Source organism: Roseovarius sp. THAF8 (assembly GCF_009363735.1).
In the GTDB taxonomy this organism is placed as follows: domain Bacteria; phylum Pseudomonadota; class Alphaproteobacteria; order Rhodobacterales; family Rhodobacteraceae; genus Roseovarius.
Window position 1 is genome coordinate 2,769,786 of sequence record NZ_CP045410.1, and the last position, 54,800, is coordinate 2,824,585.

Here is a 54,800-nt window from a genome sequence, read left to right on the forward strand (position 1 = left end):
TGCTTTGTGGGCGTTCGTCGTGCTGACGCAGCTGGTGCTGCCGGACGGAAATGGCTTGCGCGAGGCGACGGGGGGCGAGGCGGCACCCTGGCTGCTGTTGGGAGGCGGCGTGGCGCTGGTGCTGGCGTACCGGCAGGTGCTGCGCCGGTTGCGGGGGCGGGTGACCGAGCCGGAGCCGGAAAAGCCCCAGGGCCTGTTCGCGCCGACGGAGCTGGAGCGCTATGCGCGGCACATCGTGCTGCGCGAGATCGGCGGGCCGGGGCAGAAGGCGCTGAAGCAGGCAAAGGTTCTGGTGATCGGGGCCGGGGGACTGGGCTCGCCCGCGATCCTGTACCTGGCGGCGGCGGGCGTGGGCCGGATCGGGGTGATCGACGACGACGTTGTGGATGCGACGAACCTGCAGCGGCAGGTGATCCATACCGATGCGCGGATCGACATGCCGAAGGTACATTCGGCGGCGCAGGCGGCGGAGGCGGTGAATCCGTACGTGGAAATGCGGCCTTACCAGCGGCGGTTGAGCGAGGAGATCGCGGCGGACTTGTTTGCCGAGTATGATCTGATCCTGGACGGCACGGACAATTTCGACACGCGCTACCTGGCGAACCGGGTGGCGGTGGCGCAGGGCAAGCCCTTGATTTCGGGGGCCTTGTCGCAGTGGGAAGGACAGGTGAGCGTGTTCGACCCGGCGGAGGGCGCGCCGTGTTACCAGTGTATCTTTCCCGAGGCCCCGGCGCCGGGGCTGGCACCGAGCTGTGCTGAGGCCGGCGTGCTGGGGCCGTTGCCGGGTGTGGTGGGGTCGATGATGGCGGTGGAGGCGGTCAAGGTGATCGCCGGCGCGGGCGCGGCGCTGCGGGGTGAAATGCTGATTTACGATGCCCTATATGGGGAAAGCCGGAAGATATCACTGAGCCGCCGGGCGGAGTGCCCTGTGTGCGGCCAACGAGGAGAGCAAGATGACCAATCCGCTGTTGAGTGAGTGGGAGACGCCGTTCGAGATGGCGCCGTTCGACCGGGTGTCGGACGAGGATTTCGCGCCGGCGTTCGAGGCCGCGTTGGAGGAGGCGCGAGGCGAGATCGCGGCGATTGCGGACAATCCCGAGCCGCCGACTTTCGCCAACACGGTGGAGGCGCTGGAAGTGGCGGGCGACAGGCTGGACAAGGTGCTGTCGGTGTTCTTTACCGTGGCAGGGGCCGACAGCAACGACAGGCGGCAGGAATTGCAGCGGGAGTTCAGCCCGAAGCTGGCCGCGTATTCGTCCGAGATCTACGGGAACAAGGCGCTGTTCCAGCGGATCGCGACGCTGTGGGAGGATCGCGAGAACCTTGGGCTGACCGAGGAGCAGGCGCGGGTGCTGTTGCTGACCCATCGCGGGTTCCGGCGGGCCGGGGCCGGGCTGGACGGCGACGCGGACACGCGGATGAGAGAGATACGCGCGCGGCTCGCGGAGCTGGGCACGGCGTTCACGCAGAACCTGCTGAAGGACGAGGCGGGGTGGTTCATGGAGCTGAGCGAGGCGGATCTGGAAGGGCTGCCGGAGTTCGTCGTGCGGTCGGCCCGGGCTGCGGGCGAGGAGAAGGGGGCGGCGGGGCCGGTGATTACCCTGTCGCGATCCTTGATCGTGCCGTTCCTGCAGTTCTCGCCGCGGAGGGATTTGCGCGAGAAGGCCTATGCCGCATGGACGTCGCGCGGGGCCAATGGCGGCGAAACGGACAACCGCGGGATTGCCGCCGAGGTCCTGAAGCTGCGCGAGGAGCGGGCGAAGCTTTTGGGGTACGAGAGTTTCGCCGCGTTCAAGCTGGAGACCGAGATGGCCAAGACGCCCGAGGCGGTGCGCGGCCTGTTGATGGATGTCTGGGGGCCGGCGCGCGCGCAGGCGGAGGCGGATGCCGAAGCGCTGACCGAGATGATGCGCGAGGATGGCGTGAATGGGCCTTTGGAGCCGTGGGACTGGCGGTACTATTCGGAGAAGCGGCGCAAGGTTGAGCATGACCTGGATGAGACGGCGCTAAAGCCGTATCTGCAGCTGGACCGGATGATCGAGGCGGCGTTCGCCTGTGCGCATCGGCTGTTTGGGTTGGAGTTCAAGCGGCTGGACGTGCCACTTTATCATCCCGATTGCCGGGCGTGGGAGGTGACGCGCGAGGGGCGTCACGTGGCTGTGTTCATCGGGGATTACTTTGCGCGCGGATCGAAGCGGTCGGGGGCCTGGTGCTCGGCTATGCGGGGCCAGCGGAAGTTTCCCGATGTGAAGGGGCCTGTGGTGATCAACGTGTGCAATTTCGCCAAGGGCGATCCGGCGCTCTTGAGCTATGACGATGCGCGGACGCTCTTTCACGAGTTCGGGCATGCGCTGCACCAGATGCTGTCGGACGTGACCTATGAGAGCATCTCGGGGACGTCCGTGGCGCGGGATTTCGTGGAGTTGCCGAGCCAGCTTTATGAACACTGGCTGGAGGTGCCGGAGGTTCTGTCGGAATTCGCCACCCATGCCGAGACGGGCGAGCCGATGCCGCAGGAAATGCTGGACAAGGTGCTGGGCGCTGCCACTTACGATATGGGGTTCCAGACGGTAGAATACGTGGCCTCGGCCATGGTCGATCTGGCGTTCCACGAGGGGGAGGCGCCCGACGATCCGATGGCGAAACAGGCCGAGGTGCTGGCGGAGATGGGGATGCCGCACGCGATACGGATGCGCCACGCGACGCCGCATTTCGCGCATGTGTTCAGCGGTGACGGGTATTCGAGCGGGTATTACAGCTACATGTGGTCGGAAGTGATGGATGCCGATGCATTCGCCGCCTTCGAAGAGGCGGGCGGGGCGTTCGACGCGGAAAAGGCGAAGGCGCTGGAGGAGCATATACTGTCGATGGGCGGCTCGCGCGAGGCGGAGGAGTTGTACCTGGCCTTCCGGGGCCGGATGCCCGGAGTCGAGGCGCTCTTGAAAGGGCGGGGGCTGGCCGAATGACACCGGAAGAGATCGAGAAACTGCCCTATCGGCCCTGCGCGGGCGTGATGCTGGTGAATGGAGACGGGAAGGTTTTCGTCGGCCAGCGGATCGACAGCGAGTACGATGCCTGGCAGATGCCGCAGGGGGGCATCGACGAGGGCGAGGAGCCGCGCGATGCGGCGCTGCGCGAGTTGTGGGAAGAGACCGGGGTGAAGGCCGATCTGGTGACGGTCGAGGCGGAGACGCCGGAGTGGATCCCCTATGATTTACCGCATGAGCTGGTGCCGAAACTGTGGAAGGCACGGTATCGGGGGCAGATGCAGAAATGGTATCTGATGCGGTTTCACGGGGTCGATGCGGATGTGGATATCAGCGGCCCGCCGCCGGAGTTCTCGGAGTGGAAATGGATCGCGCCCGAGGACGTGGTGGACGCCATCGTGCCGTTCAAGCGCGGGGTTTACGCCAAGGTGATGGCCGCGTTCGGGGATCAGCTATGAAGGTGTTTTTGACGAGTATGGCGTTGGTGCTGGCGGCCGGACCGGCGCTGGCGCTGTCGTGCCTGCGGCCGGATGTGGCGCGCACCTACAACGAGGCGTCGGAGGCGGAGCAGGCCTATGTGGTGGTTTCGGGCGCGTTGCGCTTTGACGAAACCCGGTTGCCGAAGAACGACGGGACCAACAACGACAGGCGCAACGTGACGATTCCGGCGCGGCTGGAGGGGACATCGCTGTCGCGGGCCGGTTTCACGACGCCGTTTGCGCGGGACATCACGTTGGAAGTGCAGTGTTTTGGCCCGTGGTGTGGCGGGGCGCAGTCGGGGGTGGAGTATCTGGTGTTTCTTGAGAAACACGGGCGGAACCTGGTGATGGTCGCGGACCCCTGCGGCAGCTGGGCGTTTCCGGAGCCGTCGGTGGAGCAGGTAAGGCAGGTGGAGACCTGTATCGGCGGGTTGGAGTGTGTGCCGTTGAAGTGAGGAGGGCGCGCGTGGGTTTTCACCCACCCTACGAGGTGCCGGATCGGGTCCGGGACGGGTGGAGTGGGGCCGCGCGGAATCAAGGCCGTAGGCCGCCGCGCATCGCCGGGCCGCCCCCACGGCACGGCGATTTGGCTGGACTTGGCGCCCCGCTTGAAGGTTTTGCGGATATGGCTGGCATAAAGCGCGCAGAACGACTGTTGATCGCCGTACCGCGGCCCGGCGATGCGCGGCTTCCTAAAGGGGCGCGCGTGGGTTGTCACCCACCCTACGATTCGGACTCGAAATGAGAACAAAAGGTGAATATCATGGGGGCCTGCCATGTTCACCGAATTGTCGATCACCTCCAACTTCACCTTCCTGACCGGGGCGTCGCACGCCGAGGAATACGTGGCGCGGGCGGCGGAGCTGGGTCTGGCGGGGCTGGCGATTGCCGACGAGAACTCGGTCGCGGGCGTCGTGCGTGCCCATGCGGCGGTGCGCGAGATTGCACGGCTCGTGGCCGAGCGGGAACGGATCGAGGCGCGCGACGGTCCCATCGGCCCGCCCGCGCCGGAGCCGCGCGCGCCCGAGTGGGCGCATGTGCCACGCTTCTATCCCGCCGCCCGGCTGGTGCTGCGCGAGGGGCTTGTGCTGACCGCCCTGCCCGAGACGCGGCAAGGTTGGGGGCGGCTGAGCCGGCTGATCAGCGTCGGGCGGTTGCGCGTCGAGAAAGGCGAATGCGACCTGCGGCTGGAGGACCTGCTGGAGGGTATGGAGGAGATCGTGCTGTTGCTGCATCCGCCCGAGGGGGCGTTGCGGGATTGGAAGCGTCACGCGGGGCGGCTGGTGAAGGGTGTTGGTGGGCAGTGCTACCTGCTGATGGCGCCGCGCTATGACGGGCAGGATGCGGCGCGGTTTGACCGGCTGGCGGGGCTGGCAGCGGAGTTGGGGCTGGAGCCCGTCGCCTCGGCCCTGCCCGCGATGCACCATGCGCGGCGGCGGCGGCTGGCGGATGTGCTGACCGCGATAAGGCAGGGGCGGCGGGTGGACGAGTTGGGCCGCGCGGCCCTGGCCAATGGCGAGCAGCGGCTGCGGTCGGGGCCCGAGATGCTGCGGCTGTTCGCGGGGCACGAGGATGCGGTACGGCGCACCGGCGACGTCGCGGCGCGGCTGCGGTTCTCGCTCGATGAGCTGCGGTACGAGTATCCCAGCGAGGTGTCGCAGGGGGAAACGGCGGCGCAAAGGCTGCGGCGGCTGGCGATGGAAGGGCTGCGCTGGCGCTATCCCGACGGCGCGCCGGAGCGGGTGCGGGGGATGATCGAGCACGAGCTGAGCCTGATCGCCAAGCTGAAATACGAGCCCTATTTCCTGACGGTGCGCGATGTGGTCGCCTTTGCCCGGTCGCGCGGGATCCTGTGCCAGGGGCGCGGGTCGGCGGCCAATTCGGTGGTGTGCTATTGCCTGGGCGTCACGTCCGTCAGTCCGGAAACCGGCACGATGGTGTTCGAACGGTTCGTCAGCGAGGCGCGCAACGAGCCGCCTGACATCGACGTGGATTTCGAGCATGAGCGGCGCGAGGAGGTGATCCAGCATATCTACGAGCGCTATGGCCGGCATCGCGCGGGGCTGTGCGCGACGGTCATTCATTACCGGGGCAAGCGGGCCATCCGCGAGGTCGGCGCGGCGATGGGGCTGAGCCAGGACACGGTGGGCGCGCTGTCGTCGCAGTTGTGGGGGTTCTTTTCCTCCTCGGGCGCGGTGGAGCGGGAGCGGATGCGCGAGATCGGGCTGGATCCCGACGACCGGCGGCTGCGCCAGACGATGGAGCTGGTGCGCGAGATCGAGGGGTTTCCGCGGCACCTGAGCCAGCATGTGGGGGGCTTCGTCATCACCGAGGGGCGGCTGGACGAACTGGTGCCCATAGAGAACGCCACGATGGAAGGGCGGACGGTCATCTGCTGGGACAAGGACGATATCGATGCGCTGGGCATCCTGAAGGTCGACGTGCTGGCGCTGGGGATGCTGAGCTGCCTGCGCAAGGCGTTCGACCTGATCGAACAGCATCACGGGCAGGAACATACGCTGGCCTCGCTGCCGCCGGAGGACCCGAAGGTCTATGACATGCTGTGCGAGGCGGACACGATCGGGGTGTTCCAGGTGGAGTCGCGCGCGCAGATGAATTTCCTGCCCCGGATGCGGCCGAGATGCTTTTACGACCTGGTGATCGAGGTGGCGATCATCCGGCCCGGGCCGATCCAGGGCGACATGGTGCATCCCTATATCCGGCGGCGGAACGGCGAGGAGACGGTGGAATTTCCATCCGACGAGCTGGGCCGGGTGCTGGGCAAGACGCTGGGCGTGCCGCTCTTTCAGGAACAGGCGATGCAGATCGCCATCATCGGGGCGGGGTTCACGCCGGAAGAGGCGGACCGGCTGCGCCGGTCGCTGGCGACGTTCAAGAAGCACGGGAACGTGAGCGAGTTCCGCACGCGGTTCCTGCGCGGTATGCGGGCCAATGGCTATGACATGGAGTTCGCCGAACGGTGTTTCAGCCAGATCGAGGGGTTCGGCAGCTATGGTTTCCCGGAAAGCCATGCGGCGAGCTTTGCGCTGCTGGTCTATGCGAGTGCATGGGTCAAGCGGCACCATCCGGGGATATTCGCCTGTGCGCTGCTGAATGCGCAGCCGATGGGGTTTTACGCGCCGGCGCAGATCGTGCGGGACGCGCGGGAGCACGGTGTCGAGGTGCGGCCCGTGTGCATCAACGCCAGCTATTGGGACAACGTGATGGAGCCGGATGACGCGGGCGGGCTGGCCCTGCGGCTGGGGTTCCGGCAGGTCAAGGGGATGGTGGAGGAGGACGCCCACTGGATCACCGCGGCGCGGGGCAACGGGTACCGCGAGGTGAGCGACGTGTGGCGCCGGGCGGGCGTGGCGCCCGAGGTGATGACGCGGCTGGCCGAAGCGGATGCGTTCGCCAGCATCGACGTGGCGCGGCGCGGGGCGCTGTGGGAAACCCACGCGATGGTGGGCAAGGAGGCGCTGCCGCTCTTTGCCGGGGACATGGAGGGCGAGGCGGTGTTCGAGCCTGCCGTTCACCTGCCCGCCATGACGACGGGCGAGGAGGTGGTGGAGGATTACGTCTCGATGCGGTTGTCGCTGAAGGCGCATCCGCTGGCCCTGTTGCGCGATCTGCTGACGCCTTCCGGCCCGGTGGATCGGGGCGATCCGTCGAAGCGGCAGAGCGCCGCATTGGATGCCGTGTCGCCCGGGGCGGATGCCGGAGCCTTCGGCGGAAGTGTTGCCAAGTCTGAAAAATGAGTTTTTACAAGTGTTTGTGAGAAGGATTCGAGGTTTCCCTGTTCCTATCCATGGCCGTGCTGCATCCCGAGGGTCGTAGAAGGGCCATCTACGCGTCGAGGCGCAGTTTCGTGAGCCGGTCAAATCCAGCCGGGACCTGCTCTTGCACTTGCAGTTATGGCGGCCGGGCTTCATAACGCAGCACCACTCAGCGGCGACGGAAAATCTCCATGCGAATGCTCGATACATTCATCAAGCCGATGCATCCGGAAGGCAGAAAGTTCGTTGCGATCTTTGCCGGTGCGACCCTCCTGTTGTTTCTCGTGGCCGACATCCTGGGGTGGATCGGCGTCGGGCTTACGGTCTGGTGTTATTACTTCTTCCGCGACCCCGAGCGTGTGCCGCCGTCGCGAAGCGGGGTCATCGTCAGCCCGGCGGATGGCATCGTCTCGTTGATCGAGAAAGCGGTTCCTCCCGAAGAGCTTGGGATGTCCGGCGAGGCGTTGACCCGCATCAGCGTCTTCATGAGCGTATTCAACTGCCATGTGAACCGGATGCCCGTCGGAGGCCGGATCGAAGCGGTCGCCTATCGGCCGGGCAAGTTCTTCAATGCCTCGTTGGACAAGGCCAGCGCGGACAACGAACGCAACAGCCTGCGCATCGCGATGCCGGACGGGCGGGATGTTGCCGTCGTGCAGATTGCGGGGTTGGTGGCGCGGCGGATCGTGTGTTTCGTCAAGGAAGGCGACACGCTGTCGACCTCGGAAAGGTTCGGGCTGATCCGGTTCGGCTCGAGGCTGGATGTCTATCTGCCCGACGGGGTTGTACCCCTGGTTCATGTGGGGCAGACCATGGTTGCCGGAGAAACAGTATTGGCCGACCTCACCTTGCCCGATGCCACGAGATAACCAGACCCCGCGGGACCGCGCCGGCAGGAACAGAAACGAAGCCGCGCTTGTCCAGTTGCTGCCCAACCTGATCACGCTTGCCGCGATCTGTGCGGGCATGACGTCGATCCGGTTCGCGGTTCAGGCGGATTACATGTTCGCGGTGCAACTGGTGCTGCTGGCCTGTGTGCTGGATGGCGTCGACGGCCGGGTCGCGCGTTTGCTGCGAAGCGACAGCAAGATCGGCGCTGAGCTCGATTCGCTCGCGGATTTCCTGAACTTCGGAATCGCGCCGCCGCTGATCCTGTATTTTTGGGGCTTGCAGGACATCCGCAGCGTGGCGTGGATATTCGTGCTTTTCTTCTCGGTCTGCTGCGTGATCCGGCTGGCCCGTTTCAATGTCGACCACAAGTCGGAGGATGCGCCCGGGTCGGCCACCCACTTTTCGGGGGTTCCGTCGCCGGCGGGCGCGGTGTTGGTCATGATGCCGCTGTACCTGTCGTTTGCGTTCCAGCACGACAAGCTGCCGGGCCTTGCCATCTGCATCTACATGGTTTTCGTGGGCCTGTTGATGATCAGCGCCGTGCCGACGATGTCGCTCAAGGGCGTGACGATCTCGCGGGCGAACGTGAAGTTCTTCCTCGTCGGCGTTGTCCTGGCCGGGGCCGCTTTCTTTACGTTCACCTGGATTGCGCTGTTCGTGCTGTCCGCGTGCTATCTGATTACGGTGGGATGGTCCGCGGTCCGCAAGGCGAGAGACCTCAGAAAGTAAGGAGAACGCATGGATATCGAGGCGGTCAAAACGTCCTACGCGCGGTGGGCCCCAATCTACGACAGGACATTCGGAGCGGTGACGAATGTCGGCCGGAAGCGTGCCGTCGATTATATCAACGCGCGCTCCGGGAGCGTTCTTGAAGTGGGCGTGGGCACGGGTCTTTCGCTCGAGCATTACGGCCCTGAGACGCAGGTCAGCGGCATAGATTTCAGCGAGGACATGCTCGCCAAGGCGCGCGACAAGGTGGAGCGCCTGAATCTGGGTCATGTAAGGGAGTTGCGGCAAATGGATGCCCGTAACCTCGATTTCCCGGACAATCACTTCGACACGGTCGCAGCAATGCATGTGCTGTCGGTCGTCCCCGAGCCCGAGCGCGTGATGCGCGAAATCGGCCGGGTCTGCAAACCGGGCGGAAAAGTGGTGATCACGAACCATTTCGTGCGCAAGACAGGCGCGCTTTCCGTTCTGGAGCGGGTGCTGGCGCCGGTGGCCAACGTGATCGGTTGGCATTCCGATTTCGAGATCGAAACCGTGCTTGGGTCGGAGTGTCTCAGGGTGGACGTGCAAAGACCATTGCCGCCCCTTGGCATGATGACGTTCCTGGTGCTGGAGAAAGCGCCGGAGCATTAGGGTACGGACGCACCGAGGCACACCCGAAGTCGATGGCGTCAGACTTTTGACGGCTTCCTGATCCGGCGCGCGACCGCTTTTCGTTTTCTGTGTCGGTCATCGCGCTATCCGGCATCGAAGGCGGCGGCGGGCGGAACGGCCCGTCGTTTCCACGTCAGCACGATGATCGCGGTGACCGTGATCTGGACGGCCGCGAAGGCCACCAGTGCGGACAGAAGGCCCAGCATGTCGGCCAGGGCGCCGCTGGCGATCACCGGAAGCGAAAAGCCGAAATAGGCGTAGACGAACAGGCCCGCCGTTGCCCTCGCCCGGTCGTCCGGCGCACGCAACGACACTTCTGCCAGGGCAGCGAGGTAGGTGAAGCCATAGCTTGCGGCGCTGGTGATACAGGTGCCGACGAGAACGAATGTCAGAACCTTCAGCCACACACCGGCCAGGAGGACGAGAAAGCCGAGCGGGATGAGGACGAACCCGAGGGCAAGCGCGCGGTCGTTGGTCATGCGCCGGGCCATCGGTTGGCACAGGAACCCCATGAAGATCGCCAGGAAGATGACGAGGCCCGTCCACCCGCCGAGATCGTTCGCGGCAAGCTCCAGCGGAATGACAGCGATGGTCATGCCGGTCGTGGACCAGGCCAATGCCATTGCGGCACCGAACACCCATGTGCCGGAGGGGAATACCGGCAGGCGCAGGAGCGACACGGGGCGGGGCTTGTCGATCCGGGGAAGTCCGAGGGCGATCAGGGCGAGGACCGGAGCCGCCACGAACAGGACGATATAGCTGGCAGGCAGGAGCGTCGGCCCCTGCACCCCGAGGCTGATCCCCGTTGCCAGAGCGCCGCCGCCAAAGCCGAGCGATGTGGCGGAGGTCACGACAAGGGCGGCGTTCCTTGCACGGCTCGCGCCGAGAATTTCCGTCATGTAGGCCGTCCCGGCGGTTGTCGCCAGACCCGTCCCGATCCCGAGCAGGACGCGCGCGACGACAAGACTTGCCCAGCTTGGCACCTGTACGAGAAGCGCCGTTGCCACGGTGCCCAGGATCAACGCCAGCGCAATCGGGACCCGTCTGCCGATGCGGTCCGACAGCCCGCCGATCAGCAACAGCGTCGGCAGGAGACTACCGACATAGGCCGCGAACGCGACCGTCACCGCCGTGGCCCCGACATCGCTTTGGGCCGCGTAGACCTCGTAGAGCGGAGCCTGAAGGTTGACGGCGAACGTCACCGTGAAGAGCCCGAGAGCAAGCAGCGAAACAGGGATGAGCCTGGACATGGGGCGCGGACCTCGAAGATTGACTTCAGACCGGCATGGCACGATGAATGTCGTAGGACAATTTTTCTATTGTACTAGATACAGTGAGGCGATGAAGAGGGCGCGATACATCCACCTTGCCGACATGCTCTCGACGGCGATCGAGGAGGGCAAGCTGGCCCCGGGCACGAAGCTGCCGACCCATCGCGCCTTTGCCGAACAGTTCAGCGTGGCCCTGGCCACGGCGACGCGTGTTTACAGCGAGGTCGAACGCAGAGGCCTGATCGTCGGCGAAGCCGGTCGCGGCACGTTCGTGCGCGATGTCGGGCTGCCGCCCGCGCTGGGGGTCCGGCAGACGGCCAGCGATGGCCTCGTCGATCTTGTTTTCAACATGCCGGGGGATGCGGGCGATGCGGATATGTTGCGGGCGGGCCTGCGGCGGCTTGCGGCGGCGGGCGACCTTGAGGCGATGTTGCGGTATCAGCCGCACGGCGGCCGGGCGCACGAACGCCGGATCATTGCCGAAAGCCTAGCCTCGACCCTTGGCCCCATCGACCCCGACTGCCTTCTGGTCACGTCGGGCGGGCAGCACGGGCTGGCGACTGTCGCGCTCGGTCTTCTTCGGAGCGGCGACAGGGTCGCAACCGACACTCTGACATATCCCGGCTTCAAGTCCGTCGCGGCGTTGCAGGGGCTGGATCTTGTTCCGGTCGAGGGGCGACATGGCGTGATGGACCCGGACGACCTGGAACGGCAGTGTCGCGCGCGCAAGCTGCGGGCGGTCTACCTGATGCCGACGGTTCACAATCCATTGGGGGCCGTCATGGACGAGGCAACGCGCCTGCACCTGATCGAGATCGCGCGCGCGCACGACCTGTTGCTCATCGAGGACGCGGCCTATGCATTCCTGGAACCGGACCCTCCGCCCAGCCTCTTCGCGCTTGCACCGGAACGAACGGTTTATGTCGGTAGCTTTTCCAAGAGCCTTTCGACAGGGTTGCGTCTGGGCTACCTGGTCGCGCCCGAGACCCACCTGGACGGATTGCTTGAAGCGATCAGGGCGACGACCTGGAACGCCCCGGCGTTGATATCCGGGTTGGTCACGGGCTGGGTGGAGGACGGCACGCTTGCCAAATCCGAAGCCACCCGGCGGCGCGACGGCGCAGAGCGCCAGCGGCTCTGCCGGACGGTTCTTGGCGGTTCCTCGGTTCTGTCGCATCGCAACGCGGGCTTCGCCTGGTTGTCGCTTGAAAAGGGCGTTCGCGCCGAACCGATCGTCACACGGCTGAAGGCGCAGGGGATTTCTGCGTCCGGCGCGGACCCGTTTGCAACCACCGTCGCGGCGCCACAGGCGTTGCGGCTTGCCTTCGGCGGGATCGCAATGGACGCGTTGACGGGAATTTTCCGGACGGTTCGGGACGCCGTCGATGCGGCGTCGGTATCGTAGGAGAGCCTTGGTCGCTGACCTGCGTGCAGGCAGTTTTTGAGTGTTTTTCTGCCTTGGGACGTTATCGCTCGGCACCCGTTCGGCGGGACCCTCCGGGGAATGGTGCAGGCGTCTGGTGCCCTGGGCCGGCCGGGCTGGCGTGGCGGGCAGGGCTGGTGTATGCGGCGCCCATGTCCGATTACGACCCGCCGATGACCCCGCTGGAGGTGCTGCACGAGGATCACGAGATCCTGGTGGTGGCCAAGCCGCCCGGCCTGCTGAGCGTGCCGGGCAAGGGGGAGCACCTTGCCGATTGCCTGCTGGCGCGTGTGCAGGAGGCGTTTCCCATGGCGCTGCTGGTGCATCGGCTGGACCGGGACACGTCCGGCGTGATGGTCTTTGCGCTGTCGCCCCATGCGCAGCGGCACCTTGGCCTGCAGTTCGAGAAGCGGCAGGTGAAGAAGATCTACGTGGCGCGGGTCTGGGGCCGGGTGGAAGAGCGGACCGGGACGGTGGACCTGCCGCTGATCGTGGACTGGCCGAACCGGCCGCGGCAGAAAGTGTGTCATGAGACCGGCAAGGCCGCGGTGACGGACTGGCGCGTGCAGAGATATGGCGACGGCGAGACCCGGATGCGGCTGATGCCGAAGACCGGGCGCAGCCACCAGTTGCGCGTGCATATGCAGGCATTGGGGCATCCGATTCTGGGCGATCCGTTCTATGCCGAGGGCGCGGCGCTGGAGCATGAGCGCCTGATGCTGCATTCCGAGGAGTTGCGGCTGCGGCATCCCGATGGCGGGGCGGGGATGGTGTTTCGTCAGAAGGCGCCGTTCTAGAACGCGTGGTGCGTGAAACTCAGGCGCGCAGCACGCGGTCGGTTAGGTTGAGGCGGTGCGCGATGATGGGTTTCAGCGTGGCGGCAAGGTGGGGATCGTCGGCCTGTAGCTGTTCGAGTTCGTCGAGCCGGTTGGTGGCAATGAGCGTGAGCGCGTCGAGCCGTGGGGTGCCGTCGGGATGGCGGGGGAGTGCGGTGACGGTCTGAATGTGTTCGGGTTTGGGCGTGGGGGCCAGTTTCGTGACCTCGGACGTGGTGAGCGGGGTTTCGACAAAGGCGTAGAGGCCCACGCCCTTGGCGGGCAGGGCGAAGGTGCAGAGCGCCACGTCGGCGATCTGCGGATGATCGAGCAGGGCCTTGCGCAGGGCAGGACCGTCACGTTCCATGCGGTCCTCGGTGCCTTCGCCGTCGGACCAGTTCATCAGGCGACGGGTGATGAAATTGTAGAGCCGTTTGCCGGTGGCCATCCAGACGCGCGAGGGCAGGGATTTCTGTGCCAGCATCCGGTGCTCTGACGGGGTGAGCAGATGCGGCGCGTAGGCGCGTTTCTGTTTCAGCAGGTGGCGCAGGTCCTCGCGGGCCTTGAGACGGAAGAGCTTGCCACGCCGGGGATGGACCGAGGCGAGCTGAAAGTCGATCACCGCGGCTTGGCCCTCGGGGGTCATCAGCCAGTTCTGCGGCTTGGCGATGTCGTTGTGGGTGACGCCGGCGCGGCGCATTTCGCGCAGGAGGCGCTTGGCGTCGTGGTACCAGGCCGGATCGGTGGGCTTGGCCAGTTGCAAAGGCGTGCCCTTGGTCCAGCTGCGCAATAGGCCCACGTGGTCGGCGCGGATGAGGGTGGGGCAGCCTTCGATCCCCTGCACGGCGCGCAGGCCGCGGGTTTCGCGCGCAGCCAGCCAGCGCGAGAGAGGGCGGGCGTAGAGCGGCACCGTGTCGAGCTTGCGCAGGACGACGGCGATGTCGGGGTGGCCTTGGAGGTGGCCGGAGATGGTCTCGGAAAAGATATCGCGCTTGTGCACGGTCTCGGGCACGAAGACGGCCTGCGCGATATCGGGGGTGCTGCTCATGGGGGGTGTTTAGTGTGTTTCAGCGTAGGGGGGAAGGTGGGGTGGAACCCCACCCTACGGAAGTGTCGGGCGGTTTTTCGCGGTGCGATGTGCGGAAGGCTGCCAGACCCCGTCGCGCATCCAGCCGTCGGGACGGCGGTATATCGGAGGATCCGGTTGCGGGCGCCACCCGAGAGGCAGCGGATGATGCGGTCAGCCTGCCCGGTCACCGTCCGCCGCGAAGCCGCCATTGGCGGGCGCGGCGCTGCGGCGCGACAGGCGCGAGACCGCCGTGCGGTAGCGGGCGCCGTGGAATTCGCGCACGAGCTTTTCGGTCCAGGAGGGATCGCCCGGCCGGGCGGCAGGGTCGTCGATCTCTGGCCCGATATCGACAAGGCCCGAGGGGTAGATCATCGCCGGGCGCAGGCCGGTGTGCCAGTGGGACTGGACGAAGGCATCGACGGGTCGGTCGAAAGGGTCGGACAGCGCCAGCAGCCGTGCGGCGGCGGCGCGGCTGACCATCTGGCCGGTGGCGCGCAGCCCGGCCTGTTGCGGCACCACGAGGCGGCAGTCGCGGAACGTGTCGACGAGATGCGAGGGGCCTTTCGGGGCATTGGTCTGGAACTGGATGTAGCCAAGCCGTTCAATATGGGGCAGGGCGAGGCTGAGCGCGGCGTGAAACGTGTCGGGGTCTATCTCGGCGTCGTCCGCGAGGATCAGTGCAGCGCCCGCGTCGCGCCTCTGAAGCTCGGCCCAGATTTGGCGGTGCGAGAGGGTGCAGCCGATCTCGCCCGCCTTGAGGGGAAACGGGTACCCCGGCTCGAACAGCGCGGCCCCGACGCAGGACGAAAGGTCGGTGGAGGACATCGAGCCGCCGTCGACGGCGGGCCAGATCTCGGCCCTGAAGCCGCCGATGTCGCGAGCGTCGGCCAGCAGTGCCTGCGCGTTCTCTCGCCGGGCCGAAGCCCGGACGAGGTGCAACACGAAGGCGTGGATCTCCATCCGCGTCAGGCGTCTTCGGTCCAGCCCGAGACCGCCTTGACCTCGAGGAAGTCCTCGAGCCCCCATTTGCCGCCTTCGCGGCCGTTGCCGGACTGTTTCATGCCGCCGAAGGGCGAGCCGAGGCCCCGGCTTTGGCCGTTCATTTCCACCATGCCCGAGCGCAGGGCGCGGGCGCAGCGGTTGGCGCGGGCCGGATCCTGGGTCTGGACATAGTTCGTCAGGCCATAGGGCGTGTCGTTGGCGATGCGGATGCCGTCCTCTTCGGTCTCGAAGGGGATGATCGACAGGACAGGGCCGAAGATTTCCTCGCGCGCGATGGTCATGTCGTTGGCGACGTCGGCGAAGATCGTCGGCTTGACGAAGAACCCGCGGTTGAGACCGTCGGGACGGCCGGTGCCGCCGGTGACGAGGCGCGCGCCTTCGTCGATGCCTTTCTGGATCAGGTCCTGGATCTTGTTGAACTGGGTCTCGTTCACCACGGGGCCCATGTGGCGGCCTTCTTCGGACGCGGGGCCGACGGTGACCTTGTTCGCCGTTTCGGCGGCGGTCTCGACGGCCTGGTCGTAGATGTCGCGCTGGACGAGCATGCGGGTGGGCGCGTTGCAGGACTGGCCGGTGTTGTTCATGCAGTGCAGAACGCCGCGCTTGACGGCCTTTTCGTCGGCGTCGGCGAAGATCAGGTTGGCGCCTTTGCCGCCAAGTTCGAGGCTGACGCGCTTGAGCGTGTCGGCGGCGTTTTTGGAGATTAGCCGCCCGGCGCGCGAGGAGCCGGTGAAGGAGACCATGTCGACGTCCGGATGGCCGGTGAGCGCGGTGCCCGCGCCCGCGCCGTCGCCGTTGACCAGGTTGAACACGCCCTTGGGAAAGCCCGCCTCGTCGATCATCTCTGCAAAGAGCAGGGCCGAGAGGGGCGATTCCTCGGACGGTTTGAGGATCATGGTGCAGCCCGCCAGAAGCCCAGCGATGACCTTGAGCGAGATCTGGTTCATCGGCCAGTTCCACGGCGTGATCATGGTGACGACGCCAACGGCCTCGTGGATAATGCGATCGTTGGGGGCGTGATCGCCCAAGGGTTCGATCCAGTGAAATTCCGATGCGGCCTTGAGGATGGCGTCCATGTGGGACGACCCGGCGCCGACTTGCTGGGCGCGGGCGAGGTCGATGGGAGCGCCCATTTCCATGCTGATGGCGCGGGCCATGTCCTCGGCGCGGGATTTGTAGATTTCGCGCAGTTTCTCGACCAGGGCCATGCGCTCGGCCACGGGGGTGGCCATCCAGCCGGGGAAGGCGGCCTTGGCGGCGGCGACGGCGGCGTCGCAATCGGCCTCGCCGGCCAATGAGATCACCGCGCAAGGGTCTTCGGTCGAGGGGTCGATGACCTGGTGGTCGGTGCCCGCGACCGGGTCGACCCAGGCGCCGTCGATGTAGAATTGTTTCTTCTCGATCATGTCGCAGTCCTTTCGTCTGAGCCGCATATGTGGGCATTTGGCGCGCAGATGACCATAGGGGGCGGACTGCCGCAAGTGGGTGGTGTTAATTTCGCGAACCCTTCCTATGTTGGGCGCGAGGATTCGATTTGCAAAAGAAGGAGATGCCCCATGGCACTGCGAATCAACGACACCATTCCCGACCTGAAAGTGACCACCGACCAGGGCGAGTTCAGCCTGCATGACTGGATTGGCGACAGCTGGGCGATCCTGTTCTCGCATCCCAAGGATTTCACGCCCGTGTGCACCACCGAGTTCGGTGCCGTCGCGCGGCTGGCCGACGAGTGGGAGAAGCGCGGCACCAAGGTGATCGGGGTCAGCGTCGACGGCGTGGAAGACCACAAGAAATGGAAGGGCGACATCGAGACCGCCGGCGGCGCCAAGCCGGGCTTTCCGATTATCGCCGATGACGGGCTGGAGGTGTCCAAGGCCTTCGACATGCTGCCCGCCGAGGCCTACCTGCCCGATGGCCGCACGCCCGCCGACAGCGCCACGGTGCGGTCGGTCTTCATCATCGGGCCGGACAAGCAGCTGAAGCTGACGATGACCTACCCGATGACCGTGGGACGCAACTTTGGCGAGGTGCTGCGCGCGCTCGATGCGTTGCAGACCAGCGCCGGGCAGGGCGTGGCGACGCCCGCCGACTGGACCGTGGGGCAGGACGTGGTGATCCCGACCTCGGTCAGCGACGAGGATGCCAAGGCCAAGTTCGGGGAGTTCAACACGGTGCTGCCCTACCTGCGGATGGCGAAGCTGCCGGGTTGATCCAGCGGAGCGGCTGCGCCGCGCCGGATTATTGGGTCGGAGGGGCGCTGCCCCTCCGGTCGAAACCGGGGTTTCGACCTCCTCCCCGGGATATTTCCGGCCAGAGGAAGAGGGTCCTGTCGGGCGGCCATTCCGGTCAGCGCGTAAAGCTTTGCGCCCCTTCGGGCTGGGCGATGCCGGAGCGCACGTCGCGGCGCAGGCGCAGTCCGCAGCGTTCGATCATCCGACAGGAGGCAAGGTTGGTGGTGCGGGCGAATTGCTGCACCCGCTCGGCGCCGAGATCGTTCACCGCCGCCCGCAGGGCAAGGGCATTGACCCGGACGCCGATGCCGCGTTTGCGCTGATCCTCGCGCACCGCCACGAGCCCGGCCCAGGCGGTGGCGTGATGCGGGCCATGGGCGTTGTAGGAAAAGTAGGTAAAGGCGGTGGCCGTGATGCTGCCGTCTGCCGGGTCGGTGAGCACGGCCAGCGCGGCAGGCCCCGTCTGACCCGGGAGCACCTGCGCAGGGTAGGGCGCGATGCCACAGCGGGCGATGAAATCCTGCACCTTTTCGAAGAACGCAAGATCGTCGGGACCGGATGGCACGGCCGGTACCAGATCGTCGCGCGCCTGGCCGAGCGCGTCGTCGCAGGCGGTTTGGATACTGTCGCGCGGGCCGTCGAACACGTCCCACCAGGTGATGGTGCAGCCGATCCGGGCCAGGCGGCGCTCGATGTCTGGGCAGTCTTCCGTCTGGGTCATGCGGAACGTGATCGCGCCCTGGTCGCGCAGGATTTGCTCGATCCTGTCCCAGCAGAAGCGGTCGGGGTCGTCCGTGCCGGCCATGCGGGCCGCGAAAACCGCGCCGGGTGTGTCGCGCAGCGTGTCCGCTGCCGCCAGTGTCGCCGCCTGCAACTTTTTTGGACCGCGCTGCCGTGAAGGCCCTTCACGGTGCCGTTCATGTGGTCCCCTTCGTCCCTTCGCCAAGATCACTTTAACACGGAACGGGCAGATCGGTACGGCCTTGTGCCGTGCGCGTCGGCGGTTGCCCGGCCTGTCGGTTATGGACAGGGCCGGGATTTTGCGCGACATAGCCGGGCATGTCGAAACGTGATGCATTCGGGATCGGGGGCGAGACGGTAAGGCCCGGAAGCCGCAAGACGGTGGACGTGCCGGTGAGCACCCTGTCGGATCATACGCCGGTGAGCCTGGCGGTGCACGTGATCCACGGGCGGCGGCCCGGGCCGGTGCTGTTCGTCTCGGCGGCGATCCATGGCGACGAGGTGATCGGGGTCGAGATCGTGCGGCGGCTGTTGCGGGCGGCGCCCCTGAAGGGCATGGCGGGTACGTTGCTGGCGGTGCCGATCGTCAACGGGTTCGGCTTTCACAACCATTCCCGCTATCTGCCGGACCGGCGCGACCTGAACCGCTGTTTTCCCGGCGGCGCGGAAGGCAGCATGGCCTCGCGGCTGGCGCATATCTTCATGGAAGAGGTGGTGCGGCGTGCGGATGTGGGGATCGACCTGCATTCGGCGGCAATCCACCGGACCAACCTGCCGCAGATCCGGCTGACGCCGGGCAACGAGCGTTTGAAATCCCTGGGCGAGGCGTTCGGCGCGCCGGTGATGATGGCCTCGAAGCTGCGCGAGGGCAGCTTGCGGCTGGCCGCCGAGGACGAGGGCGTGGATGTCCTGCTGTACGAAGGCGGCGAGGCGCTGCGGTTCGACGAACTGGCCGTGCGGGCCGGGGTGAGCGGGTGCCTCCGGGTGATGCGGCGGCTGGGCATGATCGGGTCCAAGGGCGTGCCGAAGCGGCGCAGCGTGCCGGTGGTGGCGAACACGTCGCACTGGTACCGGGCTCCGGTGGGCGGTGTCTTTCGCGGCTACAAGGCGATCGGCGATGCGGTGGAGCCGGGCACGGTGCTGGGTGCTGTCAGCGACCCGATGGGCCAGACCGACCGGGAGGTGATCTGCGAGGAGGTGGGCATCGTGATCGGGCGGTCGAACATGCCTGCCGTCTACGAGGGCGAGGCGCTGTTTCATATCGCCGAGACGCCAAGGGCGGAACATGCCGCCGAGGGCGTGGCCGCGCATATGGAGGCCGCCCCGCTTTACGACGAGGACGAGATCATCTGAGCCGGGGTCTCAGGTCGTGTGGTCGCGGTTCTGGGGCAGGAGGAAGATCGACGTGGCCAGCAGGCTGAACACAAGCTCGTAGACTTCCCATTTGCGCGATACGTCGATGGCGGCGATCACGAGGCTGGCGGCCACGGCCAGAACCGCGTGGCGGGTGCTGGGGACCGGGGCGGCGATGCGGTCGGCGGTGGATTTGATCCAGCCCACGCGCGGGTAGAGCAGCGGCAGCACGGCGAGGTAGAGCAGCAGGATCAGCGTCAGGATCGGGCCGAAGAGCGTCTTGGCGAGGTGGAAATCGCCCCAGGGCGTGGGCACGATCAGGTTGTGCAGGTTGGTTTCCTGCTGCTTGTTGATCTCCTGGAAGGTTTCGCCGGTTTCCCAGCCGAAGATGCGCTGGCCCCAGGAAATCTCCTCGCCCGCGGCGAAGAAGAACAGCAGGCCGTAGAACAGCGTGCAGCCGAAGGCCAGGGTGAGGCCGCGCGCCTTGAGAGAGCGGGCGTTGCCGAACAGAACGACGCTGGCCAAGAACAGGAAGATCGCGGTGCCGTATTCGACGATCCCGTCCTCGCGTGCGTAGGTCAGGGTGAAAAAGTCGGTGCTGTAGAAGTAGATGCCGACCGTAAGCACCAGGACGGCGACGACGATGCCGAGGATCAGTCTGTCGAGTTGCCGGATCGTGGAAAGGGTCATGACTTCGCCTTGTGCCTTAGCTTTAGCGCGGAAATAGGCGAGGCGCGGCGCCGCATCAAGCGCAAAGCCGGCCGGCGTGGCGGAGACCCGCGCGGATCAGGCGTTGACGCGCTCGGGGCCGCCGGTGCTCATGGAGGTGCCGATATAGGGTTTGCCGGCCTCTTTCCATGCGCCGAAGCCGCCCTCCATGTGGGCGATGCGGTCGAGTCCGGCGTCGATCGCCGCACGGGCCATCTTGTCCGAGCGCACGCCCGAGCCGCAATGCAGGACGATACGCTTGTCGGACTGGCCGGGCAGTTTCTGCGCGTCGAAGAAGGGCATGGGAAAGAGCATGGCGCCCTCGATATGCTGGAAGGCGTATTCGGGGATGGTGCGGACGTCGATCAGGACGATTTCGTTCGCGGCGAAGGCGTCGACGACCTCGTTGACGGTCCAGGTCTCGAACGTCGCGGCGCCGATGGTTTCGGATTGCATGGTATGGCCTTCCTCGGGCTTGGCGTCTGGACGAGAAACGAGGGTGTGGCGTTGCGGGTTCCCGGAGCGTCCCGGGGACGTGAGTGTCGTGGCGATCCGGATCGTGAGAAAAAGCACCGTCGGACGCTTTCAGAGGTGCACTCGAACCTAGCAGAATCGGACATGGGCATGCTAGGTATTGCGGTATGAATGAAATCAGCCCCAATATAAGCCAGGAACGGCCTGTCATCCGGCAACTGGACGAGACGGCGATCAACCGCATTGCCGCCGGTGAGGTGGTGGAGCGCCCGGCCTCGGCGGTCAAGGAACTGGTGGAGAATGCGCTGGATGCGGGCGCCCGCCGGGTCGATGTGGACATTGCCGATGGGGGCAAGACGCTGATCCGCGTGCGGGACGACGGCTGCGGAATGACCGGGGACGAGTTGCCGCTGGCGCTGAGCCGGCACGCGACCTCGAAGATCGACGGGTCGGACCTGCTCAACATCCATTCCTTCGGGTTTCGGGGCGAGGCGCTGCCGAGCCTGGGGTCGGTGGGGCGGCTGACGATCACAAGCCGGGCGCAGGGGTTCGACGGGGTCGAGATCACCGTGGCGGGCGGCGGGATCGGCGCGGTGAAGCCTGCGGCGCTGAACCGGGGCACGGTGGTGGAGCTGCGGGATCTATTCTATGCCACGCCCGCGCGGCTGAAATTCATGCGCACCGACCGGGCCGAGGCGCAGGCGGTGGGCGACGTGATCAAGCGGCTGGCGATGGCCGAGCCGTTCGTCAGCTTTACCCTGCGCGACGTAAGCGAGGGGCGTGAGCCGCGCACGGTGTTCCGCGCCGATGCCGAGACGGGCGACCTGTTCGATGCGCTGCACGGGCGGTTGGCGCAGGTGCTGGGGCGCGAGTTCGCCGAGAATGCGCTGCGCATCGAGGCCGAGCGCGAGGGGGTCGCGATGACGGGCTATGCCGCGTTGCCGACCTATTCGCGGGGGTCGAGCGTGGCGCAGTACCTGTTTGTCAACGGGCGGCCGGTGCGGGACAAGATGCTGTATGGCGCGCTCAGGGCGGCGTATCACGATTTTCTGAGCCGGGACCGGCATCCGGCGGCGGCGCTGTTCCTGGAATGCGACCCGAAGCTGGTGGATGTGAACGTGCATCCGGCGAAATCCGAGGTGCGGTTCCGCGATCCGGGCGTGGCGCGGGGGCTGCTGGTATCGGGACTGCGCCATGCGCTGGCTGAGGCGGGTCACCGGGCGTCGACCACCGTGGCGGGCGCGACGCTGGGTGCGATGCGGCCGGAGCCCTTGCCACAGGCGGGCGCTTCAAAAATCTACCAGATGGATCGGCCCGGGGCAGCGGCGCGGGCGGCGAGTTACCAGATGCAGGCGCCGGAGGCGGGCTTTGCCGAGATGCAAGGCGCCTGGTCGGGTCGGGTCGAGCCGCAGGTGGTGGAGACGCACGAAGACGCGGTGGCGCCGCAGTCGCTGCCCTTGGGGGCGGCGCGGGCGCAGGTGCACGAGAACTACATCGTTGCGCAGACCGAAACGGGCATGGTGCTCGTCGATCAGCACGCGGCGCATGAGCGGCTGGTCTACGAGAAGCTGAAGCGGCAGATGGCCGAGAATGGCGTGGCCAGTCAGGCGCTGCTGATCCCCGAGATTGTCGAGTTGAGCAGTGGCGAGGCGGGGCTGCTGCTGGATATGGCCGAGGATCTGGCGCGGCTGGGGCTGGTGATCGAGGCGTTCGGGCCGGGCAGCATCGCGGTGCGCGAGACGCCGGCGATCCTGGGGCCGTGCGACGCGGGCAAGATGCTGCGCGACGTGCTGGATGAGCTGGCCGACATGGGTGAGAGCCTGAACGTGCAAGCGAAGATCGAGGCGATCCTGAGCCGCGTGGCCTGCCACGGCTCGATCCGGTCGGGGCGGCGGATGAGCGGCGAGGAGATGAACGCATTGCTGCGCGAGATGGAGGCGACGCCGCATTCCGGGCAGTGCAACCACGGACGGCCCACCTACGTGGAACTGAAACTGAGCGATATCGAGCGGCTGTTCGGGCGAACATGATTACGATTGGCGAGACCACTTACGCATTGGACGATCCTCTGGTGATGGCGGCAATGGCGGCGGCGGCCGTGGTGTTGCTGATCCTGCTGTTGGTGATCCTTGCGCTGCGGGCCGCGGCGCGGACGGCGCGGGCGACGGAGCCGCTGGCGCAGCAGTTGGGGCATCTGGGGCAGAACGTGCAGAGCCTGGCCAACGGGCAGGAGGGCCTGCGCAGTTCGATCCAGGTGGTCAGCGACACCGCGACCAGCGGGCAGACACAGCTGGCGCAGATGGTCGAACAGCGGCTGGCGGGCGTGCAGCAGCAGATGCAGGACCGGCTGGCGGACAACGCGATGCGCAGCCAGCGGGCGCTGACCGAGATGCAGGAGCGCATGCGCGAGACCCTGCACGGGTCGTCCAAGCAGACGGCGACCAGCCTGACAGCGCTGCAGGAGCGGCTGAGCGCCATCGACAAGGCGCAGGACAATATCACCAAGCTGTCGGGCGACGTGCTGACGCTTCAGGACATCCTGTCGAACAAGCAGACGCGCGGGGCGTTCGGCGAGATCCAGTTGACCGATATCGTCAGCAAGGCGATGCCGTCGGACAGCTATTCGTTGCAGGCGACGCTGTCGAACGGGCGGCGGGCGGATTGCCTCATTCACTTGCCGAACCCGCCGGGGCCGATCGCCATCGACAGCAAGTTCCCGCTGGAGGCCTACGAGGCGCTGCGCAACGCCAAGAGCGACTACGAGGTGAACGAGGCGGCGAAGTTCCTGCGGACCTCGGTGAAGAAGCATATCAAGGATATTTCCGACAAGTATATCCTGGATGGCGAGACGGCGGATGGCGCGCTGATGTTCCTGCCGTCCGAGGCGGTCTATGCCGAGTTGCACGCCAATTTCCCGGAACTGGTGCGCGAGGGGTTCGCCCAGAAGGTCTGGATCGTGTCGCCCACCACCTGCATGGCGACGCTGAACACGATGCGCGCGATCCTTAAAGACGCGCGGATGCGCGAGCAGGCGGGGGCCATTCGCAAGATGCTGGGGCAGTTGCACCGAGACGTGGAACTGGTGCTGGAACGCGCGGGCAAGCTGGAGACGCATTTCGACCAGGCGCGGCGGGACGTGGAAGGGATTTCCACCGCCGCCGAGCGCGCGGGCAAGCGGGCGGCCAAGCTGGACAACTTCGACTTCGAGGAGCTGGCGCCGGAGGATCCGGTGAACGTGGTGAAGCTGGGCAAGGACGGCTAGCCGGCGGTTATGGCTGGCAGCGAAAGTCTGAAATGAGTCCTTTACGGACGAGTGTGATCTATTTCCCCGAGCGCCATCGACGGGCCGCGGCGCGGCGATCCGACGGTCATTCGGCAGCACTTTATCCAGGCCAAATCCGAAACAGAATCGAGCGATGCACCAAGCTTCACCCAATCGCCGGGCCGTGGGGGCGGCCCGGCGATGGCGCGGGGCCTGCGGCCTGTTTCCGCGCCGGGGCTGTAGATCAGACGTCTTTTATGTCCGCTAAGCGGCCCTACATCGTTTCCAGGCAGTGGCGGCGGAAGGCGCGTTTGAGCATGTCCAGCTCTTCGCGCAGGAGCGTCACCTCGGCGCGGATGTCATAGGCCAGCGCATCGCCCGAAACGATGGAGAAGCTGCCGAGGGCGGTGCCGGTCTGCTTGTCGGAAATCAGGAAAGTCTGCACCCCGTCTGCGATGCGGTCGGCGGGGATGGGCACCCGCAGGACCCAGGCCTGTTCCTCGGGTTTCTCAACGACTTCGACCCCGGCGATGCTGTCTTGCAGGTGCGTCACCGACACGTCCGGGCGGCGGTCGCCGGCGCCGGTGATGACCCCTTCCCAGACGCCTTCGAAGAGGCGCGTCTTGGTCAATGTCAGCTCTTGCATCGGTGTCCTCCTAGAATTCCGCGCGGGGCCGGCGGCTGAAGGTGAGGTCGCGCAGGATGACCTGGCTCATCTGGGGGTTCTCGAAAATCAGGTCGATCCAGGCGCGCTCGATCCGCTTTTCGTTCAGCTTGGAATAGGCCAGGTCGAACTCGACCATGATCTCTTCTTCGTGCAGCGGCAGTTCGCGCACGATCTGTTCGGTGTTCGGGCCGTGCTTGATGTTGAGCCGCGCGAAGATCTCCAGCGACTTTTCCATCTCGACGATGGTGTCCATGCGGATCAGGTGACGCTGCTGCAGGCCGCGGACCGCCGCCTCGGGCAGGTCGAGCACGAGCGACAGGAAAGAGCCGTCGAAGCTGAAGACGTCCATGCGCAGGCCGAAGGGCGCAAGATCGGCCTCGCGGGTGTTGCGCAGCTGGCGCAGGGTCAGTTCGGAGTGTTGACAGTCGTGAAACAGTGTCAGCTCGTGGCCCAGTTGCGTCTTGCTGAGGACAGAGGATCGCCCCGGCACGGCCAGCGGTTCGCGCCAGATCGCGGGGCGCCAGGACCAGTCGGTGCCGTGTGGCTTGGGGAAGGCGTGGCTGCCGATCATCGGCAGGGCCAGCCGGTTGTCGGCATGGCTGATCAGCTCGTTGAGATGGTAGCGCAGCTTGCGTGCTTCGGAGCGTTCGGCGCGAAGCTGTTCCAGCGTCATCGACGTGGCGTCGCGAACGGTTTGTCGCCATCGCCGCAGGTCGCGCCGATGGGCCAGCCAATCCAGTCCTGAACGTTTCAGCCCCATCCGCGTCGATCAATCCCGTCTGGTCGTGCCACAATCTGCCCCTCTGGAGGTTTTCATAGCATTAACCTGAGTTTCGAAACAATCCATTGCTTGCCTCGGCTTACTGCGCACTGGCGCTCCGCAAGGCGCGGGCGAGATCGGTAATGAAGCGGCGGCCGGACGTGCCGGCAAGGGTGCTGCCGCGCGGTGTATAGACCGCGAGGCTTACGAAATGGTCGTTGATGACCATGCCGCCGCGCCAGTAGCGCGGGTCGCCTCCGGGCAGGGCCAGTTCGCCGCCTGCGTCCAGATGCACCAGCGCGAGCCCGTCGGTATCTATCGCGGCCAGCGGTTTCTTCGGGGCGGCGCTGGCGGCGATGGTCGCCGCGGTGGGCTGCGCGCGGCCCGGCTGCTTGTCCGCGACGTTGACCACGATCAGGGCCGGGGGAACGGTGACGCCCGGCTCTCCGCTGAGCGACTCGCAACTGCCCAGGAGCACGAGGCGGTTGGAGGGCTGGCGGCGGACGCTGTCGGCATCGACGCAATAGCCGCGCGGACCGCGCACCACCACGTCGCCATCGTAGAGCGCCAGTGCCTTGACCACGTTGGGTTCGTCGGACGTTCCGCCCGGCCCGAGATCGCCGCAGGCGGCCAGCGACCACAGGAGGGCCGCCAGCCAGATTGGTCGGAGCGCGCGCACGGGCAGGCTCAGAGGTCCGCGTAGACGTGACGCTCGGCCTCGGCGCCGGGATGGGTGACCGCGCCCTTGTAGGTCTCGCCCACGAGCTGGGCGTATTTCCAGAGTGCGCCGGAGGCGTAGATCGTCTCGCGCGGGCCGGGCCAGTCTTTCTTGCGGGCTTCCAGTTCCTCGTCGCTGAGGTCCACCGAAAGCTCGCCCTTGATGGCGTCAATGGTGATCATGTCACCATTCTTGAGCATCGCGATGGGGCCGCCATGGGCCGCTTCGGGACCGACATGCCCGACGCAGAAGCCGCGCGTGGCGCCGGAGAAGCGGCCATCGGTGATGAGCGCGACCTTCTTGCCCATGCCCTGACCCGAGAGGGCGGCGGTGGTGGCCAGCATCTCGCGCATCCCGGGGCCGCCGGCGGGCCCCTCGTTGCGGATGACGATGACCTCGCCTTCCTTGTATTCGCGTTTCTGAACGGCGGCGAACGCGTCTTCCTCGCATTCGAACACGCGGGCGGGGCCGGTGAAGACCTGGTGTTCCGGTGCGATGCCCGCGACCTTCACGATGGCACCTTGGGGGGCAATGTTGCCCTTGAGGCCGACGACGCCGCCCGTCTTGGTGATCGGGGTTTCGATGGGGTAGATCACCTTGCCGTCGGCTTTGCGCTCGATCCGGTCAAGTTCTTCGCCGATGGCGCGCCCCGTGGCGGTCATGCAATCCTCGTGGATGAGGCCCGCCTTGCGCAGTTCCTTCATCACCACGGGGATGCCACCCGCGTCGTAGAGATCCTTGGCCACGTATTGACCGCCCGGTTTCAGGTCGACGAAATAGGGCGTGTCGCGGAAGATTTCGCAGACATCGTCGAGATAAAATTCAAGCCCCGCCTCGTGGGCGATGGCAGGGAGGTGAAGGCCAGCGTTTGTGGAGCCGCCGGTGCAGGCGACGACGCGCGCGGCGTTTTCCATCGACTTGCGGGTGACGACGTCGCGGGCGCGGATGTTTTTCTCCAAGAGGTCCATGACGGCGCGGCCGGAGGCTTCGGCATACTGGTCGCGTGACTCGTACGGCGCGGGCATGCCCGAAGAGTTCATCAGGGCAAGGCCGATCGCCTCGGACACGCAGGCCATGGTGTTGGCGGTGAACTGGCCGCCGCAGGCCCCCGCGGAGGGACACGCCACGCGTTCGAGCGTATCGAGCGCCTTGTCGGACATGGTGCCGTTCTGGTTCCAGCCCACGGCCTCGAACATGTCCTGCACGGTCAGGTCGCGGGTGCGGAATTCCTCGGGGATCTCGTCGATCTGGGGCGCCTTGCCCGGCAGGATCGAGCCACCGTAGATGAAGACCGACGGCACGTTGAGACGCACCATGGCCATCATCATGCCGGGCAGGGACTTGTCGCAGCCCGCAAGGCCCACGATGGCGTCATAGCAGTGGCCGCGCATGGTCAACTCGACCGTGTCGGCGATGGCCTCGCGGGAGGCGAGCGACGAGCGCATCCCTTCGTGGCCCATGGCGATGCCGTCGGTGACGGTGATGGTGGTGAATTCGCGGGGGGAGCCCTTGGCCTCTTTCACGCCGCCCTTGACGGCCTGGGCCTGGCGGTTGAGCGCGATGTTGCAGGGTGCGGCCTCGTTCCAGCAGGTGGCGACGCCGACGAGGGGCTGGTGAATCTCCTCCTCGGTCATGCCCATCGCGTAATAGTACGAGCGGTGCGGCGCGCGCGCGGGACCTTCGGTCACGTGGCGGCTGGGCAGTTTGCTTTTGTCGAATTTGGTCATCTGGGCCTCCCCTGAAATCTTCGGATCCGGTCTAGGCCAGAGCCGCGACGGGGGCAAGCTTTCGCGCGGGCAAAGTTCAGCGCGGCGGCGTGGCCATTGCTGCCACGGGGGCGTGGCGGTGACACGTGACGACGTGGTCGTTGACCATGCCCACGGCCTGCATGAAGGCATAGACGATGGTCGGGCCGCAGAATTTGAAGCCGCGTTTCTTCAAATCTTTCGAAATTGCGCGGGATATTTCGGTTTCGGTGGGCACTTCGGCGAGGCTGGTCCAGCGGTTCTGTAAGGGCGCGCCGCCCATCCAGGACCACAGGTAGGTGTCGAAGCCTTGTTCGGCCTCGATCACCTGCCAGGCGCGGGCATTGGTGATGGTGGCTTCGATCTTGCCGCGGTGGCGGATGATGCCGGGATCGCCCAAAAGGCGCTGCACGTCCTCCTCGCCCCAGGTGGCGATGAGATGCGGGTCAAAGCCTTGGAATGCCGCGCGAAAATTCTCGCGCTTCTTCAGGATGGTGATCCAGCTGAGGCCCGCCTGAAAGCCGTCGAGAATGAGCTTTTCCCACAACGCGCGGCTGTCCCATTCGGGCACGCCCCATTCGGTGTCGTGATAGGCTTCGTAGATCGGATCTGTGCCGACCCAGCCGCATCTTTCCATGGTTCAAGCCCCCCGGTTCCGCCTGTTGCGGACAGTATGACTCAAATGCCCCTTTTAACAATTCCTTAGACTGCGTGGCGCTTATTGGGCAGCGGTGGAGTACGGAGAGATTCATGGGTGACAAGAGATTGAAGTGGGCGAACGTGCCAACGGGGCATCACAACCCCCTGGCCTATGCGGTGTCGGTGCGGGACCAGTCGGTGATCCAGATGGTCGAGGAAGCAGTGCGGCACGGTCACGTGATGTTGGCCTACCAGGCCGTGGTGCCGTCCGGGCGGCAGGACCGGCCGGCCTTTTACGAGGGGCTGGTACGGGTGCTGGATGAAACTGGCCGGATCATCCCGGCGCGCGACTTCATCCAGGTGATCGAAACGATGGAAACGGGGCGGATCATAGATTGCCTGTCGCTGGAAAAGGGCATCCGCACCTTGCGCGAGCATCCCGAGATCCGCCTGTCGATCAACATGTCGGCGCGGTCCATCGGCTATCCGCGCTGGATGCGGACGCTGAAACGCGGGCTGGGGCAGGACCCGACGCTGGGTGAACGCCTGATCCTCGAGATCACCGAAAGTTCGGCCATGCTGGTGCCCGAACTGGTGGTGAATTTCATGGCGAACCTGCAGAAAAAGGGCATCAGTTTCGCGCTGGACGACTTCGGCGCCGGTTTTACCTCGTTCCGGTACCTGCGCGATTTCTATTTCGACATTCTCAAGATCGACGGGCAGTTCATTCGTGGCATCGCGGACAATCCCGACAACCAGGTGCTGACGCGGGCGCTGATCTCGATTGCCGAGCAGTTCGACATGGTCACCGTCGCCGAAAGCGTCGAGCGGCCCAATGACGCCATCTACTTGCAGAATATCGGCGTGCATTGTCTGCAGGGCTATTATTTCGGCGCGCCCACGGTGCAGCCGCCCTGGCTGGAAACGGCCAAGGCGGCGGCGACGGCCTGACCTGTGACAACGGCTACAGTTGCCGCATTGCGGCGACTGCGGTACACCCTGCGTGATGCGGGGAATCCGGGGGCCGCGCATGACGCGCTGCCCTTCGGTCCTCGGCCAGCAAGAAATGGTGGAGGACACTATGACCAATGTTGTTATCGCCTCGGCAGCACGGACCGCTGTCGGCTCTTTTTCCGGCGCGTTTGCCAACACCCCGGCGCATGACCTGGGCGCGGCTGTTCTGGAAGCCATCGTCGAGCGCGCGGGCATCGACAAATCGGAAGTTTCCGAAACCATCCTTGGCCAGGTCTTGACCGCGGCGCAGGGCCAGAACCCCGCCCGCCAGGCGCATGTGAACGCGGGCCTGCCGATCGAAAGCGCGGCTTGGGGCATCAACCAGGTGTGCGGGTCGGGCCTGCGGGCCGTGGCGCTGGGCGCGCAGCACATCCAGTTGGGTGATGCCGATGTCGTGGCCGCTGGCGGACAGGAGAACATGACCCTCAGCCCCCACGCCGCGCATCTGCGCGCCGGGCACAAGATGGGCGACATGAAATACATCGACACGATGATCCGCGACGGTCTGTGGGACGCCTTCAACGGCTATCACATGGGCCAGACCGCCGAGAATGTCGCCGAGAAGTGGCAGATCAGCCGCGAACAGCAGGACGAGTTCGCCGTCGCCAGCCAGAACAAGGCCGAGGCGGCGCAGAAGGCGGGCAAGTTCGACGACGAGGTGATCCCGTTCACCGTCAAGACCCGCAAGGGCGAGACGGTCGTGGACAAGGACGAATACATCCGCCACGGCGCCACGATGGACGCGATGCAGAAGCTGCGTCCGGCCTTCACTCAGGACGGCTCGGTCACCGCGGCCAATGCCTCGGGCCTGAACGACGGTGCGGCGGCCGTGCTGCTGATGAGCGCCGAGGACGCCGAGAAGCGCGGGATCGAGCCGCTGGCGCGGATCGCCTCCTATGCCACCGCCGGCCTCGATCCGTCGATCATGGGCGTCGGCCCCATTCACGCCAGCCGCAAGGCGCTGGAAAAGGCGGGCTGGAGCGTCGATGATCTGGAGCTGGTGGAAGCCAACGAGGCCTTCGCCGCGCAGGCCTGTGCCGTGAACAAGGATATGGGATGGGACCCGTCGATCGTGAACGTGAACGGCGGCGCGATTGCCATCGGCCACCCGATCGGCGCCTCGGGCTGCCGCGTTCTTAACACGCTGCTCTTCGAGATGAAGCGCCGCGATGCCAAGAAAGGCCTGGCCACGCTGTGCATCGGCGGCGGCATGGGTGTCGCCATGTGCATCGAGCGTCCGTAAACGACTGATCCGAAACGACAAGACAGGCCCTCCGGGGCCTGTTTTTCAATCCGAGCCCCAGGACAGCCCCAGATGATGTTGCCCGACAACCCTCCTCAGATCGTGTTTTCCGGCGGCGGGTTGCGGTGTTTCTGGCAGGGCGGTTTCCTGACCCGGCTAGAGGCCGAGCGCAAGTTCACGCCCGAGCGGGTGACCGGGGTGAGCGGCGGTGCGATGGCGTGTGCGGCGTGGATCGCGGGCCTGGAGCACCGGCTGCTGGACGTGATGTGCGACGCGTTCGAGGACCGCGACCACAACCTCGACCTCTTCGCCGCCGACGAGGACGGGATCACCCCGCATCAACGGATCTATTGCGACGTGGTGGAAACAGTGCTGGACAAGGCGGCCTGCGAGGCCGTCGCGGACGGTCCGGCCTTTCAGATCCAGATCGCACATCCGCCGTCGAACGGAAATCCGACGATGACGGGCACGGCTCTGGCCGCGGCCTATGAGGCGGAGCTGCATGTCGTGGGCAGCCCGCATTTCGACTGGGCCGAGAAGATGGGCCTGACGGCGCAGCTGGTCGACGCCAACCAAGCGGCGCGGGACGGGCGGCTGGTGGAGCTGGTGAATGCGGCTGCGGTGATTCCGCCGGTGTTCGAACCGCCGCTTTGGGGCGACCGGCGCGTGGTGGATGGCGGGATGGCCGACCAGGCGCCGTTGCCCGAACCGGACGAGGGCGAGACGCTGGTGCTGCTGACCCGGCAATACAGGAACCTGCCGGATGTGCCCGGACGCCTCTATGTCTGGCCGTCCGAGGAGACGCCCGCCGACAAGATAGATTTTACCGACCCGCAAAAGCTGCGCGAGACGTGGACATTGGGCGAGCGCGACGCGGAGGCGTTCCTGAACAGCGGATGAGTGCCCCGCGGCAAAAAGAATTGCGCAAGAATGTTGCGCTTTGCGCGCAGGGTGAGTAGCAAAGTTTCCGAGACAACCAACACTGGATAGAAAGACTGGAGGAGTTCCCATGGCGAGAGTTGCCCTTGTGACAGGCGGTAGCCGCGGTATCGGCGAGGCCATTTCGAAGAAACTGAAGGAGGAGGGCTACGATGTTGCCGCCACCTATGCGGGCAACGACGAAGCCGCGGCGAAGTTCACCGACGAGACCGGCATCAAGACCTATAAATGGAACGTGGCCGATTACGACGCCTCGAAGACCGGAATCGAGACCGTCGAGGCCGAGCTGGGCCCGATCGACGTGGTGGTGGCCAACGCCGGCATCACCCGCGACGCGCCGTTCCACAAAATGACGCCGGACCAGTGGAAGGACGTAATCGACACCAACCTGACGGGCGTGTTCAACACGGTGCACCCGATCTGGCCGGGGATGCGCGAGCGCAAGTTCGGCCGCGTGATCGTCATCAGCTCGATCAACGGTCAGAAGGGGCAGTTCGCGCAGGTCAACTATGCCGCGACCAAGGCGGGTGACCTCGGGATCGTGAAATCCCTGGCGCAGGAAGGCGCACGCGCCGGGATCACGGCAAACGCGGTCTGCCCGGGCTATATCGCGACGGAAATGGTGATGGCGGTGCCGGAGAACGTGCGCGAATCGATCATCGGCCAGATCCCGGCGGGCCGCCTGGGCGAGCCGGAAGAGATCGCTCGTTGCGTCGCGTTCCTGGCATCGGACGATGCGGGCTTCATCAACGGCTCGACCATTTCGGCCAACGGGGCGCAGTTCTTCGTCTGAATTCGGGACCCGCACGACAAAATGCGAAAGGGCCGGTCAGGGGAACCGGCCCTTTCTGTTTCCAGAGACCTGCAACGATCACCTGGAAGAAGGTTTGCGGGACAGCCAGCCGAAGACTTCGCCGAAGAAACGGCTGCGTTCGTAGTGGGCGGCCCGGTAGGCATCCCGGGTTTTTGCGTCAGGGGCGGTCTCGATCATGGGTGTGCCTTTCAGACAAACTTGACTGGCTTCAACATGCGCCTTTTCAGAAAAGACGACAAACGAGACTTTTCACGTGTTCAGTTAAGTATTACTTTAGTGACATGAGTGACCGGATGCCGCCGCTGACCGCCCTGCGCGCCTTTGAGGCCGCGGCACGGAATATGTCGTTCCAGAAAGCGGCGGCGGAGCTTAACGTGACGCCGGCCGCCTTGTCCTTTCAGATCAAGTCGCTGGAAGAGCATCTGGGCGCGCCGCTGTTCCGACGGCTTAACAGGGCGGTGGAACTGACCCAGGCGGGCGAGACGCTGGCGCCGGGGTGCCGTGACGGGTTTTCGGCGTTGTCCGCGGCCTGGGCGGCGACGCGGCGAGAGCTGGACAGCAGCACGTTGACGGTGACGGCGGGGCCGGCCTTTACCGCGAAGTGGCTGGCGCCGCGCCTCTACGAGTTTGCCCAGGCGCATCCCGAGATCGAGCTGCGGTTCACCGCGTCGCTGCGGCTGATGGATTTCGACCGCGACCAGGTGGACGTGGCGATCCGGTTCGGCCACGGGGCGGACGAAGGCCTGTATTCGCTGCCGTTGGCCGAGGAATGGGTGACGCCGATGATGACGCCCGCGCTGGCCGAGCGGTATCCGACAATCGAGAGCCTGCGCGACGCGGTGCTGATCGTCGACCAGTCGATTGATTTTCTGGATCCGGCGACCGACTGGGCGGCCTGGTTCCGGGCGATGGGCGTGGACCCGGCCGAGCCGCACGGCCCGCGATTTTCGCAAGGCGACCATGCGGTGGACGCGGCTTTGGCGGGGGTTGGCGTGGTGCTGGGGCGCCGGGCGCTTGTCATCAAGGACCTGATGGAAGGCCGGCTGGTCGCGCCCTATGGCAAGGCCGTGAGCGCCGGGGCGCAGTTTCGCTTTGTCTGTCGCAAGGGCGCCGAGGACAAACCCCAGATCAAGGTTTTCCGGGAATGGATGCTGGCCGAGACTGCCAAGGGGTTCGAGACGACGGCCAAGATGGAGATGGTGCCGCTGGTGCCCGCATGATCACGAGATGCGCCCGGAGAGGCGCATCCCGATCAGTCTTTGCGTGACATGTTAATGGGAAAGTCGTTCGATCTCTTCCTTCAGTCGGAGTTTCTGCTTTTTCATGCTTGAGATTTCGAGGTCGGGTGTGCCCGGGGCACGCTGTGCCGCTTCGACCTGATCCGAGAGAGCCTGGTGTTTCTTCTTAAGTTCCTCGACATGTGAACTCAAAGCCATGAATGCGTCTCCTCTTTCTGATATGCACGGGATAGTGCAGCACAAAAGATATAATCTGTCACGCTGCGTGCGCAAAATCGGGCGGCGGGATTTAGCTACAACTTGCCTAAATCAGGCCGGGAAAGGCAGTTCCCCGCCGTCGCGCAGGATGCAAGCCGTTGCCGGGGTGTAGTTTTCGGAATCGTTAACGTGCACCTGCCCATTATGCAGGCACCAGCCGTCATGGAGCCGGAATGCGGCCCGTCCGCCGCGCCGTCCGTGCAAAAGGACCAGCCGCGCGTCCCGTCCGGGACGGGGAATCAGTGGCAGAAGCTGAAGGCTGCCAAGGTGGCGCGCGGCGTGGGACAGAAGCTCTGGCAGGCGCTCGGCGCGCTGGATGAAGGTGGTGGTGCCCTTGGGCCGGGTGCGCTTGGCGGCGGCGGCGACCCAATCTGCAAGGGGTGTATCCTCGCCCATGGCGCCTTCGCGGCCCGGATCGGTGGCGGCGGTGCTGGCGGCACGGTCGAAATAGGGCGGATTGGCCAGCACGTGGTGGAACTGCCGTTCTTTGAGCGTGCCGGGCATGGCGGAGAGATCGCCCTCGATGACCTCGAACGGCAGCTCGTTCGCGGTGCCGTTCCGTCGGGCAAGGGCCGCATAGGCGGGCTGGCGCTCCAGGCCCGTCAGGTGGATGTCTGGCACCCGTCGGGCCAGGCACAGCCCCGCGACACCGACGCCGCAGCCGAGGTCGAGCACGGTGTCGCCCGGATGCGCGGGAATGCTTGCGGCCAGGAGCACAGGGTCGATGCCGGCGCGATAGCCGTTCCGGGGTTGCAGGATCTGCAGCCGTCCGCCGAGAAAATCGTCGCAGGTGGTCGGGTGCGTCACGAAAGCGCCTCGACCTCGATCCCGTTGTCCTGAAGGGCCTGGCGGGCGGGAAGATAATCATCCTCGCTGACCATGAGGCGTCGGGGGAAGATTCCGATGCCGCCCTCGAGGACGCTCATGTTTACGTCCAATTCAAAGCAGTCTATATCCTCGCCCTGAAGCAAGGCTTTGGCGAATGCCATCACGGTCGGGTCGGTGGTGCTGAGAAGATGCTTCATGGGGATGACTTAAGGACACCGGACGCGCATTGTCGAGCCTGAGTGACGGGAGTTTGATGGGACTGGACCACGCCGCAACCAAACCGCACGAAGCGCTGGCCTCGCATTTCGAGGGCAAGCTCGCCGAGGTCAATAGCCTGATCCGCGCGCGGATGGCGTCGCGCCACGCGCCGCGTATCCCGGAAGTGACGGCGCACCTGGTCGAGGCGGGCGGCAAGCGGTTGCGGCCGATGCTGACGCTGGCGGCGGCGGACCTGTGCGGATATCTCGGCGAGGACGACGTGAAGCTGGCCGCGACGGTGGAATTCATCCATACCGCGACGCTGTTGCACGATGACGTGGTGGACGAAAGCGCGCAGCGCCGCGGTCGGCCCACGGCGAACCTTCTGTTCGACAACAAGTCCAGCGTGTTGACCGGGGATTACCTGTTCGCGCGGGCGTTCCAGCTGATGGTGGAAACCGGATCCTTGAAGGTGCTGGACATCCTGTCCAACGCCGCGGCGACGATTGCCGAGGGCGAGGTGCTGCAACTGACCGCGTCGCGCAGCCTGAAGACGGACGAGGACGTGTACCTCCAGATCGTGCGGGGCAAGACCGCAGCGCTGTTTTCGGCGGCGACCGAGGTGGGTGGCGTGATCGCCGGCGTCCCGGACGACCAGGTGCAGGCGCTGTTCGATTACGGCGATGCGCTGGGCATCGCGTTCCAGATTGTCGATGACCTGCTGGACTATCAGGGCGACGCCAAGGCCACGGGCAAGAACGTGGGCGACGATTTCCGCGAGCGCAAGCTGACCCTGCCGGTGATCAAGGCGGTGGCGCTGGCCGACGAGAGCGAGCGGGCGTTCTGGGCGCGGACCATCGAGAAGGGCGACCAGCGCGACGGCGACCTGGACGAGGCGCTGCGGCTGCTGAACAAGCACGGCACGCTGGAGGCGACGCGGGAAGACGCGCTGGCCTGGACGGCGAAGGCCAACGCGGCGATGGCGCAACTGCCCGAACATCCGGTGCGAGACATGCTGCTGGCGCTGTCGGATTACGTGGTGGCCCGGATCCGCTAGCGGCGGTCAGGGCTGCGCGTTGAGGCGGGTGGCGGTGATCCACCAGCCAGGGTTCTCTTCTTTCAGGCGCCCTTCGGCGGCGCGGGCCGTTTCCTCGCCGGTGTAGAGACCGAAGCAACTGCTGCCAGAGCCGGTCATCCGGGCCATGCGGCAGCCCGCCGTCACAGTGAGCGCGCCCAGTACCTGTGAGATCACGGGCGTCTGGCTGATCGCGGCATACTCCAGGTCGTTGCGCATCCCCCGAAGCCAGTCGATAAAGTCGATCGCACTGAGGTTCTCGGGGATTTCCGAGGGCATCGGCGTGTTGTTCTTCTGGCCGACGGCGGCAAAGACGTCGGGCGTGCGCATGGGCACGCCAGGATGGATCAGGACCGCGTGGAGGCAGGGCAGGTCGCGTGCGGCGGTCACCTGTTCGCCGATCCCCCGCATCCTTGCGGCGCCGTTGCCAAGGCATACCGGCACGTCGGCACCCAGCGCGCTGACATCGGACGGAATGGGCGTGTCGGTCAGGCGCGACAGAACGCGCAGGGTCGCGGCGGCATCCGACGACCCGCCGCCAAGGCCGGCAGCATGGGGCAGAACCTTGTCGAGGGTGATATCGGCGCTGGCCCCCATCAGGTCGGCGGCCCGCAGCACGAGGTTGTCGGACCCGTCGGGCACGCCCTTTGCCATCGGCCCGCTGACCGTAAGCTGCGGCGTGTCCGACAACGTGACCGTCAGGTGATCGCCCACATCGGCGAACATGACCAGCGAATCGAGCAGGTGCATACCGTCCTCACGCTGCCCGGTAACGTGCAGCGTGAGATTGATCTTGGCCGGGGCGAAGCCCTCAGCCGCCGTCATCGGCAACCTCCAGCGGGGGCGAGCCTTCTTCCTGCAGCACGACGTCGAGGCCGACCTCGAGCTTGCGGCGCATGCGGTCGGGATCGACATCGGGAGAGGGGTTTTCCTTGTCGACGAAGGACAGCGCGCGCCTCCACTGGAACCGGGCCTCGACCTCGCGGCCCACGGCCCAGAGGACGTCACCGAGGTGGTCGTTGACCACCGGGTCCACCGGCATCAGTTCGGCGGCGCGTTCCATGTGACCAATGGATTCCTCGTAGCGGCCCAGCCGGTAAAGAACCCAGCCGAGGCTGTCGATGATATAGCCCGACTCGGGTTGCGCCTCGGCGGCGCGTTGGATCATGTCGAGCGCCTCGTCGAGCTTCTGCTGTTTCTCGACCAGCGAATAGCCCAGATAGTTCAGGACCTGCGGGTGCTCTGGGTTCAGTTCCAGCGCCTTGCGGAAATCGGCCTCGGCCTCCTCCCAGGTGCCCTGGCGTTCGTGGCTGATGGCCCGGGCATAGTAGATGAACCAGTGACCCGGCTGCGCCTCGCCCAGAAGCTCGATGGCCGTGTCATATGCGGTAACGGCCTTGCCGTAGTCTTCGTTCTGGCGATGGAGGTCGGCGGCTGCGACATGCACCATGGGCAGGTCGGGATGGGACTCGCGCAGCTGTCCCAGAACCTCGATGGCGGTATCCAGCTTGTCGGCGCGGCGCAGCGCCTCGGCACGGCCCATTTCGGCGGCGGTGAACGAGGGGTGATCGCGCGGCACGCTCTTGTACGCCTGGGTGGCCAGTTCGTAGCGTTCCAGCGACTCCAGGAGTTCCGCGGACATCAGGACCGTGTCGATATGATCGGGATTCAGGTACTGGGCCACACGGGCGTAGAGCAGGGTGTAATCATCGCCCATGTCGCCCAACAGGGCCTGACCTATGGAAAAGAAGACCTCTGCGACGCCATCCTGCGGCCCGGAGATCATGTCGAAGGCAACCGGCAGGCCGGTTTCCAATTCGGCGCGCAGTGCCAGGATTTCGGGGTCCGGGGTGGTGCCGAACGCATCGTCCAGGAGGGCGATGGCCTCGTCGTTGCGCTCCAGTTGGCTGAGAACGGTGATCCAGGCGCGGGTGCCGCGACGGGTGCGCTGCAGCGGCGCATCCTGGCCCTCGCCGGAGAAGATGGCCTCCGCGGCCTCGAAATCGCCCACGGAGGCGAGCGCCAGCGCCTTGTGATAGAGGGCGAAATTCTTCAGGCCGCGTTCCTCGGCGACCTCGTCGAACAGGGCGAGGGACGCATCGACATCGCCGCGGGCCAGTTCGGTCCAGGCCATGACCAGACCGTCGGCCAGCTTGCCGATGCCGTTGCCGGCCTCGATCCGCTCGATCACGGCGTCGTGGTTGCCCTTCGACATGTCCTCGGCGATCAGGGCCATAAAGGCGACCTGGCTTTCGAGATCCTGTTCCTCGATCTGCCGCGCCACCGGAACGGCGCGGTCGATGTCGCCGAGCGCCATGAAGGCGATGGCGGTGCTTTCGAGAATCACGGGGTTTGCCGCGTCCCGGGTCAGCGCCTGCGTGTAGTACCGGGCGGCCGCGTCGAAGTCGTTGAGGTAGCGCGCCTGCCTTGCAGCGAGGTACGCGCCGACATTGATGTCTGCCAGTGCGGGCAATGCGATGCCCTGCAACAGCGCGGCGATTGCGCCTGCGGTCAGGATTTTCACGGGTACGAGCTCCCTGCCTCTGCGGTCTGTGATTGCGCGAAGGTAGTATGTGGCGCGTGCCAACGCAATGAGGGCGGCTGATTTGCCGCCCTCGCATTCGCATCATTTCGCCTGTTGGTCACATATTGGGATAATTCGGCCCGTCGCCGCCTTGGGGCGTGGTCCAGACGATGTTCTGGGTCGGATCCTTGATGTCGCAGGTCTTGCAGTGCACGCAGTTCTGGAAGTTGATGACGAATTGCTGCTCGCCGTCCTTTTCCACGAACTCGTAGACGCCTGCCGGGCAGTAGCGGGCCGAGGGGCCGGCATATTTGGGCAGGTTCACCTGTACAGGGACGGTCGGGTCCTTCAGCTTGAGGTGGGCAGGCTGGCTTTCCTCGTGGTTGGTCATCGAGAAGCTGACATTTGTCAGCCGGTCGAAGCTGAGCTTGCCGTCGGGCTTGGGATAGTCGATTTCCTTGTGCTTGCTGGCCGGTTCGGTGGTCTCGGCATCGTTCTTGCCGTGGCCGATCGTGCCGAAGAACGAAAAGCCCAGCGTGTTGGTCCACATGTCGAGCCCGCCAAGCGTGAGCGAGGCGGTGAGGCCGTACTTGGACCACAAGGGTTTGACGTTACGGACCTTTTTCAGGTCCGCCCCGATGGCGCCGTTGCGGACTTCGGTCTCGTAATCGGCCAGTTCGTCGCTGGCGCGCCCGCCCTCGATGGCGGCGTGGGCGGCCTCGGCGGCGGCCTTGCCCGACAGCATGGCGTTATGGTTGCCCTTGATTCGGGGCACGTTGACCATGCCGACCGAGCAGCCCAGCAGGGCGACGCCGGGCGCGACCATCTTGGGCATCGACTGGTACCCGCCCTCGGAAATGGCGCGGGCGCCATAGGCCACGCGCTTGCCGCCCTTCAGCAGGTCGGCCACCACCGGGTGATGCTTGAACCGCTGGAATTCCATGTAGGGGTAAAGGTGCGGGTTGCGGTAGTTCAGGTGCACCACGAAGCCCACATAGATCTGGTTGTTGTCGAGGTGGTAGATGAACGAGCCACCGCCCGCATTCTTGCCCAGGGGCCAGCCCATGGTGTGGGTGACGGTGCCCTCGCGGTGTTTTTCGGGGTCGATTTCCCAGATTTCCTTCATCCCGAGACCGTATTTCTGCGGCTCCTTGCCCTTGGAGAGGTCGTATTTCGCGATGACTTCCTTGGAGAGCGACCCGCGCACGCCTTCGCCCAGGAACACGTACTTACCGTGCAGTTCCATGCCGGGCTCGTAGCCCGGTCCGGGGGTGCCGTCGGCGTTCTTGCCGAATTCGCCGGCCACGACGCCCTTTACCTCGCCGTTCTCGCCATAGACGATTTCCGAGCAGGCCATGCCGGGGAAGATCTCGACACCCAAGGCCTCGGCCTGTTCGGCCATCCAGCGGCAGACATTGCCCATCGAGACGATGTAGTTGCCGTGGTTGTTCATCAGCGGCGGCATGGGGAGGTTGGGGATACGGACCTTTCCCGCCTCGCCCAGCATGTAGAAATTGTCTTCCTTGACCGGGACGTTCAGGGGAGCGCCCATTTCCTTCCAGTCGGGGATGAGCGCATCGAGGCCGCACGGATCGAGCACTGCGCCCGACAGGATATGCGCGCCCACCTCGGAGCCTTTTTCCAGCACGACGACCTCGCGCTCGGGGTCGAGCTGTTTCAGGCGGATCGCGGCGCTGAGGCCCGCGGGCCCCGCGCCGACGATCACGACGTCGTATTCCATGGCTTCGCGTTCGACTTGGGTCATCTTGGTCCTCTCCTGGTCGTCCGGCCCGTGGCCGGCCCGCGTAAGAAACTTCGCAACTGGTTATCGCGCGGGGTTGCGCAAGGTCAATTCGAACACGACGTAACAGGTACCTAAAAGCGTCAAAAAGGCGCAAGTTTCGGCGCGATTGCGCGGGCGATGGTCAGGTCCCACTTGCATTGCCGGGGCAGGTCGGGTCAATCTGTCGCGCATGGTTTGAAAATGGCACGGGGTCGCGGAAGGGCGGCCCCTTGGTGATACTAGGGACAGAAAAAAGGACAGGTCATGGATAAGATCCCGATGACACAGGACGGTTTCGATGCGCTGAACGCGGAGCTGAAACAGCTGAAATCCGTCGAGCGCCCCGCCATCATCAAGGCGATTTCCGAGGCGCGCGAGCATGGCGACCTGTCGGAGAATGCCGAGTACCATTCCGCCAAGGAAAAGCAGTCCTTCATCGAGGGCCGTATCAAGGAACTGGAAGGCGCGATCAGCCTGGCGGACGTGATCGACCCCAAGAAGCTGTCCGGCCCGATCAAGTTCGGCGCCACGGTGACCCTGGTGGACGAGGATACGGACGAGGAAAAGACCTATCAGATCGTGGGCGAGTACGAGGCCAATATCGAAAAGGGCCTGCTGAACGTGAAATCGCCGATCGCGCGTGCGCTCATTGGCAAGGAAGAGGGCGATAGCGTAGAAGTGCGCACACCAGGTGGCGACAAGGCCTACGAAGTGCTGAAGGTCGCCTTTATCTGACCCGATACCTTTCACTCAGGTTTGCCCATGACCGACCGAAACCAGTCACCGCAGACGCCGCTTGGCGTCTATGACCGGCCCCGCAAGGACAGGGTGACCGGGGTCGAGGTGATCGCGCTCGCCCTGACAGCTGTGTGGCTTCTGGGAACGGCGGTGTTCTTTCTGGTGCTGGAGCCGATGGGCCTGTTCGCCGAATCCGGCGGGGCGCTGCAGTTCGTGGTGGTGCTGCTGGCGATCTTCATGCCGGTGGCGATGATCTGGGTCGCGGCGACCGCGGCGCGGTCCAGCAAGGTGATGCGTGAAGAGAGCCAGCGCTTGCAAACGGCGATCGACGCGATCCGGCAAGCTTACGTGGCGCAGAGCCAGGGCGTCCATGACGTTTCGCAGACCTCTGTCGCCAAGAAGCTCGAGGAAATCGCGGCGGCGCAGCGCAAGACGGAGACGGCCCTGGCCACGTTCTCGACCGTGCGGCAGGCCACGGAGCCGCGCCCCGCGCCGGTGCACGCGCCGGAAGAGACCAGCTCCGACCAGGTGGCGCTGCCGCTGGGCACGCCGCCCGAGGACATGACGCCCCCCTTGGCCACCGAGGATTTCATTCGCGCGCTGAACTTTCCCGAGAATGCCGAGGACAAGGCCGGCTTTGCGGCGTTGCGGCGCGCGCTGAAGAACCGACAGAGCGCGCAGTTGATCCAGGCCAGCCAGGACGTGCTGACGCTGCTGTCGCAGGACGGTATCTACATGGACGACCTGCGCCCCGACATGGCCCGCCCCGAGGTCTGGCGCCGCTTCGCCGCCGGGGAACGGGGGCGCGCCGTGGCCGCGCTGGGCGGGGTGCGGGACCGTTCGTCGCTGGCGCTGACGGCCGCGCGGATGAAGCAGGACACGATCTTTCGCGATGCGGCGCACCATTTCCTGCGGCTTTTCGACCGCACGATCAGCCAGTTCGCCGAGGTGGCGACGGATGCCGAGATGTCCGAGATGTCGGACACGCGTACGGCGCGCGCCTTCATGCTGGTGGGCCGGGTGGCGGGCACGTTCGATTGATAGCGGTCCGGTCGGCCCAACCCGAAAGCGGCGGTTGCCCGATGCCTTCGAACCCGGCAATATGAACGCCGCAAGACAAAGGGAACATCATGCGCAAGTTTCTCGTGGTGCTGGACGACAGCCGCGAATGCCTCAACGCGATGCGGTTCGCCGCCATGCGCGCCAAGAACACGCAGGCCGGTGTCGAAATTCTCGCGGTGATTCCGCCCGAGGAGTTCAACCACTGGATCGGCGTCGGGGACATCATGCGTGAGGAGGCCCGCGAGCGAATCCACGCGCATTTCGAGGTTTTCGCCAAGTGGATGCGCGACAAGCAGGGCATCGACCCCGAGCTGGTCATCCGCGAGGGCGAGCCGGTGGCCGAGATCATGGCGCAGGTCCAGGAAGACACCGAAATCGGCGTGCTGGTGCTTGGCGCCAGTGCCGACAAGAAGGGCCCGGGCCCGCTGGTGTCGCAATTGTCGAAGAATTCCGGTGGGTTGCCGATCCCGATCACCATTGTTCCGGGTGATTTGAGCAAGGAGCGGCTGGAAGCGATCACGTGACCGACTTTTTAGAATCGTTCCAAACCTTGACAGCGCCCACCCCGCTGCGCATATCTTGAGCAACTGAAAAAGAGGGCGCGCACCATGTTCATCCAGACAGAATCGACCCCGAATCCCGCAACGCTGAAATTCCTTCCCGGCCAGACCGTGCTGGAAGCCGGGACCGCGGATTTTCCCACGGCGGACACTGCCGACAAGTCGCCGCTGGCCGCGCGCGTCTTTGGCGTGGACGGTGTGACCGGGGTCTTCCTCGGCAATGATTTCGTCACCGTGACCAAGCAGGACGCGGTGGAGTGGGATCACGTGAAGCCCGCGATCCTGGGCGCGATCATGGAGCATTTCCAGTCCGGTCAGCCGGTCATGACGGGCGAGGCCGCCGAGTCGGGCCACGCCGCGAGCGAAGGCGAAAACGCGGAAGTCATCGACCAGATCAAGCAGCTGTTGGACACCCGCGTGCGCCCGGCGGTGGCGCAGGATGGCGGCGATATCACGTTTCATGGCTTTGAACGCGGCGTTGTCTACCTGCACATGCAGGGCGCCTGTGCCGGGTGCCCGTCCTCGACCATCACCCTGAAGATGGGCATCGAGAACCTGCTGCGCCACTACATCCCCGAAGTCACCGAGGTGCGTCCGGTCGGGGTCTGACCTCGTGACCGACGCTCGGCGCGTTCTGGCATTCGACACCTCCGGCCCTTGGCTGGGGGTGTGCTTGCTTTCGGGGCAGGGCATCGTGGCGGAATCGCATGTCGAAATGCCCAAGGGCCAGGCCGAGGCCCTTTTCCCGGCGCTGGAAGAGACGCTGGACCGCGCGGGGGCCGCATGGGGCGACCTCGATGCTATCGGCGTGGGGATAGGGCCGGGAAATTTCACAGGCATTCGCATTTCCGTTTCCGCGGCGCGGGGGCTGGCCCTGTCGCTGGACGTGCCCGCAGTGGGGGTCAGCATCCTGGAAGCGGCGGCGTTCGGCCTTGACGGGCCGATCCTGTCGGTACGCGATGCGCCGCGGGATCAGGTCTATGCCCAAGGGTTCGGATTGCGGCGGGCGTTCGGGCCGAAGCTGGTGCCGCTCGACGAGGTGTCTGCGGAGATTTTCGACGCCAATCTGCAGTGTGTCGGTGCGGCAGCCGAGCCCGTGGCGGCCCGGATCGGGGCGCAGGCGTTGCGCCCGCTGCACGATCCCGCGACGGCGATTGCCCTGATCGCGGCGAGCAGGTTGGGCGAGCCGGTACCGCCGCCCGCGCCGCTCTACCTCAAGCCCGCGGACGCGGCGCCATCACGGGACGTGCCGCCGGTCATCCTCGATGACGCCTGAGGCGCTGGCGGATCTTCATGCGCGGGCCTTTGCAGGGCAAAGTCGCAGCTGGAGCGCGGCGGAATTTCGGGACCTTCTGGACCGGGACCATGTTTTCGTCGTGGGGGACACCAAGGCGTTTGCCATGGGGCAGGCCGTGGCGGGCGAAGCCGAGTTGTTGACATTGGCCACCGATCCGAAGGTGCGCCGCCAGGGGCGCGGGCGGGCCTGCCTGCGCGCTTTCGAAGACGCGGCCGTGTCCCGCGGGGCCGAGCGCCTGTTTCTGGAAGTGGCCGCCGACAATGACGCCGCGCTGGCGCTCTACCTGTCCGAAGGGTTCTCGGACCTGGCGCGGCGGGTGGGCTACTATACCCGGTCCCAAGGCCGCCCGGTCGATGCGCTTGTGCTGGAAAAGCGACTGACCTGAAGCGCGTCAGATCGCCGGGCTGTGGCCCGCGCGGCTGAGGTCGTAGGCGTCGAGGCTGCGGGCGATCATCCGCGTCAGCGGGCGCGCCGCCGGGGGGATGAAGAGACCTTCGTTGCTGAGGTCGACAAGTCCGTCGAAGGCGCGTGCCGTCGGTTCGAGCAAGCTGCGGACAGCCTGGCGGGACATGCTGAACGTCTCGCAGATTTCACCGGCATCGACCCGGAAATCGCACATGACGGCCTCGATGAGGCGCGCCCGCAAAAGATCCTGACCCTTGAACACGTGCCCTCGACTGGTGGAGAAGCGGCCCTCGCGAATGGCGCCGGTGTGGGCGCCGGTGGCGGGGGCGTTCTGGGCATAGCCTTGCGGAAAACGCGAGATCGACGAGGCGCCAAGGCCCACCAGGACCTCGGACGTGTCGTCGGTGTAGCCCTGGAAGTTGCGGCGCAGGCGCCCCAGCTTCTTCGCGATGCTGAGGCCGTCATCGGGCGTGGCGAAATGGTCTATCCCGATCTCCTGATAGCCATCCCAGACGAACAGGCGGCGGGCGGCATCGAACAGCTCCAGCCGTTCCTCGGGCGTGGGCAGCGCGTCGGACGGGATGAGTTGCTGGCGCTTGGCCATCCACGGCACGTGGGCATAGCCGTAAAGCGCCACGCGGTCGGGGTTGAGCGACAAAAGCTTTTGCACGCTTTCGACCATGCGCGCCCCGGTCTGGTGCGGCAGGCCGTAAAGGATGTCGGCGTTGAGGCTGCGCACCCCGGCGGCGCGCAATGCGTCGATCGTGTCGCGGGTGATGTCGAAGGTCTGGATGCGGCCGATGGCCTGCTGGATCACGTCGTCGAAATCCTGCACGCCCACGGACGCGCGGTTCATGCCCGCGGCGGCGAGCGCCTCGATCCGGGGGGCGTCGATCTCGTTCGGGTCGATCTCGACCGAGAACTCGGTGTCGTCGCCGAACGGCACGGCGTCGCGCACGGCGCTGGCGAGGTCGGTGATCAGGTCGGCCGACAGCAGCGTCGGCGTACCGCCGCCCCAGTGCAGGCGCGACAGGGTGACGCCTTCGGGCAGGGTGTTCTTCAGAAGCGCCAGCTCGGCCTTGAGCGTTTCCACGTAGGCGGCGACGGGCGAGAGCGACTTGGTGCCTTGCGTCCGGCAGGCGCAGAACCAGCACAACCTGCGGCAGAAAGGCACATGCAGGTAAAGCGAAATCGCGCTGCCCGGCGTGATGGCGGAAATCCAGTCCCGCATGGTCGAAAACCCAACGGAATCAGAGAAATGCGGGGCCGTGGGATAGCTGGTGTAACGCGGTACATTCGCGTCGAACAGTCCCAGTCTGCGGAGTTGTTCTCGGTCAATCATGACGTTAGATTAGAGGTGGGAAAACACAAAAACCTTGATGCAGATCAACTCGACCGAAAGCACTGTCGATGCTCAAAGACGCACATGACGCGATCCCCCGTGAATGCGGGGAATGCCCCATTCGGCACAGGGCGGTATGCGCGCGATGTGATGCGCAGGAACTGGAGCAGCTGGACCAGATCAAGTACTACCGCAGCTTCGAGGCGGGCCGGACGCTGATCTGGGCCGGGGACCGGATGGATTTCGTGGGCTCGGTCGTGTCGGGGATTGCGATGCTGACGCAAACGCTGGAGGACGGGCGCACGCAGATGGTGGGCCTGCTGTTGCCGAGCGATTTCGTGGGCCGTCCGGGGCGCGAGAAGGCGGCCTATAACGTGGTCGCGGTGAGCGATGTGGTGATGTGCTGTTTCCGCAAGCAACCCTTTGAAAACATGATGGAAGTCACCCCGCATATCGGGCAGCGCCTGCTGGAGATGACGCTGGACGAGCTGGATGCGGCGCGCGAATGGATGCTTCTTCTGGGGCGCAAGACGGCGCGGGAGAAGATCGCGTCTTTCCTGGCCATCCTGGGGCGGCGCAACGCGGTGCTGAACATGTCCAAGGCCGCGGGCCAGGTGGTGTTCGACCTGCCGCTGACACGCGAGGCGATGGCCGATTACCTGGGCCTGACGCTAGAGACGGTGAGCCGGCAGATCAGCGCGCTGAAGCGCGACCAGGTGATCCACCTGGAAGGCAAGCGGCACGTGACGGTGCCGGACTTCGACCGCCTGCTGGAAGAGGCCGGAGACGACAGCGACGGCGGGATGCTGGCCTGAGCCCGGGAATCGGGGTTAACCGTTTGATTTCAATCAAAATTCGATGTCGGTATCGCGTCGGTATTTGAGTGGTATCGCGACGGTGCGATTTTCCCGGATTGGCGGGGTTAACCGAGCGTTCGGGGTTAATGCCTGGTTAAGGCGCGGCGCGTGGGTTTTCATCCACCAAAGGTGGGTTTTCACCCACCAAAGGTGGGTTTTCACCCACCCTACGGTGTGTCGGGCGGTCTTGACTTCACGAGGGCGGGGGCTTTGTTAGCCGGCATGACCGATCTTTCGACCCGCTCGCTGGACGACCTTACCCTTGACGAAGCCGCGCGGCCGACGGCGCCGCCTGTGCCGGAGGCCACGGACAGGCACCGGCGGCAGGGCCGGCAGTTGGCGGCGATCCACCGGCACTACCTGATGGAGATGGCGCAGATCGGCGCGGTGCTGGCGCGGATCGAGGCGCGGGACAGCCCGCCCGACGACCTGAGGCAGATCGTGCTGTCGCTGGACATGGCCGAGAATTTCCGCGTGTTCGGAACGCTGTGCGGGCGCGAGTGCCAGGTGTTGAAGCTGCACCACGACATCGAGACCACGGATATGTTTCCGCGGATCGAGGCGGCGGGCGGCGGGATGTTTCGGGAGGTCGTGGCCAAGCTGATGTCAGAGCACGAGGTGGTCCACGAGTTGATCGTCCGCCTGGGGCACGCCGCGGACGCGCTTGCGGACAACCCCGACGAGGCGAACTTTGCCCAGGCCGCCGCCACGTACCGAAAGCTGGAAGAGGTCGTGCGTTCGCATTTCGGGTACGAGGAGACGGAACTGGAAGAGGCCATCGGGTACTACCTCGGGTCGGTCTGAGGCCGAGGGGGGACAAGACCTGTGCCTTGTCCCGAGCGCCGCGATGGTCTCCGCCTTAGTGCGCCATGAAGAGCGGCAGTGGCGCATCCTCCAGCATGTGGCGGGAGGCGCCGCCGAAGACCGCCTCGCGGACGCGGGAATGGCCGTAGGCGCCCATGACCAGCGCGTCGGCGTCGATGTCCTGCGCGCGGCGCAGGAGCACGTCGGCGACGCGGGGCAGGGTTTTGGACAGCACGTCGATTTCGACCGTGACGCCGTGGCGCACCAGGAATTGCGAGACCAGCCCGCCGGGATCTGAGCGGTTCGGGCCGTGCACCGGCGGATCGACCACCACGACATGCACGCGGTCGGCGCGTTGCAGCATCGGCAGCGCGTCGCGGACCGCGCGCAGCGCCTCGCGCCCGTCATTCCAGGCGACCACGACCCGCCTGGGGTCGAGGGTGATGTCGGGGGCGTTCGGCAGGACCATGGCGGGGATGCGCCCGTCGAACAGGATCGCCTCGGTCAGGGGGGCAAGCTCGGGGCCCAGCCCCTCGCCGTAGGGCATGGGCAGCACAGCGAGATCGGCAAAGCGGGCGCGGTCGGCCACATGGTGCCCCAAGTCGGCCAGCTGCGCGACGCCCTTGTCGCAGGACCAGAAGAAACCGTCCTGCTTGCCCAGCACCGCGCGCGCGGCGCTGTCGATCTCGGCGGCTTCCTCGTGGCAGCCTTCGAATATGTTCTGCACCATCATGGCGGAGGCGCCGGCGCCGGAGAAGTAATGCGTGGCCGGATCGCGGGCGACACCGAGGCTGAGCACGTCGAGATGCGCGCCGTGCAGTCGCGCGAGATCGGCGGCATGGGTCAGGGTGTGCTCGACCCGGGACATGTCGGACAGCGCGCAGAAGATCGTTTTCCAGGACATTGCGGTACTCCGTTTATTGACCGTTCGCGCAGAGCGTAGGTCCGGGCCGCGTGACGCGCCTTGATGGGGATCAACCGTTACCTGCGAAACCTTTGATGCAGATCAAAGCGCCCCGAGTCGCCATCGGAAATAAGCGGGTCAGTCTGATAGATCCGTGCGGCGTCCCCGGGGGGCGTCCGTGCGGACATACGGCAAAGGGACGCAAAATGGGTAACTACGTAAAACTGATCCTGCTGGGGCTGATCGCGTTCTTCGCGCTGTTCGCCGCCAACCAGGCACGGGATATCGCGTACCTTGTGAATGCGCTGACCATCGCCCTGGTGGCGGCGGGCATGTTCATCTGGGTGCTGCGCAACACGGACGAGGACCGCCCCGTGGTCGATCTGTCCGGGGAATACATGGACGGGGTCGTGCGCGCCGGGGTGATCGCCACGGCGCTTTGGGGAGTCGTGGGCTTTCTGGTGGGGACGTTCATCGCGTTCCAACTGGCCTTTCCGAGCCTCAACTTCGAATGGGCGCAAGGCTACATGAACTTTGGCCGGCTGCGGCCCCTGCACACCAGCGCGGTGATCTTCGCCTTTGGCGGCAACGCCCTGATCGCGACGTCGTTTTACGTGGTGCAGCGCACGTGTGCGGCGCGTCTGTGGGGCGGAAACCTGGCGTGGTTCGTGTTCTGGGGATTCCAGCTGGTGATCGTGCTGGCCGCGACCGGCTACCTGCTGGGCGCGACGCAATCCAAGGAATATGCCGAGCCGGAATGGTACGTGGACTGGTGGCTGACCATCGTCTGGGTGTCCTACCTGGCCGTGTTCGTCGGCACGCTGGTGAAGCGCAAGGAGCCGCATATCTACGTGGCGAACTGGTTCTACCTGTCGTTCATCATCACTGTCGCGATGCTGCACGTGGTGAACAACCTGAGCATCCCGGTCAGCATCTTCGGCTCGAAATCCGTGCAGGTCTTTTCGGGCGTGCAGGATGCGATGACGCAATGGTGGTACGGGCACAACGCCGTGGGGTTCTTCCTGACCGCAGGCTTTCTGGCGATGATGTACTACTTCGTGCCGAAACAGGCCGGGCGGCCGGTGTTCAGCTACAAGCTGTCGATCATCCACTTCTGGGCGCTGATCTTTCTTTATATCTGGGCCGGGCCGCACCACCTGCACTACACCGCGCTGCCCGACTGGGCCTCGACGCTGGGCATGGTGTTCTCGATCATCCTCTGGATGCCGTCCTGGGGCGGGATGATCAACGGTCTGATGACCCTGAGTGGCGCGTGGGACAAGCTGCGGACCGATCCGGTGATCCGGATGATGGTGATCAGCCTTGGGTTCTACGGGATGTCCACCTTCGAAGGGCCGATGATGTCGATCCGCGCGGTGAACAGCCTGTCGCATTACACCGACTGGACCATCGGGCACGTGCATTCCGGCGCGCTGGGCTGGAACGGGATGATCACGTTCGGGTGCCTCTACTTCCTGGTGCCCAAGCTGTGGAACCGCGAGCGGCTGTACTCCCTGAGCCTGGTGAGCTGGCACTTCTGGCTGGCGACGATCGGGATCATTCTTTACGCGGCGTCGATGTGGGTGACCGGCATCATGGAAGGCCTGATGTGGCGCGAAGTGGATGCCAACGGGTTCCTGGTGAACTCCTTCGCCGACACGGTGAGCGCGAAGCTTCCGATGTACGTGGTGCGCGGTCTGGGTGGGGTCATGTTCCTCTCTGGTGCCATCATCATGTGCTACAACCTTTACATGACAGTCAGACGGAGCCCGGCGGTGCAGACCGACAACTCCGCTGTCCCGGCTGAATAAGGAGGGCCGGAAAAATGGCTGACGATAAAATGCAGAAACCCCCGATGCCGGCTTCGGCCTCGGGCGTGGGGGACCGGCCCAAGAAGAAGACCTTCCTGGACCGGCACCAGATCCTGGAACGCAACGTGACCCTGCTGGCGATCTTTGCCTTCCTGGTGGTGACCATCGGCGGCATCGTGCAGATCGCACCGCTGTTCTGGCTGGAGAACACCATCGAAGAGGTGGAGGGGATGCGGCCCTACACCCCGCTGGAGCTGACCGGGCGTGACATCTACATCCGCGAGGGATGCTATGTCTGCCACAGCCAGATGATCCGGCCGATGCGCGACGAGGTGGAGCGTTACGGCCATTACAGCCTTGCGGCAGAGAGCCAGTACGACCACCCGTTCCAGTGGGGGTCGAAGCGCACCGGGCCGGACCTGGCGCGCGTGGGCGGGCGGTACTCGAACGCCTGGCATGTGGACCACCTGCGCGACCCGCAATCGGTGGTGCCGGAATCGGTGATGCCCAAGTATGGCTATCTCGAGGAGCGGCTGATCGACGGGCAGTACGTGGACGAGCTTCTGGCGACGCACAAGCTGGTGGGTGTGCCCTACGAGGACGCGCATGTGGAAAACGCGCAGGCGGATTTCAAGGCGCAGGCCGATCCCGACAGCGACTATGACGGGTTGATCGAACGCTATGGCGAAAGCGCGCAGGTGGCCAATTTCGACGGCCGTCCGGGCATCAGCGAAGCCGACGCCCTGATCGCCTATCTGCAGATGCTGGGCACGCTGGTCGATTTCTCGACCTTCACGCCCGTGGCCAGCCGGTAAGGAGGGACGACGATGGACACCTATTCCCTGCTGCGGGAGTTCGCGGACAGCTGGATGCTGCTGGCGCTCTTCACCTTCTTCATCGGCGTCGTGCTCTGGGTCATGCGGCCCGGATCGCGCAGCGCCTACCAGGATGTCGCCGACATTCCCTTCCGCAACGAAGATGCGCCGGCCCCGGCCACGCGCCGTGCCTCCGAGGAGGACCAGAACAATGGCTAAGAAACCGCAAGACAAGCACGAGGTCGAGACGACCGGCCACGAATGGGACGGGATCGAGGAGTACAACAATCCCTTGCCGCGCTGGTGGCTGTGGGTGTTCTACGCCACCATCATCTGGGGCGTGTGGTACACGATCGCCTATCCGGCCTGGCCGATGATCTCGGGCGCGACGCAAGGTTACCTGGGGTACTCGACCCGGGCCAACGTGCAGACCGAGATCGAGGCGGCCGAGGCGGCCAACGCGCAGATCAACGAGCGGCTGGCAAGTGCCGAGCTGGCGGCGATCCCCGGCGATGACGAGCTGGCAGGTTATGCCCGGTCGGCCGGAGAGGCGGTGTTCAACACCTGGTGCGTGCAGTGCCACGGGCGCGAGGGCGGCGGGGCCACCGGCTATCCGACGCTGTCGGACGACGCGTGGCTGTGGGGCGGCACGATGGAGGCGATCCATACCACCGTCACCCACGGGATTCGCAACGACGAGGACCCCGACGCGCGCTACTCGGCCATGCCGGCCTTTGGTCGTGACGAGCTGCTGACCGAGGAAGAGGTCGTGCAGGTGGTGAACCACGTCATGTCCCTGTCGGGCGAGCCGCAGGACGCGGAAGCCGCCGAAGCGGGCGCGGAAGTGTTCGAGTACAACTGTGCCGCCTGCCACGGCGAGCAAGGCAAGGGCATGGTCGAACAGGGCGCGCCCAACCTGACCGACGCGATCTGGCTTTATGGCGGCGATTACGACGCGCTTTACGAGACGGTGTGGAACTCGCGTTTTGGCGTGATGCCGCCCTGGCAGGAGCGCCTGACGGAGGCCGAGATCCGCGCGGTGGCGGCCTATGTCCACCAGCTGGGCGGCGGCGAATGAGCTGACGTTCCCATATCGAGATTCCCGGAGGCACTATTGCAATGCCCCCGGGACGGCACCGGCCCCTCCCTCTGTTCGCGCATTCCAGGAGGGGCCGGTGTTTTCGTTTCACCAGGTCAGTTTTCGAGCACGCCCGACAGGGCGCGCAGTACCGCCTCGGGCGCTTCGAGCTGGGGCAGGTGGCCGACGCCCGGCAGCGTCTTGAAGTCCGACCCTGGCATCAGGCCGTGCAGGGCGCGGCCCCGGTCGAGCGGGATCCAGGGATCGGCCTCTCCCCAAAGGATCGTGACCGGGCAGCGGACGGCGCCGTAACGCGGCTCGATCTCGGCGGTGAAGCACTCGTCGGCCTGGGCGAACTGGCGGTAGAAACTGGCGCGCCCGGCCTCGTCCAGCCACGGCGCGACGAGCGCCTCGGTATCGTCGGCGGCAAGGTCGGTGACCAGCGCACCGTCGATATAGGCCCGCACGATGGCCTCGTGGATATGCGGGGGCAGGCCGGTGAAGGCGTCGACATGGCGGCCGACATGGTCGAAGAAATCAGACCCCCAGGGCCGCATCGCCACGACGTTCATCAGCACGAGACGGTCGAATTCGGCCCCGTGCAGCAGATGCGCGCGCAAGCTGGTCGCCCCGCCGAAATCATGCGCCACGACGCGGGGGCGGTCGAGGCCCCAGTGGGTGAGCATGTGGGCAAAGACCTGTCCCTGCACGTCGAGGCCGGTGGGCTGATCGGCGCGTTTGCCGGAGCGGCCATATCCGGGCATGTCGTACCAGTGGACGCTATGGGTTTCGGCCAGGGCGGGGATGAGCCGGTGCCACGACACCGACGACCACGGCCAGCCATGGGCAAGCACGAGCGGCGGACCCGACCCGGCGCTGCCCCAGGCGACGGGGCCGGCGGGCGTGTCTGCGGTGTGAGCCAGGTTCCAGGTCATAAGGTGGCTTCTGTTGGTCAAAAAAGACCCGTGGCGCGGCCATGAGACCGGGACCACGGGCCAGTCAGGGGAGACGCCCCGCGCGCCTAACGCGCGCGCGGGCCGACATCAGGAACTTGGAAGGGCCAGCGGCGCGTGCGCCAGGGCCAGGGACAGGGCCGGGGGCGCGAGGCCGGTTTGGGATGAAAGATGCGGGCCTCGAACATTGGGTCGGCCTAGCGCGGCAGGCGGGCGATGCGATGCGCCTCAAGCTCGGCATCGCGGCGGTTGTCGAAGCGCGTGTTGGGCGCCCAGTGGCCGCGGCCCTCGCGAATGTTGGTGTCATTGAGGCGGGTGGCGGTGCGGAAGCTATCTGAAAGAATACCAAGCATGTCGTGTTCCTTTCGGGTTCGTGTGATAGCCTCAATCTGGCACCTATAGCGCGTCATTGCGACTCAGGAAAAATTCCGATATGTAAGCTGAGATTACATGACGGATTGGCTGACCCTCCCGCCCCTGACGGCATTGCGCGCCTTTGCGGCCCTGTCCGAGACCGGCTCGGCCCAGGCGGCGGGGGCGGCGCTGAACGTGAGCCATGCCGCGATCAGCCAGCAGGTCAAGGCGCTGGAGACGCGGATGGGGGTGCCGCTGGTGGATCGCAGCGGGCGCAAGCTGCAGTTGACCACCGAGGGGCGCGAGCTGGCCGATGCGCTGAAGACCGGGTTCGACACGATCGCGCGCAGTATCGACGCGCTGACGGGGGCCGATGCGGACCGGGCGGTGCAGGTGTCGACGACGCAGCTGTTCGCCTCGACCTGGCTGATGCCGCGGCTGATGGATTTCCAGACGCGGCATCCCGGCGTGGACCTGATGATCAACCCGTCGGCGGAACTGCACGAGCTGACGCCGGGGGGCTATGACCTTGCGATCCGGTTCGGCGACGGCAATTGGCCGGGGCTGGAGGTGGAGATGCTGGTGCCGTCGGACATCGTGATCACCGCGGCGCCGTCGCTGGTGGGCGATTGCGAGATCACCCGGCCCGAACACCTGTTGGAGTATCCATGGCTGGAGGAGCTGGGCACGTCGGAATCCACCGACTGGCTGCGCAAGCACGGGGTGACGGAAGGGCGCGCCAAGAGCGTGACGCAGGTCCCCGGCAACCTGATGCTGGATGGCGCACGCGCCGGGCAGGGAGTGATCAGCACGGCCATGTCCTCGGTCGCGGCGGAGCTGGAGGCGGGGCGGCTGAAGCTGCTGTTTCGGGATGCGGGTGAAACGGGGTACCACATCGTCACCCGGCCTGGCGTGCTGCGGCCCAAGGCAAGGGCCTTCGTGACGTGGCTGCGGCGGCAGGCGTCCGAGAGGACCGACGCGGCGGTTTGACCTGAGTCAAAGTATTCGCGCCGTGGGCGTGTCAGAACGCAGGGGCGCAACAGACCATATCGGAGCGAGAGCTATCCGTGTCCTCTACATCTGAGTCCCCCGAAACCCCGCCGAGCCTTTACGCCGCGCGGGAGCCTGTCTTTCCCAAGCGCGTGAGCGGCTGGTTCCGCAATTTCAAGTGGATCCTGATGATCTTTACGCTGGGGATCTATTACGTCACGCCGTGGATCCGGTGGGACCGGGGGCCGTCGCTGCCCGACCAGGCGGTGCTGGTGGACATGGCGAACCGGCGGTTCTTTTTCTTCTGGATCGAAATCTGGCCGCACGAGTTCTACTTCGTGGCAGGGCTATTGGTGATGGCGGGCCTGGGCCTGTTCCTGTTCACCTCGGCGCTGGGCCGGGTCTGGTGCGGCTATGCCTGCCCGCAGACGGTGTGGACGGACCTGTTCATCCTGGTGGAACGCTGGGTCGAGGGGGACCGCAACGCGCGGCTGCGGCTGCACCGTCAGAAGAAGATGGATG

At 65.6% G+C, this 54,800-nt stretch carries 56 protein-coding genes (2 of these 56 cut by a window edge); 34 read left to right on the forward strand and 22 right to left on the reverse strand.

The window, feature by feature from the left end:
* The 8 genes from FIU85_RS13550 to FIU85_RS13585 form a co-directional block, all read left to right on the forward strand.
* Positions 1-976 carry the 3' portion of a HesA/MoeB/ThiF family protein gene (locus FIU85_RS13550; protein WP_152497268.1) on the forward strand. It extends 89 nt beyond the left edge of the window, so the window shows 976 of its 1,065 coding nt (coding positions 90-1,065); its start codon lies off the left edge, out of view; its stop codon occupies positions 974-976.
* Positions 954-2,966, forward strand: coding sequence for a M3 family metallopeptidase (locus tag FIU85_RS13555; RefSeq protein ID WP_152497269.1), 2,013 nt, complete (start codon positions 954-956; stop codon positions 2,964-2,966). Before FIU85_RS13550 ends, FIU85_RS13555 begins: the two co-directional genes overlap by 23 nt.
* Positions 2,963-3,445: an RNA pyrophosphohydrolase gene (locus tag FIU85_RS13560; RefSeq protein WP_152497270.1), complete on the forward strand. Its 483-nt coding sequence runs from the start codon at positions 2,963-2,965 to the stop codon at positions 3,443-3,445. Before FIU85_RS13555 ends, FIU85_RS13560 begins: the two co-directional genes overlap by 4 nt.
* The gene (locus FIU85_RS13565) at positions 3,442-3,921 is read left to right on the forward strand and encodes a hypothetical protein (RefSeq protein WP_152497271.1); all 480 of its coding nucleotides are present in this window, start codon (positions 3,442-3,444) and stop codon (positions 3,919-3,921) included. Before FIU85_RS13560 ends, FIU85_RS13565 begins: the two co-directional genes overlap by 4 nt.
* Positions 3,922-4,242: 321 nt before the next feature.
* Positions 4,243-7,224, forward strand: a complete 2,982-nt coding sequence (locus tag FIU85_RS13570; RefSeq protein WP_152497272.1) for an error-prone DNA polymerase — start codon at positions 4,243-4,245, stop codon at positions 7,222-7,224.
* A 209-nt stretch (positions 7,225-7,433) separates the two neighbouring features.
* A complete protein-coding gene (locus FIU85_RS13575) occupies positions 7,434-8,111 on the forward strand; it encodes a phosphatidylserine decarboxylase (RefSeq protein WP_152497273.1) in 678 nt (225 codons plus the stop codon).
* Complete coding sequence (gene pssA / locus FIU85_RS13580; RefSeq protein WP_152497274.1) at positions 8,098-8,862, forward strand: CDP-diacylglycerol--serine O-phosphatidyltransferase; 765 nt, start codon at positions 8,098-8,100, stop codon at positions 8,860-8,862. The genes FIU85_RS13575 and pssA overlap by 14 nt, the downstream gene beginning before the upstream one ends.
* Before the next feature lie 9 nt (positions 8,863-8,871).
* The gene (locus FIU85_RS13585) at positions 8,872-9,495 is read left to right on the forward strand and encodes a class I SAM-dependent methyltransferase (RefSeq protein ID WP_152493903.1); all 624 of its coding nucleotides are present in this window, start codon (positions 8,872-8,874) and stop codon (positions 9,493-9,495) included.
* A gap of 104 nt (positions 9,496-9,599) precedes the next feature.
* Here the strand turns inward: FIU85_RS13585 and FIU85_RS13590 are convergent, their stop codons facing one another.
* Entirely contained in the window at positions 9,600-10,766 is a 1,167-nt protein-coding gene (locus tag FIU85_RS13590) for an MFS transporter (RefSeq protein WP_152497275.1), read from the reverse strand.
* A 91-nt stretch (positions 10,767-10,857) separates the two neighbouring features.
* Between FIU85_RS13590 and FIU85_RS13595 the strand changes: the two genes are divergently transcribed.
* Both FIU85_RS13595 and FIU85_RS13600 read left to right on the forward strand, forming a co-directional pair.
* Positions 10,858-12,192: a PLP-dependent aminotransferase family protein gene (locus FIU85_RS13595; RefSeq protein WP_152497276.1), complete on the forward strand. Its 1,335-nt coding sequence runs from the start codon at positions 10,858-10,860 to the stop codon at positions 12,190-12,192.
* 170 nt (positions 12,193-12,362) lie between these two features.
* Positions 12,363-13,007 carry a pseudouridine synthase gene (locus FIU85_RS13600; RefSeq protein ID WP_152497277.1) on the forward strand — a complete coding sequence of 215 codons (645 nt, stop codon included), beginning with the start codon at positions 12,363-12,365 and terminating at the stop codon, positions 13,005-13,007.
* Positions 13,008-13,026: 19 nt separating this feature from the next.
* On the opposite strand, the gene FIU85_RS13605 is transcribed toward FIU85_RS13600, so the two are convergent.
* The 3 genes from FIU85_RS13605 to FIU85_RS13615 form a co-directional block, all read right to left on the reverse strand.
* Positions 13,027-14,073: a phosphotransferase gene (locus tag FIU85_RS13605; RefSeq protein WP_152497278.1), complete on the reverse strand. Its 1,047-nt coding sequence runs from the start codon at positions 14,071-14,073 to the stop codon at positions 13,027-13,029.
* A 192-nt stretch (positions 14,074-14,265) separates the two neighbouring features.
* A complete protein-coding gene (locus tag FIU85_RS13610) occupies positions 14,266-15,054 on the reverse strand; it encodes a glycosyltransferase family 25 protein (RefSeq protein ID WP_152497279.1) in 789 nt (262 codons plus the stop codon).
* Between the two features lie 5 nt (positions 15,055-15,059).
* Positions 15,060-16,502: an aldehyde dehydrogenase family protein gene (locus tag FIU85_RS13615; RefSeq protein WP_152497280.1), complete on the reverse strand. Its 1,443-nt coding sequence runs from the start codon at positions 16,500-16,502 to the stop codon at positions 15,060-15,062.
* 150 nt (positions 16,503-16,652) lie between these two features.
* On the opposite strand from FIU85_RS13615, the gene FIU85_RS13620 reads away from it, so the two are divergent.
* On the forward strand, positions 16,653-17,306 hold the full coding sequence (locus FIU85_RS13620) for a peroxiredoxin (protein ID WP_152497281.1): 654 nt from the start codon (positions 16,653-16,655) through the stop codon (positions 17,304-17,306).
* Positions 17,307-17,442: 136 nt separating this feature from the next.
* Here the strand turns inward: FIU85_RS13620 and FIU85_RS13625 are convergent, their stop codons facing one another.
* Positions 17,443-18,201, reverse strand: coding sequence for a GNAT family N-acetyltransferase (locus tag FIU85_RS13625; protein WP_152497282.1), 759 nt, complete (start codon positions 18,199-18,201; stop codon positions 17,443-17,445).
* Positions 18,202-18,386: 185 nt separating this feature from the next.
* Between FIU85_RS13625 and FIU85_RS13630 the strand changes: the two genes are divergently transcribed.
* Positions 18,387-19,421 (forward strand): succinylglutamate desuccinylase/aspartoacylase family protein, encoded by a 1,035-nt coding sequence (locus tag FIU85_RS13630; RefSeq protein ID WP_152493894.1) that lies wholly within the window; start codon positions 18,387-18,389, stop codon positions 19,419-19,421.
* 9 nt (positions 19,422-19,430) lie between these two features.
* Here the strand turns inward: FIU85_RS13630 and FIU85_RS13635 are convergent, their stop codons facing one another.
* Together FIU85_RS13635 and FIU85_RS13640 are read right to left on the reverse strand one after the other, a co-directional pair.
* Entirely contained in the window at positions 19,431-20,111 is a 681-nt protein-coding gene (locus FIU85_RS13635; protein ID WP_152497283.1) for a hypothetical protein, read from the reverse strand.
* A 96-nt stretch (positions 20,112-20,207) separates the two neighbouring features.
* Positions 20,208-20,585 carry a rhodanese-like domain-containing protein gene (locus FIU85_RS13640; RefSeq protein WP_152497284.1) on the reverse strand — a complete coding sequence of 126 codons (378 nt, stop codon included), beginning with the start codon at positions 20,583-20,585 and terminating at the stop codon, positions 20,208-20,210.
* A 185-nt stretch (positions 20,586-20,770) separates the two neighbouring features.
* On the opposite strand from FIU85_RS13640, the gene mutL reads away from it, so the two are divergent.
* Together mutL and FIU85_RS13650 are read left to right on the forward strand one after the other, a co-directional pair.
* Positions 20,771-22,633, forward strand: a complete 1,863-nt coding sequence (gene mutL / locus FIU85_RS13645) for a DNA mismatch repair endonuclease MutL (protein ID WP_152497285.1) — start codon at positions 20,771-20,773, stop codon at positions 22,631-22,633.
* Positions 22,630-23,865 (forward strand): DNA recombination protein RmuC, encoded by a 1,236-nt coding sequence (locus tag FIU85_RS13650; protein WP_152497286.1) that lies wholly within the window; start codon positions 22,630-22,632, stop codon positions 23,863-23,865. Before mutL ends, FIU85_RS13650 begins: the two co-directional genes overlap by 4 nt.
* Positions 23,866-24,139: 274 nt before the next feature.
* Here the strand turns inward: FIU85_RS13650 and FIU85_RS13655 are convergent, their stop codons facing one another.
* The 5 genes from FIU85_RS13655 to FIU85_RS13675 all read right to left on the reverse strand — a co-directional run bounded on the left by FIU85_RS13655 (position 24,140) and on the right by FIU85_RS13675 (position 28,392).
* Entirely contained in the window at positions 24,140-24,511 is a 372-nt protein-coding gene (locus FIU85_RS13655; RefSeq protein WP_152493890.1) for a hypothetical protein, read from the reverse strand.
* A gap of 10 nt (positions 24,512-24,521) precedes the next feature.
* On the reverse strand, positions 24,522-25,292 hold the full coding sequence (locus tag FIU85_RS13660) for a DUF6478 family protein (protein ID WP_152493889.1): 771 nt from the start codon (positions 25,290-25,292) through the stop codon (positions 24,522-24,524).
* A gap of 100 nt (positions 25,293-25,392) precedes the next feature.
* Entirely contained in the window at positions 25,393-25,971 is a 579-nt protein-coding gene (locus tag FIU85_RS13665) for a hypothetical protein (protein WP_152493888.1), read from the reverse strand.
* Positions 25,972-25,979: 8 nt separating this feature from the next.
* On the reverse strand, positions 25,980-27,737 hold the full coding sequence (gene ilvD, locus FIU85_RS13670) for a dihydroxy-acid dehydratase (protein WP_152497287.1): 1,758 nt from the start codon (positions 27,735-27,737) through the stop codon (positions 25,980-25,982).
* Between the two features lie 76 nt (positions 27,738-27,813).
* Positions 27,814-28,392, reverse strand: a complete 579-nt coding sequence (locus tag FIU85_RS13675) for a DNA-3-methyladenine glycosylase I (protein WP_152497288.1) — start codon at positions 28,390-28,392, stop codon at positions 27,814-27,816.
* Positions 28,393-28,505: 113 nt separating this feature from the next.
* Between FIU85_RS13675 and FIU85_RS13680 the strand changes: the two genes are divergently transcribed.
* From FIU85_RS13680 to FIU85_RS13700, 5 genes are all read left to right on the forward strand, one after another.
* Positions 28,506-29,345 (forward strand): EAL domain-containing protein, encoded by an 840-nt coding sequence (locus tag FIU85_RS13680; protein ID WP_152497289.1) that lies wholly within the window; start codon positions 28,506-28,508, stop codon positions 29,343-29,345.
* 130 nt (positions 29,346-29,475) lie between these two features.
* The gene (locus FIU85_RS13685) at positions 29,476-30,651 is read left to right on the forward strand and encodes an acetyl-CoA C-acetyltransferase (protein WP_152497290.1); all 1,176 of its coding nucleotides are present in this window, start codon (positions 29,476-29,478) and stop codon (positions 30,649-30,651) included.
* A gap of 72 nt (positions 30,652-30,723) precedes the next feature.
* Positions 30,724-31,551, forward strand: coding sequence for a patatin-like phospholipase family protein (locus FIU85_RS13690; RefSeq protein WP_152497291.1), 828 nt, complete (start codon positions 30,724-30,726; stop codon positions 31,549-31,551).
* A gap of 109 nt (positions 31,552-31,660) precedes the next feature.
* A complete protein-coding gene (gene phbB, locus FIU85_RS13695) occupies positions 31,661-32,383 on the forward strand; it encodes an acetoacetyl-CoA reductase (protein WP_152497292.1) in 723 nt (240 codons plus the stop codon).
* A 302-nt stretch (positions 32,384-32,685) separates the two neighbouring features.
* Positions 32,686-33,624 carry a transcriptional regulator GcvA gene (locus FIU85_RS13700; protein ID WP_152497293.1) on the forward strand — a complete coding sequence of 313 codons (939 nt, stop codon included), beginning with the start codon at positions 32,686-32,688 and terminating at the stop codon, positions 33,622-33,624.
* Positions 33,625-33,675: 51 nt separating this feature from the next.
* Here FIU85_RS13700 and FIU85_RS13705 read toward each other — a convergent pair whose 3' ends face one another.
* The 3 genes from FIU85_RS13705 to FIU85_RS13715 form a co-directional block, all read right to left on the reverse strand.
* Positions 33,676-33,840 carry a YdcH family protein gene (locus FIU85_RS13705; protein ID WP_082630751.1) on the reverse strand — a complete coding sequence of 55 codons (165 nt, stop codon included), beginning with the start codon at positions 33,838-33,840 and terminating at the stop codon, positions 33,676-33,678.
* Positions 33,841-33,951: 111 nt separating this feature from the next.
* Positions 33,952-34,707 carry a tRNA1(Val) (adenine(37)-N6)-methyltransferase gene (locus tag FIU85_RS13710; RefSeq protein ID WP_254702901.1) on the reverse strand — a complete coding sequence of 252 codons (756 nt, stop codon included), beginning with the start codon at positions 34,705-34,707 and terminating at the stop codon, positions 33,952-33,954.
* Positions 34,704-34,925, reverse strand: a complete 222-nt coding sequence (locus FIU85_RS13715) for a DUF2007 domain-containing protein (RefSeq protein WP_152493880.1) — start codon at positions 34,923-34,925, stop codon at positions 34,704-34,706. Before FIU85_RS13715 ends, FIU85_RS13710 begins: the two co-directional genes overlap by 4 nt.
* A gap of 56 nt (positions 34,926-34,981) precedes the next feature.
* Here FIU85_RS13715 and FIU85_RS13720 point away from each other — a divergent pair, with 56 nt between their 5' ends.
* Positions 34,982-35,983, forward strand: coding sequence for a polyprenyl synthetase family protein (locus FIU85_RS13720; RefSeq protein ID WP_152497294.1), 1,002 nt, complete (start codon positions 34,982-34,984; stop codon positions 35,981-35,983).
* 6 nt (positions 35,984-35,989) lie between these two features.
* On the opposite strand, the gene FIU85_RS13725 is transcribed toward FIU85_RS13720, so the two are convergent.
* The 3 genes from FIU85_RS13725 to FIU85_RS13735 all read right to left on the reverse strand — a co-directional run bounded on the left by FIU85_RS13725 (position 35,990) and on the right by FIU85_RS13735 (position 40,290).
* Positions 35,990-36,826, reverse strand: a complete 837-nt coding sequence (locus tag FIU85_RS13725) for a 4-(cytidine 5'-diphospho)-2-C-methyl-D-erythritol kinase (protein ID WP_152497295.1) — start codon at positions 36,824-36,826, stop codon at positions 35,990-35,992.
* Positions 36,813-38,525 carry a tetratricopeptide repeat protein gene (locus FIU85_RS13730; RefSeq protein WP_254702902.1) on the reverse strand — a complete coding sequence of 571 codons (1,713 nt, stop codon included), beginning with the start codon at positions 38,523-38,525 and terminating at the stop codon, positions 36,813-36,815. Before FIU85_RS13730 ends, FIU85_RS13725 begins: the two co-directional genes overlap by 14 nt.
* A 118-nt stretch (positions 38,526-38,643) precedes the next feature.
* A complete protein-coding gene (locus FIU85_RS13735) occupies positions 38,644-40,290 on the reverse strand; it encodes an electron transfer flavoprotein-ubiquinone oxidoreductase (RefSeq protein WP_152497296.1) in 1,647 nt (548 codons plus the stop codon).
* A 282-nt stretch (positions 40,291-40,572) separates the two neighbouring features.
* Here FIU85_RS13735 and greA point away from each other — a divergent pair, with 282 nt between their 5' ends.
* The 6 genes from greA to FIU85_RS13765 all read left to right on the forward strand — a co-directional run bounded on the left by greA (position 40,573) and on the right by FIU85_RS13765 (position 44,350).
* Positions 40,573-41,043: a transcription elongation factor GreA gene (greA, locus tag FIU85_RS13740; RefSeq protein ID WP_152493876.1), complete on the forward strand. Its 471-nt coding sequence runs from the start codon at positions 40,573-40,575 to the stop codon at positions 41,041-41,043.
* A 27-nt stretch (positions 41,044-41,070) separates the two neighbouring features.
* Positions 41,071-42,087, forward strand: a complete 1,017-nt coding sequence (locus FIU85_RS13745) for a hypothetical protein (protein WP_152497297.1) — start codon at positions 41,071-41,073, stop codon at positions 42,085-42,087.
* 89 nt (positions 42,088-42,176) lie between these two features.
* Positions 42,177-42,632 carry a universal stress protein gene (locus tag FIU85_RS13750; protein WP_152493874.1) on the forward strand — a complete coding sequence of 152 codons (456 nt, stop codon included), beginning with the start codon at positions 42,177-42,179 and terminating at the stop codon, positions 42,630-42,632.
* An 84-nt stretch (positions 42,633-42,716) separates the two neighbouring features.
* Positions 42,717-43,277: a NifU family protein gene (locus FIU85_RS13755; RefSeq protein ID WP_152493873.1), complete on the forward strand. Its 561-nt coding sequence runs from the start codon at positions 42,717-42,719 to the stop codon at positions 43,275-43,277.
* Positions 43,278-43,281: 4 nt separating this feature from the next.
* The gene (gene tsaB, locus FIU85_RS13760) at positions 43,282-43,944 is read left to right on the forward strand and encodes a tRNA (adenosine(37)-N6)-threonylcarbamoyltransferase complex dimerization subunit type 1 TsaB (RefSeq protein WP_152493872.1); all 663 of its coding nucleotides are present in this window, start codon (positions 43,282-43,284) and stop codon (positions 43,942-43,944) included.
* A complete protein-coding gene (locus FIU85_RS13765; RefSeq protein ID WP_152497298.1) occupies positions 43,934-44,350 on the forward strand; it encodes a GNAT family N-acetyltransferase in 417 nt (138 codons plus the stop codon). Before tsaB ends, FIU85_RS13765 begins: the two co-directional genes overlap by 11 nt.
* A gap of 6 nt (positions 44,351-44,356) precedes the next feature.
* Here the strand turns inward: FIU85_RS13765 and hemN are convergent, their stop codons facing one another.
* A complete protein-coding gene (gene hemN / locus FIU85_RS13770; RefSeq protein WP_152497299.1) occupies positions 44,357-45,712 on the reverse strand; it encodes an oxygen-independent coproporphyrinogen III oxidase in 1,356 nt (451 codons plus the stop codon).
* Between the two features lie 68 nt (positions 45,713-45,780).
* Here hemN and fnrL point away from each other — a divergent pair, with 68 nt between their 5' ends.
* Both fnrL and FIU85_RS13780 read left to right on the forward strand, forming a co-directional pair.
* Complete coding sequence (fnrL, locus tag FIU85_RS13775; RefSeq protein ID WP_152497300.1) at positions 45,781-46,527, forward strand: transcriptional regulator FnrL; 747 nt, start codon at positions 45,781-45,783, stop codon at positions 46,525-46,527.
* Positions 46,528-46,791: 264 nt separating this feature from the next.
* A complete protein-coding gene (locus FIU85_RS13780; protein WP_152497301.1) occupies positions 46,792-47,373 on the forward strand; it encodes a hemerythrin domain-containing protein in 582 nt (193 codons plus the stop codon).
* Between the two features lie 55 nt (positions 47,374-47,428).
* Here the strand turns inward: FIU85_RS13780 and FIU85_RS13785 are convergent, their stop codons facing one another.
* On the reverse strand, positions 47,429-48,277 hold the full coding sequence (locus FIU85_RS13785) for a universal stress protein (RefSeq protein ID WP_152497302.1): 849 nt from the start codon (positions 48,275-48,277) through the stop codon (positions 47,429-47,431).
* Positions 48,278-48,483: 206 nt separating this feature from the next.
* Here FIU85_RS13785 and ccoN point away from each other — a divergent pair, with 206 nt between their 5' ends.
* From ccoN to ccoP, 4 genes are read left to right on the forward strand one after another with little or no spacing between them, the layout of a single operon-like run.
* A complete protein-coding gene (gene ccoN / locus FIU85_RS13790; protein WP_152497303.1) occupies positions 48,484-50,088 on the forward strand; it encodes a cytochrome-c oxidase, cbb3-type subunit I in 1,605 nt (534 codons plus the stop codon).
* A gap of 44 nt (positions 50,089-50,132) precedes the next feature.
* Positions 50,133-50,903 carry a cytochrome-c oxidase, cbb3-type subunit II gene (ccoO, locus tag FIU85_RS13795; RefSeq protein WP_152494586.1) on the forward strand — a complete coding sequence of 257 codons (771 nt, stop codon included), beginning with the start codon at positions 50,133-50,135 and terminating at the stop codon, positions 50,901-50,903.
* A 12-nt stretch (positions 50,904-50,915) separates the two neighbouring features.
* Positions 50,916-51,122 (forward strand): cbb3-type cytochrome c oxidase subunit 3, encoded by a 207-nt coding sequence (locus FIU85_RS13800; RefSeq protein ID WP_152497304.1) that lies wholly within the window; start codon positions 50,916-50,918, stop codon positions 51,120-51,122.
* Complete coding sequence (gene ccoP, locus FIU85_RS13805; RefSeq protein ID WP_152493864.1) at positions 51,115-51,981, forward strand: cytochrome-c oxidase, cbb3-type subunit III; 867 nt, start codon at positions 51,115-51,117, stop codon at positions 51,979-51,981. Before FIU85_RS13800 ends, ccoP begins: the two co-directional genes overlap by 8 nt.
* A gap of 116 nt (positions 51,982-52,097) precedes the next feature.
* On the opposite strand, the gene FIU85_RS13810 is transcribed toward ccoP, so the two are convergent.
* On the reverse strand, positions 52,098-52,916 hold the full coding sequence (locus FIU85_RS13810) for an alpha/beta fold hydrolase (RefSeq protein ID WP_152497305.1): 819 nt from the start codon (positions 52,914-52,916) through the stop codon (positions 52,098-52,100).
* Positions 52,917-53,131: 215 nt separating this feature from the next.
* Positions 53,132-53,287: a hypothetical protein gene (locus FIU85_RS22055; protein ID WP_172978161.1), complete on the reverse strand. Its 156-nt coding sequence runs from the start codon at positions 53,285-53,287 to the stop codon at positions 53,132-53,134.
* A gap of 97 nt (positions 53,288-53,384) precedes the next feature.
* On the opposite strand from FIU85_RS22055, the gene FIU85_RS13815 reads away from it, so the two are divergent.
* Both FIU85_RS13815 and FIU85_RS13820 read left to right on the forward strand, forming a co-directional pair.
* Complete coding sequence (locus FIU85_RS13815) at positions 53,385-54,278, forward strand: LysR family transcriptional regulator (protein WP_152497306.1); 894 nt, start codon at positions 53,385-53,387, stop codon at positions 54,276-54,278.
* Between the two features lie 77 nt (positions 54,279-54,355).
* On the forward strand, positions 54,356-54,800 hold the 5' end (the start) of the coding sequence (locus FIU85_RS13820; RefSeq protein ID WP_152497307.1) for a cytochrome c oxidase accessory protein CcoG. The gene runs 1,124 nt beyond the window's last position; 445 of the gene's 1,569 nt are visible here — the first part of the coding sequence; it begins with the start codon at positions 54,356-54,358; its stop codon lies off the right edge, out of view.

What these genes read in the sequence shown, in the direction of transcription:
- FIU85_RS13555 (WP_152497269.1), top strand. Translation starts at nt 954, where the DNA reads ATGACCAATCCGCTGTTGAGTGAGTGGGAGACGCCGTTCGAGATGGCG.
- FIU85_RS13560 (WP_152497270.1), top strand. Translation starts at nt 2,963, where the DNA reads ATGACACCGGAAGAGATCGAGAAACTGCCCTATCGGCCCTGCGCGGGC.
- FIU85_RS13565 (WP_152497271.1), top strand. Translation starts at nt 3,442, where the DNA reads ATGAAGGTGTTTTTGACGAGTATGGCGTTGGTGCTGGCGGCCGGACCG.
- FIU85_RS13570 (WP_152497272.1), top strand. Translation starts at nt 4,243, where the DNA reads ATGTTCACCGAATTGTCGATCACCTCCAACTTCACCTTCCTGACCGGG.
- FIU85_RS13575 (WP_152497273.1), top strand. Translation starts at nt 7,434, where the DNA reads ATGCGAATGCTCGATACATTCATCAAGCCGATGCATCCGGAAGGCAGA.
- pssA (WP_152497274.1), top strand. Translation starts at nt 8,098, where the DNA reads ATGCCACGAGATAACCAGACCCCGCGGGACCGCGCCGGCAGGAACAGA.
- FIU85_RS13585 (WP_152493903.1), top strand. Translation starts at nt 8,872, where the DNA reads ATGGATATCGAGGCGGTCAAAACGTCCTACGCGCGGTGGGCCCCAATC.
- FIU85_RS13590 (WP_152497275.1), bottom strand. Translation starts at nt 10,766, where the DNA reads ATGTCCAGGCTCATCCCTGTTTCGCTGCTTGCTCTCGGGCTCTTCACG.
- FIU85_RS13595 (WP_152497276.1), top strand. Translation starts at nt 10,858, where the DNA reads ATGAAGAGGGCGCGATACATCCACCTTGCCGACATGCTCTCGACGGCG.
- FIU85_RS13600 (WP_152497277.1), top strand. Translation starts at nt 12,363, where the DNA reads ATGTCCGATTACGACCCGCCGATGACCCCGCTGGAGGTGCTGCACGAG.
- FIU85_RS13605 (WP_152497278.1), bottom strand. Translation starts at nt 14,073, where the DNA reads ATGAGCAGCACCCCCGATATCGCGCAGGCCGTCTTCGTGCCCGAGACC.
- FIU85_RS13610 (WP_152497279.1), bottom strand. Translation starts at nt 15,054, where the DNA reads ATGGAGATCCACGCCTTCGTGTTGCACCTCGTCCGGGCTTCGGCCCGG.
- FIU85_RS13615 (WP_152497280.1), bottom strand. Translation starts at nt 16,502, where the DNA reads ATGATCGAGAAGAAACAATTCTACATCGACGGCGCCTGGGTCGACCCG.
- FIU85_RS13620 (WP_152497281.1), top strand. Translation starts at nt 16,653, where the DNA reads ATGGCACTGCGAATCAACGACACCATTCCCGACCTGAAAGTGACCACC.
- FIU85_RS13630 (WP_152493894.1), top strand. Translation starts at nt 18,387, where the DNA reads ATGTCGAAACGTGATGCATTCGGGATCGGGGGCGAGACGGTAAGGCCC.
- FIU85_RS13635 (WP_152497283.1), bottom strand. Translation starts at nt 20,111, where the DNA reads ATGACCCTTTCCACGATCCGGCAACTCGACAGACTGATCCTCGGCATC.
- FIU85_RS13640 (WP_152497284.1), bottom strand. Translation starts at nt 20,585, where the DNA reads ATGCAATCCGAAACCATCGGCGCCGCGACGTTCGAGACCTGGACCGTC.
- mutL (WP_152497285.1), top strand. Translation starts at nt 20,771, where the DNA reads ATGAATGAAATCAGCCCCAATATAAGCCAGGAACGGCCTGTCATCCGG.
- FIU85_RS13650 (WP_152497286.1), top strand. Translation starts at nt 22,630, where the DNA reads ATGATTACGATTGGCGAGACCACTTACGCATTGGACGATCCTCTGGTG.
- FIU85_RS13655 (WP_152493890.1), bottom strand. Translation starts at nt 24,511, where the DNA reads ATGCAAGAGCTGACATTGACCAAGACGCGCCTCTTCGAAGGCGTCTGG.
- FIU85_RS13660 (WP_152493889.1), bottom strand. Translation starts at nt 25,292, where the DNA reads ATGGGGCTGAAACGTTCAGGACTGGATTGGCTGGCCCATCGGCGCGAC.
- ilvD (WP_152497287.1), bottom strand. Translation starts at nt 27,737, where the DNA reads ATGACCAAATTCGACAAAAGCAAACTGCCCAGCCGCCACGTGACCGAA.
- FIU85_RS13675 (WP_152497288.1), bottom strand. Translation starts at nt 28,392, where the DNA reads ATGGAAAGATGCGGCTGGGTCGGCACAGATCCGATCTACGAAGCCTAT.
- FIU85_RS13680 (WP_152497289.1), top strand. Translation starts at nt 28,506, where the DNA reads ATGGGTGACAAGAGATTGAAGTGGGCGAACGTGCCAACGGGGCATCAC.
- FIU85_RS13685 (WP_152497290.1), top strand. Translation starts at nt 29,476, where the DNA reads ATGACCAATGTTGTTATCGCCTCGGCAGCACGGACCGCTGTCGGCTCT.
- FIU85_RS13690 (WP_152497291.1), top strand. Translation starts at nt 30,724, where the DNA reads ATGATGTTGCCCGACAACCCTCCTCAGATCGTGTTTTCCGGCGGCGGG.
- phbB (WP_152497292.1), top strand. Translation starts at nt 31,661, where the DNA reads ATGGCGAGAGTTGCCCTTGTGACAGGCGGTAGCCGCGGTATCGGCGAG.
- FIU85_RS13700 (WP_152497293.1), top strand. Translation starts at nt 32,686, where the DNA reads ATGAGTGACCGGATGCCGCCGCTGACCGCCCTGCGCGCCTTTGAGGCC.
- FIU85_RS13705 (WP_082630751.1), bottom strand. Translation starts at nt 33,840, where the DNA reads ATGGCTTTGAGTTCACATGTCGAGGAACTTAAGAAGAAACACCAGGCT.
- FIU85_RS13715 (WP_152493880.1), bottom strand. Translation starts at nt 34,925, where the DNA reads ATGAAGCATCTTCTCAGCACCACCGACCCGACCGTGATGGCATTCGCC.
- FIU85_RS13720 (WP_152497294.1), top strand. Translation starts at nt 34,982, where the DNA reads ATGGGACTGGACCACGCCGCAACCAAACCGCACGAAGCGCTGGCCTCG.
- FIU85_RS13725 (WP_152497295.1), bottom strand. Translation starts at nt 36,826, where the DNA reads ATGACGGCGGCTGAGGGCTTCGCCCCGGCCAAGATCAATCTCACGCTG.
- FIU85_RS13735 (WP_152497296.1), bottom strand. Translation starts at nt 40,290, where the DNA reads ATGACCCAAGTCGAACGCGAAGCCATGGAATACGACGTCGTGATCGTC.
- greA (WP_152493876.1), top strand. Translation starts at nt 40,573, where the DNA reads ATGGATAAGATCCCGATGACACAGGACGGTTTCGATGCGCTGAACGCG.
- FIU85_RS13745 (WP_152497297.1), top strand. Translation starts at nt 41,071, where the DNA reads ATGACCGACCGAAACCAGTCACCGCAGACGCCGCTTGGCGTCTATGAC.
- FIU85_RS13750 (WP_152493874.1), top strand. Translation starts at nt 42,177, where the DNA reads ATGCGCAAGTTTCTCGTGGTGCTGGACGACAGCCGCGAATGCCTCAAC.
- FIU85_RS13755 (WP_152493873.1), top strand. Translation starts at nt 42,717, where the DNA reads ATGTTCATCCAGACAGAATCGACCCCGAATCCCGCAACGCTGAAATTC.
- FIU85_RS13765 (WP_152497298.1), top strand. Translation starts at nt 43,934, where the DNA reads ATGACGCCTGAGGCGCTGGCGGATCTTCATGCGCGGGCCTTTGCAGGG.
- hemN (WP_152497299.1), bottom strand. Translation starts at nt 45,712, where the DNA reads ATGATTGACCGAGAACAACTCCGCAGACTGGGACTGTTCGACGCGAAT.
- fnrL (WP_152497300.1), top strand. Translation starts at nt 45,781, where the DNA reads ATGCTCAAAGACGCACATGACGCGATCCCCCGTGAATGCGGGGAATGC.
- FIU85_RS13780 (WP_152497301.1), top strand. Translation starts at nt 46,792, where the DNA reads ATGACCGATCTTTCGACCCGCTCGCTGGACGACCTTACCCTTGACGAA.
- FIU85_RS13785 (WP_152497302.1), bottom strand. Translation starts at nt 48,277, where the DNA reads ATGTCCTGGAAAACGATCTTCTGCGCGCTGTCCGACATGTCCCGGGTC.
- ccoN (WP_152497303.1), top strand. Translation starts at nt 48,484, where the DNA reads ATGGGTAACTACGTAAAACTGATCCTGCTGGGGCTGATCGCGTTCTTC.
- ccoO (WP_152494586.1), top strand. Translation starts at nt 50,133, where the DNA reads ATGCCGGCTTCGGCCTCGGGCGTGGGGGACCGGCCCAAGAAGAAGACC.
- FIU85_RS13800 (WP_152497304.1), top strand. Translation starts at nt 50,916, where the DNA reads ATGGACACCTATTCCCTGCTGCGGGAGTTCGCGGACAGCTGGATGCTG.
- ccoP (WP_152493864.1), top strand. Translation starts at nt 51,115, where the DNA reads ATGGCTAAGAAACCGCAAGACAAGCACGAGGTCGAGACGACCGGCCAC.
- FIU85_RS13810 (WP_152497305.1), bottom strand. Translation starts at nt 52,916, where the DNA reads ATGACCTGGAACCTGGCTCACACCGCAGACACGCCCGCCGGCCCCGTC.
- FIU85_RS22055 (WP_172978161.1), bottom strand. Translation starts at nt 53,287, where the DNA reads ATGCTTGGTATTCTTTCAGATAGCTTCCGCACCGCCACCCGCCTCAAT.
- FIU85_RS13815 (WP_152497306.1), top strand. Translation starts at nt 53,385, where the DNA reads ATGACGGATTGGCTGACCCTCCCGCCCCTGACGGCATTGCGCGCCTTT.